Annotated in this window: 46 protein-coding genes and 1 riboswitch (2 of these 47 cut by a window edge); of the genes, 27 read left to right on the plus strand and 19 right to left on the minus strand. The window is 62.0% G+C overall.

Going from position 1 to position 57671, the window contains the following annotated elements:
- From LC298_RS09635 to LC298_RS09660, 7 genes are all read left to right on the plus strand, one after another.
- Positions 1–467: the 3' portion of an arsenate reductase (azurin) small subunit gene (locus LC298_RS09635; protein WP_131569227.1), read on the plus strand. 121 nt of this gene lie to the left of the window's left edge; the window shows 467 of its 588 coding nt (coding positions 122–588); its start codon lies beyond the left edge, outside the window; the stop codon is at positions 465–467.
- Positions 468–480: 13 nt separating this feature from the next.
- A complete protein-coding gene (locus LC298_RS09640) occupies positions 481–3156 on the plus strand; it encodes an arsenate reductase (azurin) large subunit (RefSeq protein WP_131569230.1) in 2676 nt (891 codons plus the stop codon).
- 64 nt (positions 3157–3220) lie between these two features.
- Positions 3221–5389, plus strand: a complete 2169-nt coding sequence (locus tag LC298_RS09645) for a HEAT repeat domain-containing protein (protein WP_158284776.1) — start codon at positions 3221–3223, stop codon at positions 5387–5389.
- On the plus strand, positions 5386–5916 hold the full coding sequence (locus LC298_RS09650) for a DUF2478 domain-containing protein (protein WP_131569234.1): 531 nt from the start codon (positions 5386–5388) through the stop codon (positions 5914–5916). Before LC298_RS09645 ends, LC298_RS09650 begins: the two co-directional genes overlap by 4 nt.
- Complete coding sequence (locus tag LC298_RS18025; protein ID WP_263289090.1) at positions 5916–6038, plus strand: hypothetical protein; 123 nt, start codon at positions 5916–5918, stop codon at positions 6036–6038. Before LC298_RS09650 ends, LC298_RS18025 begins: the two co-directional genes overlap by 1 nt.
- Before the next feature lie 61 nt (positions 6039–6099).
- Complete coding sequence (locus LC298_RS09655) at positions 6100–6987, plus strand: DUF2391 family protein (protein ID WP_158284777.1); 888 nt, start codon at positions 6100–6102, stop codon at positions 6985–6987.
- 16 nt (positions 6988–7003) lie between these two features.
- Complete coding sequence (locus tag LC298_RS09660) at positions 7004–7417, plus strand: hypothetical protein (RefSeq protein WP_131569238.1); 414 nt, start codon at positions 7004–7006, stop codon at positions 7415–7417.
- 49 nt (positions 7418–7466) lie between these two features.
- On the opposite strand, the gene LC298_RS09665 is transcribed toward LC298_RS09660, so the two are convergent.
- Complete coding sequence (locus tag LC298_RS09665; RefSeq protein ID WP_131569241.1) at positions 7467–9119, minus strand: Na/Pi cotransporter family protein; 1653 nt, start codon at positions 9117–9119, stop codon at positions 7467–7469.
- A gap of 155 nt (positions 9120–9274) precedes the next feature.
- Complete coding sequence (locus LC298_RS09670) at positions 9275–10489, minus strand: acyl-CoA dehydrogenase (RefSeq protein ID WP_131569243.1); 1215 nt, start codon at positions 10487–10489, stop codon at positions 9275–9277.
- Between the two features lie 139 nt (positions 10490–10628).
- Here LC298_RS09670 and pyc point away from each other — a divergent pair, with 139 nt between their 5' ends.
- Entirely contained in the window at positions 10629–14090 is a 3462-nt protein-coding gene (pyc, locus tag LC298_RS09675; protein ID WP_131569245.1) for a pyruvate carboxylase, read from the plus strand.
- A gap of 10 nt (positions 14091–14100) precedes the next feature.
- On the opposite strand, the gene LC298_RS09680 is transcribed toward pyc, so the two are convergent.
- Positions 14101–14250: a DUF3309 family protein gene (locus tag LC298_RS09680; RefSeq protein WP_131569247.1), complete on the minus strand. Its 150-nt coding sequence runs from the start codon at positions 14248–14250 to the stop codon at positions 14101–14103.
- 137 nt (positions 14251–14387) lie between these two features.
- Between LC298_RS09680 and LC298_RS09685 the strand changes: the two genes are divergently transcribed.
- Together LC298_RS09685 and LC298_RS09690 are read left to right on the plus strand one after the other, a co-directional pair.
- On the plus strand, positions 14388–15176 hold the full coding sequence (locus LC298_RS09685; protein WP_131569249.1) for a DeoR/GlpR family DNA-binding transcription regulator: 789 nt from the start codon (positions 14388–14390) through the stop codon (positions 15174–15176).
- A gap of 73 nt (positions 15177–15249) precedes the next feature.
- Positions 15250–16485: an MFS transporter gene (locus tag LC298_RS09690; protein WP_131569251.1), complete on the plus strand. Its 1236-nt coding sequence runs from the start codon at positions 15250–15252 to the stop codon at positions 16483–16485.
- On the opposite strand, the gene LC298_RS09695 is transcribed toward LC298_RS09690, so the two are convergent.
- A complete protein-coding gene (locus LC298_RS09695) occupies positions 16430–17380 on the minus strand; it encodes a LysR family transcriptional regulator (RefSeq protein WP_131569253.1) in 951 nt (316 codons plus the stop codon). The two genes, LC298_RS09690 and LC298_RS09695, sit on opposite strands and share 56 nt — an antisense overlap.
- A 94-nt stretch (positions 17381–17474) precedes the next feature.
- On the opposite strand from LC298_RS09695, the gene LC298_RS09700 reads away from it, so the two are divergent.
- Positions 17475–18458 carry an NAD-dependent epimerase/dehydratase family protein gene (locus LC298_RS09700; protein ID WP_131569255.1) on the plus strand — a complete coding sequence of 328 codons (984 nt, stop codon included), beginning with the start codon at positions 17475–17477 and terminating at the stop codon, positions 18456–18458.
- Between the two features lie 34 nt (positions 18459–18492).
- Here LC298_RS09700 and LC298_RS09705 read toward each other — a convergent pair whose 3' ends face one another.
- Complete coding sequence (locus tag LC298_RS09705) at positions 18493–19026, minus strand: YcbK family protein (RefSeq protein WP_131569257.1); 534 nt, start codon at positions 19024–19026, stop codon at positions 18493–18495.
- A gap of 319 nt (positions 19027–19345) precedes the next feature.
- Here LC298_RS09705 and acs point away from each other — a divergent pair, with 319 nt between their 5' ends.
- On the plus strand, positions 19346–21298 hold the full coding sequence (acs, locus tag LC298_RS09710) for an acetate--CoA ligase (protein ID WP_131569259.1): 1953 nt from the start codon (positions 19346–19348) through the stop codon (positions 21296–21298).
- A 52-nt stretch (positions 21299–21350) separates the two neighbouring features.
- Here the strand turns inward: acs and LC298_RS09715 are convergent, their stop codons facing one another.
- The 3 genes from LC298_RS09715 to LC298_RS09725 all read right to left on the minus strand — a co-directional run bounded on the left by LC298_RS09715 (position 21351) and on the right by LC298_RS09725 (position 24736).
- Positions 21351–22646, minus strand: coding sequence for an SAM-dependent methyltransferase (locus LC298_RS09715; protein ID WP_131569261.1), 1296 nt, complete (start codon positions 22644–22646; stop codon positions 21351–21353).
- A gap of 369 nt (positions 22647–23015) precedes the next feature.
- On the minus strand, positions 23016–24296 hold the full coding sequence (locus tag LC298_RS09720) for a TadE/TadG family type IV pilus assembly protein (RefSeq protein ID WP_131569263.1): 1281 nt from the start codon (positions 24294–24296) through the stop codon (positions 23016–23018).
- Between the two features lie 206 nt (positions 24297–24502).
- On the minus strand, positions 24503–24736 hold the full coding sequence (locus LC298_RS09725) for a DUF1674 domain-containing protein (RefSeq protein WP_131569265.1): 234 nt from the start codon (positions 24734–24736) through the stop codon (positions 24503–24505).
- 124 nt (positions 24737–24860) lie between these two features.
- Between LC298_RS09725 and htpX the strand changes: the two genes are divergently transcribed.
- The 4 genes from htpX to purH all read left to right on the plus strand — a co-directional run bounded on the left by htpX (position 24861) and on the right by purH (position 30773).
- Positions 24861–25835, plus strand: a complete 975-nt coding sequence (gene htpX / locus LC298_RS09730; RefSeq protein ID WP_131569267.1) for a zinc metalloprotease HtpX — start codon at positions 24861–24863, stop codon at positions 25833–25835.
- The gene (locus tag LC298_RS09735) at positions 25826–27271 is read left to right on the plus strand and encodes an RsmB/NOP family class I SAM-dependent RNA methyltransferase (protein WP_131569269.1); all 1446 of its coding nucleotides are present in this window, start codon (positions 25826–25828) and stop codon (positions 27269–27271) included. The genes htpX and LC298_RS09735 overlap by 10 nt, the downstream gene beginning before the upstream one ends.
- Before the next feature lie 210 nt (positions 27272–27481).
- Positions 27482–29035, plus strand: a complete 1554-nt coding sequence (locus LC298_RS09740; protein WP_131569271.1) for a heparinase II/III family protein — start codon at positions 27482–27484, stop codon at positions 29033–29035.
- A 121-nt stretch (positions 29036–29156) separates the two neighbouring features.
- Positions 29157–30773, plus strand: a complete 1617-nt coding sequence (purH, locus tag LC298_RS09745; protein WP_131569274.1) for a bifunctional phosphoribosylaminoimidazolecarboxamide formyltransferase/IMP cyclohydrolase — start codon at positions 29157–29159, stop codon at positions 30771–30773.
- Here the strand turns inward: purH and LC298_RS09750 are convergent, their stop codons facing one another.
- Positions 30774–32147, minus strand: coding sequence for an MFS transporter (locus tag LC298_RS09750; protein ID WP_131569276.1), 1374 nt, complete (start codon positions 32145–32147; stop codon positions 30774–30776).
- A gap of 17 nt (positions 32148–32164) precedes the next feature.
- The gene (locus tag LC298_RS09755; RefSeq protein ID WP_131569278.1) at positions 32165–36976 is read right to left on the minus strand and encodes an NAD-glutamate dehydrogenase; all 4812 of its coding nucleotides are present in this window, start codon (positions 36974–36976) and stop codon (positions 32165–32167) included.
- Between the two features lie 179 nt (positions 36977–37155).
- Between LC298_RS09755 and LC298_RS09760 the strand changes: the two genes are divergently transcribed.
- Genes LC298_RS09760 through LC298_RS09770 form a run of 3 tightly spaced genes read left to right on the plus strand, consistent with a single transcriptional unit; the run spans position 37156 to position 39042 of the window.
- A complete protein-coding gene (locus LC298_RS09760) occupies positions 37156–37413 on the plus strand; it encodes a hypothetical protein (protein ID WP_131569280.1) in 258 nt (85 codons plus the stop codon).
- Positions 37410–38297 (plus strand): pyridoxal kinase PdxY, encoded by an 888-nt coding sequence (gene pdxY, locus LC298_RS09765; protein ID WP_131569282.1) that lies wholly within the window; start codon positions 37410–37412, stop codon positions 38295–38297. The genes LC298_RS09760 and pdxY overlap by 4 nt, the downstream gene beginning before the upstream one ends.
- 52 nt (positions 38298–38349) lie before the next feature.
- On the plus strand, positions 38350–39042 hold the full coding sequence (locus LC298_RS09770) for a carbonic anhydrase (protein ID WP_131569284.1): 693 nt from the start codon (positions 38350–38352) through the stop codon (positions 39040–39042).
- A gap of 49 nt (positions 39043–39091) precedes the next feature.
- Here the strand turns inward: LC298_RS09770 and LC298_RS09775 are convergent, their stop codons facing one another.
- Entirely contained in the window at positions 39092–39523 is a 432-nt protein-coding gene (locus LC298_RS09775) for a GlcG/HbpS family heme-binding protein (protein WP_131569286.1), read from the minus strand.
- A 159-nt stretch (positions 39524–39682) separates the two neighbouring features.
- Between LC298_RS09775 and LC298_RS09780 the strand changes: the two genes are divergently transcribed.
- Complete coding sequence (locus LC298_RS09780) at positions 39683–41218, plus strand: gamma-glutamyltransferase family protein (RefSeq protein ID WP_131569288.1); 1536 nt, start codon at positions 39683–39685, stop codon at positions 41216–41218.
- Between the two features lie 37 nt (positions 41219–41255).
- Here LC298_RS09780 and phaR read toward each other — a convergent pair whose 3' ends face one another.
- Positions 41256–41852 carry a polyhydroxyalkanoate synthesis repressor PhaR gene (gene phaR / locus LC298_RS09785; protein ID WP_131569290.1) on the minus strand — a complete coding sequence of 199 codons (597 nt, stop codon included), beginning with the start codon at positions 41850–41852 and terminating at the stop codon, positions 41256–41258.
- Positions 41853–42176: 324 nt separating this feature from the next.
- Between phaR and LC298_RS09790 the strand changes: the two genes are divergently transcribed.
- From LC298_RS09790 to LC298_RS09800, 3 genes are all read left to right on the plus strand, one after another.
- A complete protein-coding gene (locus LC298_RS09790) occupies positions 42177–43349 on the plus strand; it encodes an acetyl-CoA C-acetyltransferase (RefSeq protein WP_131569293.1) in 1173 nt (390 codons plus the stop codon).
- Positions 43350–43434: 85 nt separating this feature from the next.
- The gene (phbB, locus tag LC298_RS09795) at positions 43435–44160 is read left to right on the plus strand and encodes a beta-ketoacyl-ACP reductase (RefSeq protein ID WP_131569295.1); all 726 of its coding nucleotides are present in this window, start codon (positions 43435–43437) and stop codon (positions 44158–44160) included.
- A 59-nt stretch (positions 44161–44219) separates the two neighbouring features.
- On the plus strand, positions 44220–44597 hold the full coding sequence (locus LC298_RS09800; RefSeq protein WP_131569297.1) for a YidH family protein: 378 nt from the start codon (positions 44220–44222) through the stop codon (positions 44595–44597).
- Here LC298_RS09800 and LC298_RS09805 read toward each other — a convergent pair whose 3' ends face one another.
- The 3 genes from LC298_RS09805 to LC298_RS09815 form a co-directional block, all read right to left on the minus strand.
- On the minus strand, positions 44598–46421 hold the full coding sequence (locus LC298_RS09805; protein ID WP_131569392.1) for an ABC-F family ATP-binding cassette domain-containing protein: 1824 nt from the start codon (positions 46419–46421) through the stop codon (positions 44598–44600).
- Positions 46422–46552: 131 nt separating this feature from the next.
- Positions 46553–46810 carry a YMGG-like glycine zipper-containing protein gene (locus LC298_RS09810; protein ID WP_131569299.1) on the minus strand — a complete coding sequence of 86 codons (258 nt, stop codon included), beginning with the start codon at positions 46808–46810 and terminating at the stop codon, positions 46553–46555.
- 81 nt (positions 46811–46891) lie between these two features.
- A complete protein-coding gene (locus tag LC298_RS09815; protein ID WP_131569301.1) occupies positions 46892–47539 on the minus strand; it encodes a thiamine diphosphokinase in 648 nt (215 codons plus the stop codon).
- A gap of 93 nt (positions 47540–47632) precedes the next feature.
- A riboswitch (TPP riboswitch) is annotated at positions 47633–47734 on the plus strand.
- 51 nt (positions 47735–47785) lie between these two features.
- Between LC298_RS09815 and thiB the strand changes: the two genes are divergently transcribed.
- From thiB to LC298_RS09835, 4 genes are all read left to right on the plus strand, one after another.
- Positions 47786–48790 carry a thiamine ABC transporter substrate binding subunit gene (gene thiB / locus LC298_RS09820; RefSeq protein ID WP_131569394.1) on the plus strand — a complete coding sequence of 335 codons (1005 nt, stop codon included), beginning with the start codon at positions 47786–47788 and terminating at the stop codon, positions 48788–48790.
- Positions 48766–50463: a thiamine/thiamine pyrophosphate ABC transporter permease ThiP gene (locus tag LC298_RS09825; protein ID WP_223385621.1), complete on the plus strand. Its 1698-nt coding sequence runs from the start codon at positions 48766–48768 to the stop codon at positions 50461–50463. The genes thiB and LC298_RS09825 overlap by 25 nt, the downstream gene beginning before the upstream one ends.
- Complete coding sequence (locus tag LC298_RS09830; RefSeq protein WP_131569303.1) at positions 50460–51197, plus strand: thiamine ABC transporter ATP-binding protein; 738 nt, start codon at positions 50460–50462, stop codon at positions 51195–51197. Before LC298_RS09825 ends, LC298_RS09830 begins: the two co-directional genes overlap by 4 nt.
- Before the next feature lie 270 nt (positions 51198–51467).
- The gene (locus LC298_RS09835; RefSeq protein ID WP_199223288.1) at positions 51468–52913 is read left to right on the plus strand and encodes a M48 family metalloprotease; all 1446 of its coding nucleotides are present in this window, start codon (positions 51468–51470) and stop codon (positions 52911–52913) included.
- Here the strand turns inward: LC298_RS09835 and LC298_RS09840 are convergent.
- From LC298_RS09840 to LC298_RS09855, 4 genes are all read right to left on the minus strand, one after another.
- Positions 52910–53494, minus strand: coding sequence for a GNAT family N-acetyltransferase (locus LC298_RS09840; RefSeq protein ID WP_131569307.1), 585 nt, complete (start codon positions 53492–53494; stop codon positions 52910–52912). The genes LC298_RS09835 and LC298_RS09840 overlap by 4 nt on opposite strands.
- Positions 53495–53600: 106 nt before the next feature.
- Positions 53601–54377: a Bax inhibitor-1/YccA family protein gene (locus LC298_RS09845; RefSeq protein WP_131569309.1), complete on the minus strand. Its 777-nt coding sequence runs from the start codon at positions 54375–54377 to the stop codon at positions 53601–53603.
- A gap of 266 nt (positions 54378–54643) precedes the next feature.
- On the minus strand, positions 54644–57196 hold the full coding sequence (locus LC298_RS09850; protein WP_131569398.1) for an ABC transporter permease: 2553 nt from the start codon (positions 57194–57196) through the stop codon (positions 54644–54646).
- Positions 57197–57201: 5 nt separating this feature from the next.
- Positions 57202–57671: the 3' portion of an ABC transporter ATP-binding protein gene (locus LC298_RS09855; RefSeq protein ID WP_131569311.1), read on the minus strand. Its footprint extends 232 nt past the window's final position; only the last 470 of its 702 coding nucleotides appear in the window; its start codon lies off the right edge, out of view; its stop codon occupies positions 57202–57204.

Raw genomic sequence — 57671 nt, forward strand, 5'->3', positions numbered from 1 at the left:
CCACGACGGTCGTGATGGTCGGCATCCCTGGCCTCGCCCAGGCCCAGACACCGGCTGCTGTCTCGACATATCCGCGCAAGCTCATCGCGAAGCTGAGCGAACTCGAAACGGACGTGCCTTTCGATTTCGAATACCCGGACGAGGGCGAATACGCGGAATCGATCCTCGTCAAGCTCGGCCGCGAGGCCGGTGGCGGCATTGGCCCCGAGAAGGACGTCGTTGCCTTCAACTACACCTGCACCCATCAGGGCGGCCCCCTGCAAGGAACCTATCAGGCCGCCGATAAGGCGCTTGGCCCTTGCCCGCTGCATCTAACGACTTTCGACCTGACCCGGCATGGCATCTTCATCGCCGGACAAGCCTATCAGTCGCTGCCGCAGGTGCTGCTGGAACTCGATGGCGACGATATCTACGCCGTCGGCATGTTCGGCCTGATCTACGGCCGCTTCGACAATCTGCAGGGCTGAGGAGGAACACGAGATGTCCACACCCTATTACGTCCCGGAAACCTCCGTTCCGCTGCCGCCCCCCGATGCGGATGTGGTTTCAACGGCATGCGACTATTGCATCGTCGCCTGCGGCTACAAGGTTTATCGCTGGCCTGTTGCCGGCGGCCGCAACGGCGGTCCAAAGGCCGAGGAAAACGCCTTCGGCGAAGATTTTCCGGTCGCTCCGCTCGGTGCGTGGGTTGCGCCGAACCAGCACAACATCGTGCTGCACAATGGCGAGCCGCACCACGTGGTGATCATTCCCGACAAGGAGACCGAATTCGTCAACTACTCGGGCAATTCGTCGATTCGTGGCGGCGCCATCGCCCAGAAGGTTTACAATCCACAAACGCCGACCCGCGACCGGCTGAAATCGCCAATGGTTCGGATGTTCGGTGTGCTGATGCCCGTGACCTGGGATTTCGCATTGGATATCGCAGCCGAGGTGGGCAATCACGTGCTGGAGAAGCACGGCACGAACGCCTACGGCGTCAAGACATTCTCCTATGGCTATATGGAGAACACCTATGCGATCACGAAATATGCGCTTCGTCATGTGCGCACGGCGAACTTCACCTTTCACGACACGCCTTCGGACGTGACGTCGACCCCCGGTTTCCGGGATGCCGGCTTCGACAATTTCGGACCGAGCTATGACGACTGGGCCGATGCGGACACGCTTTTGATGTGTGGCACGGACCCCTACGAATCGAAAACCATTCTCTTCACCGATTTCATCATGCCGGCGATCCAGAATGGACAGAAGACAATCTTCCTGCTGCCGCGCCGGACTTCCGGGACGGCCTTTGCTGAGAAGAATGGCGGCATGGTCATCGACATCCAGCCCGGCACCGATTTGCCGGTGGTGCTCGCTATCGCGCGGGTGATCGTCGAGAACGGCTGGGAAGACCGGGAGTGGATCCAGAAATGGGTCAACAATAAATGGGAAAGCTCGTCCGGTTTCGGCCAGGGCACGCGCAACACGCCGTGGCAATGGCGCACGACTTGGGGCAAGTTCCAGACCGCCGGCTTCGATGACTGGAAGGAGTGGCTTCTCGCCCAGGATTATTCGGTGCCGGAGAAGGCTGCTGAAATTGCGCAGATCGACGTTCAGAAGATCTACACCGCAGCGGAGTGGATGGCAAAGCCCCGCGAGGATGGCTCGCGTCCCAAGACCTCCATCATGATCGAAAAAGGCTTTTACTGGTCGAATAACACCGGCAACACGCAAGCCATTTCGGCGCTCGGGATCACCGTCGGGGCGGGAGGCCGGCCCGGTCAGGTGATTGGCCGCGCCGGCGGCCACCAGCGCGGCGGTCTGCGCGGAGGCAGCTATCCGCGCAACAAGTCGCCCGAAAAGCTGCCCGGCCGGCGCCGCCGCGCGATGGACACCGACCGCTACCTGATGTCGGGCCACACGCGGCTGGCCCATGTCATCGGCACCACCTGGGTGCAGGCGATGTGCGGATCGCAATCGCTTCAGGCCAAGTTCGACGAGCTGACGACACGCAATCCGCATCAGGTAATGAGCTTCGACAGGCAGGACATCGTCGACACCCTCAAGCGGCGCGCGGATTCTGGCGGCATGGTAGTCTGGAACCAGGACATCTATCTGGTCGACCCGATCGGCGCGCGATATGCCGATATCATCTTCCCCGCATCGGGATGGGGCGAGGAAACCTTTACCCGGGCCAATGGCGAACGCCGCATTCGGCTCTATCCAAAGTTCTACGATGCGCCCGGCGAGGCGAAACCCGATTGGTGGATCATCGCCCAGCTCGCAAGAAAAATGGGTTTCGAGGGTTTTGACTGGCAGAACTCGAACGATGTGCTGGAGGAAGGTGCTCGCCATTCTCGTGGCAGCCGTAAGGACTTCAACATGGTCAAGGTGGCGGCCCAGCGCGAGGGCAGAACTCTGCACGAGAAACTTGGCGAGTTCGGCACCAATGGCATCCAGGGGCCGGTGCTCATGGACATCGACGGCAATCTTGTCGAGACGAAGCGCCTCCACGACGTTGATCGCGTGTTGCCAGACATCGGTCCGGTCGGGGCGACCGTGTTCAACAAGAAGCTGACGCATTTCAACAGCCAGACGGGGAAGTGCAATATCCAGAAGGCGCCTTGGGACCTGTTCTCGAGCTACTGGGAATGGCTGCGTCCCCGCGAGGACGAGATCTGGATCAGTTCGGGGCGTATCAACGAGCGGTGGCAATCCGGCTACGATGACCGTCGACGGCCCTATATCGTTCAGCGCTGGCCGGAAAACTGGATCGAGTTGCATCCCTCGGTCGCCGAGGCGCGCGGCATCGAAAGCGGCGATTATGTGCAGGTCTACTCGGATCGGATTCCGGTTCAGAAGGACACGATTATCGGAGTGGAGGACAGCGACTTTGATTTCGCCTCGCTCATGAAGAACGGGCATATCGAGCTGACGCGCGCATCGATCACTGCGGTGGCGATCGTCACACCGGCGGTCAAGGAGAACCTCGGCTATATGGACTTCCTGCATACCTCCCAGCCGGCCAACGCGCTTGCGGGCCGCGTCGTCGACTGGATCAGCGGCAACTACAACTACAAAATGGGCGTCGGAAAAGTGCGGAAGATGGGCGAAAGCCCGTACAAGACGCAGTTCCGCTCCATGTCGTTCGCCCGCCGCGACATAGCCTGAAGCAAACCCGGTCGTCTGGCACTTTCTGGCGGTCGGCCGCATGCGGAAACCTTGGGGAACGCCAATGCAAGCGCAAACTGACCACGTGAGGGAGGACATCTCTCTTGTCACTGCGCTGTCGCGATATCTGGACAGCGATAATGAAGTCTTGCGCTCCGCTGCAATCCGTGCGGTCGCGACGCTCGATGGCGATCCGGACGCCCGTAGACTCCTGTTGCTGGAGGCGTTGCTCGACCCGGATCCCGATATCCGCGGCGATGCAATGGAAGGACTTCGGGGCATTGCCTTGCGCGACGACGCCGAAACGATCCGGCGGTCGCTAGAGGGAGACCCGGACCGCGAGGTGAAGTTGGACGCGATTGATCTCCTTACGCAAATCGGAGACCTCGGCTCGACGGACCTGCTCCGCGCGCTCGTTCGATCGAGCAGTGATGATCGCGTCGCATGGGAGGCGGAAGGCAGCGATTGGGAGGATTGGCTGGACATCCAGATTGCGTCGATCGCCGCGCTCGGTGCGCTCGGTGTGACGGAGGCGATCGAGGATCTCCTGGCCGCGAGGGACGATGAGTGCGGGCAGACGCTCGACGTGCAGGTGTTTCGCGCCTTGGCCACCATGGGTGCGGAGGGAACCGAAAGATTATTGATGCTGATGGATCAGGAGAGCGGATTGGGCAGGAGACGGGTTCTCGATTCCCTCGCCAGCGCCGATCCGGACGCGCTGCTCCGGCATCTCGAGACATTGCTGTCCTCAGCTGATGCACAACTGCGCGGCATGGCTGTGCCGCTGCTCGATCCCGACGATTCTCGCGCAAGGGCGCTCGTGGTCGACGACCCCGATCCGGATGTACGCCGCCTGTCGATCTGCCATTTCGCACCGGTGCAACCGGACCTCGCCATCATAGGCCTTTCTGACGCTTCTGAAACGGTTCAGGCGGAGGCGCTCGATCATCTTTCCCGGCCAATCACGTCGGAACTCCACGAAGCGCTTGTCGACAACATGCTGGCCTGGCTGCAAAACGGCGGGTCTGCGCTCGCAACTACGACGGCGCGTAATCTGCCGCTCTATGCACCGAACCGGGCAGAGGGGCCGCTGCTGGGCTTGATCGAGGACACGGGTCGGCCGCTGGAAGCACGCCTTGCCGCCGTGGCCTCGCTGGCGGCCGTCCATCCGGCCGTCGCGACGTCTCGATACGGCGCGCTGCTTGCGAACCCCGCACAACAAGTTCGGGTCGCCTCCCTCGTCGCACTGCGGGACCGTGCGGAGGCGGGGGACATGGAGGCGCTGACGGTTCTCCACGAGGCGATCGCTGGTACGCTGCCGCTGCCCGACCGGCCCACGCGGGAAAGGCCGGAACAAGGTGGCCCCGATCTCGCGTTGCCCAAGGGTGAAGGCCCTGGCGTACGGCGTATCCGCATCACGCCGGATGGTGACATTGTCGAGGATGCGGGCAGGGATCCGGAAGCAGCGTCCACACTTGACGCAATCCTTGACGAGCAGGAGGGTGGTTCCGAGCCTGAGCTCGCTGAGAACACTCCGGAAGAAGCCGGCGGGAAGCGACGCAAACGCCGGCCGGTCGAGGGACCCGATGAAATCGCCGAGAGCGTCGCGCTCGACGCGATGCGGCTGTGCGCCGGATTGGGCGTCGACCCGATTGGCGCGGCCATCCTTTCTCGCTGCCTCGACCCGGTCACCGAAATTCGGTTGACGGCCTGGGTAGCACTCTCGTCCTTTTGCCAGGTCGCAGGAAAATATCCGGAGGCGATGGCCGCTGCTCAGGCTGCCTTCTCCGACCCCGAACCCGGGATCCGGCTGGCCGCTTTCTCTATCCTGACTTTAGGGGATTTAGCTCCCGACGTATTGGCGGCGGCAATCAAGGACAGCGACGCGCTTGTTCGCGCAGCGGCCATACGCCACCTTCCTGGGGAAATGGCAGTGGAACTGATCGCCGACGATGCGCTTGCCGTTCGCATGGCCGCCTGCGAGGCCATTCTTTCGTTCGGTTCGGATGCCATGATCGGTGCGGCGGTCAACCGGTTGCTGACAGCCGAACGAGCCGACGCGCTTTCAATTGTATTGGCCGATGCCCCGCATGCCCTGCGAATGGCGGCGATCACCCTCTCAGACGCGCATCTTTCGCCGCGCAAGGCGCTCGTGATCCTGCAAGCTCTTGCGAACCGCGCATCGGTGCGCAACGCTGACGGTCGGCCCCGCGCTGAACCGGCTCTGTCGTGAACATCGTCTTTGTCAGTGCGCCCCCCAAGGGCGACAACGATCTGCTGCTGTCGCGCTTTGCCGATTGCGTTGCGGCCAGGGGGATCAGGGCTTGTGGCATTGTGCAAAACAATGTTGAGCGCTGTGACCGTCTGCCGTGCGACATGGAGGCGAAGGTCCTGCCGGACGGTCCGCGTCTTCGCATTTCGCAGTCACTCGGCAGGGGCGCGCGCGGCTGCCGGCTCGACTCGGGCGCGCTGGAAGAGGCGGTTGGCCTTGTTAGCACGCATATTCAAGGAGGTGCTGACCTTCTTATTGTGAACAAGTTCGGCAAGCACGAGGCCGCCGGACGTGGCATGCGCGAAGTCATTGGCGAAGCGTTGTCGCGCGATATTCCGGTCATTGTCGGCCTCAATCCGCTCAATGCGGCCCCCTTCATCGAATTCACCGGTGGCGAGGCTGTCGGACTGCCTGCCGATCTCGGTGCATTGATGGCTTGGGTGGAAAGCGTGGTCTCGCAAGAGGAGCGACACGGAGAGCTGGCATAATGGTCGAATGCACCGCAATCGAAATGCTGTATCCAAGCGACCGTATCGGGGTTCGAATCCCCCTCTCCGCCACGCTCTGCAACGCGACGTTGAAGGCGAGCACGGTGGACATCCTGTTCTAGCTCCGCATTTCGCCGATTCACAGCCCTTGCAAACTCCCGGGAAATGGAAAAGAGATGCGCAATGCTCGTCTCGCGGGTTCACCGATTCATTTCTCCGCTCAACACCCGTATCCCGGTCGACGGGGATATGCTTCCACTGTGGAAGCTCGAGCTGTACAGCCTGAACCGTGCGTTCTGCGGCGCGCTGCTCGTAGCGCTTCCTTTGCTGTACACGATGGAAATGTGGGACCGCCCACGGCTTCTCCCGGGATGGCTGGTGGTCTTATGGATGATCTTTGGCGTGTTTCTTTGCGCCGCATTTTTCCTCTTTTCCGGTTTTAGGAAGGAAAACCTCAAGCGGTCTGTCGTACTTGATGGCGTGACTTCGATGGGTGTCGGGATCTTTGCCAGCGCGATGACGCTGCTTCTTATCGGACGTTATCAGTGGGGGGAATCACTCGACATCATCGCGCGCCTTGTGGCTCTGGAGTCCGTGCCTACGGGGATGGGCGCGAGCGTAGCGATCTCGCAACTCGGCGGGCGTGGCGCCGTGGCCCGGTCGAACCCGGCATCTCGCATTAATCCCGATCTCAGGGCGCTGCTTGCCACTTTTTTAGGGGCGTTGCTGTTCTCGTTCAATATTGCGCCGACGGTGGAACATCAGGTCATCGCGCAATCGGTGGGTGGGTGGCACGTTGCCGGTATCGCCCTCTTTTCACTCATAACATCATGGCTTCTGGTCTTTCACACCCGGACCGAAGGTGTGAGCGGCGACGAACGCGTCGCGCTAACCGACACATTTTCCAGCACCATCTTCAGTTACCTCAGCGCCCTCATTGCCTCCTACGCGATGCTATGGCTCTTCGGCTATCTGACTCCCGGCATGCCCCTGCACCTCCAGGTCGTTCACACAATCATTCTCGGCTACGCCGCTACCCTTGGGGGCGCCGCGGGCCGGATACTTCTATGACGCGGGAACATCTCAGATGAGCAAGACGGACAGCGACCATGACGATGGCGACGAAAAGGTGCATGACGACCCCCCCACCATAGTTGAATGGGTCACCCGATTGGCCGCTGCCGTGCTGGTGATCGGGTTATTCGGGTATCTTCTCTGGCATGCGACCGATTTGAACAAGCCGGCGGCGTTCGACTTCACGGTGGAGGGGGACAAGGCTGAGCGTATGGGGACCGTTTGGCGCACGCCAGTCACAGTAACGAACACGGGTGATGAGGGGGTGAAAGAGCTCAAGATTTCTGCCGACGTTCCTGGGGTGAAGCAAACCTACACCTTGCTCGTGTCCCAGATCGGTCCCGGCGAACGTTACGATTTCACACTCTTCCTGCAAGACGATCCGCGCGAACTTCCACCGGTGTTCCGGGTGGAGTCGCACCAGTAGAGGGCACCGATGCTCGGAGCCGGAAGAGGCCGGCCGGACCTTGCTCCTTTCAGGCGAGACGGCTCTCCAGCAGACCGCCGCTGCCGCTGAGGATCGGATAGGCCACGGTCGCCAGCAGCGAATTGATTTCCTTGAGCGCCCTCACGATCTCGAGATGCATGTTGCTCGTCTCGATGCTCGACACCTCGCCCGACTGAAGCCGCCGAAGATGCCTCTCGTGGCTGCTCCTTTCGAGCCGGCGCATCTGTTCCTTTTCCTTGACGAGCTGCCGGGCCGAATCGAGGTCGCCCGAAATCAGGACATTGAGCGCCAATTGCAGGTTCGATGTGACACGGGCGTGAAGCGCGTTCATCTCGCTCCACCCGGCCGGAGAAAACCGCAGACGCCTCGCCATTTTTTCCTCGGCCAAGGGCATCAGCGTCTTGGCGATGATGTCGCCGACATGCTCCAGATTGATCGCGAAATCCGTCAGTTCGACGCCGCGCCGCGCCTCCTCCTCCGACAGTTCACCCCGGTTGACCTCGGCAAGGAACAGCTTGATCTCCGTGTGGGCGCGGTTGACCTCCCGATCGAGTTTGCGGACCATCGCGATCCTGTCGGACGCGCCATGATCGAAAAGGTCCATCACCGGCCGGAACATCCTCTCGACCGTCTCGCCCATGCGCAGCAACTCGCGGGTTGCACTGGCGAGCGCGAGGCTGGGTACATCGATGACGGAACGGTCGAGCGCGCTCGCCGGGCCGGCAAGCCCGGTCATTTCATCCCCGCCTGCCCCGCCCAAAACGGCCGTGGTCAGCCGCGCCATCAAGCCGGCGAGCGGCAGGCTGACGGCGACGAGCACGACATTGAACGCCAGATGCGCGTTGACGAGTTGCCGCGCTTCGGTTCCTCCCAGATACTCCATCGGCAACGGAAACAGCTGGATCGCCGCCAGCGCCAGGAGCGCGAACGTCCCGCGGAAGAGGAGGTTGCCAAGGGTAATCCGGCGCGCCTCCAGTCCCAGCCCGCGGGTCAGCCAAACGGCGATTATTCCGCCACCGGCATTCGCACCCAGCACCATCGGAAGCGCGACCTCCAGCGGCAGCAGGCCTTGTTGGGCGAAGGAGACCAGCAGCAACACCGCCGCCACCGACGAATGAAACAGCCAGGTGGCGAGCGCGGCGACGGCAAATGACGTGATCGGGTCGTTGCTGAGATAGCCCGTGATCTGAGGCAGGATCTCGCTATGGCGCAGCGGCTCCGTGGAGCTGGCAATCATCTGGAGCGCTATCAGTATGAAGGCGATGCCAAGCAGAATGCGCCCGATCTGGCGAATCTGGCGGCCCTCGAACTTCAGGAACATCGTCGCGCCGACCAGCAGCAGCACCGGCACCAGCGCCGACAGATCGATCGAGAGGATCTGCACGACGAGGGCCGAGCCGAGATCGGCGCCGATCAGCGTCGCGATTCCCGCGGGCAGCGGCAGGATCCCGCTCGCCGCGAAACCGGCGGCCAAGACCCCCACGGCCGTCGAGCTCTGCAGGAAGACCGCGAGGATACATCCGGCCCCGGCAGCCGTGACGTGGGAGCCTGTCGTCTCGCGCAAGGCTTTCTTCAGCGAGGTCCCGTAAGCGCGCTCGACGCCCGTGCGCACCATTCGCACGGCCCAAAGCAGCAGCATCACCGCAGCGGCAAGATTGAGCAGAAGAACTGTCGGGTGCATTTATTTCTCCGGCCGACGGCAGACCAATGAAAACCGGCGGGCGCCAGGGAGAAGCAATGAAATCCCCTTTCCGCACGGTTTGCAACTTGGATCGGTACACCCCGGGGATTCGTCATCCCAAGGGCAGCCGGGTTTCCGGAACCGACGGACGAATTCTAGAAGAACGCCTGCAGACCGGTTTGCGCGCGGCCAAGGATCAGAGCGTGCACGTCGTGCGTTCCCTCGTAGGTGTTGACCGTTTCGAGGTTCTGCGCGTGCCGCATGACGTGGTATTCGGCCATGATGCCGTTGCCCCCGTGCATGTCGCGTGCCGCGCGGGCGATGTCTAGCGCCTTGCCGCAATTGTTGCGCTTGACGAGGCTGATCGCTTCCGGAGCGGCGGTGCCTTCATCCATCATCCGTCCGACCCGCAGCGAAGCCTGCAGCCCCAGCGTGATCTCGGTCTGCATGTCGGCGAGTTTTTTCTGGTAGAGCTGCGTCTGCGCGAGAGGCCGGCCGAACTGCATGCGTTCGAGCCCGTATTGCCGGGCTCTCCGCCAGCAGTCCTCGGCCGCGCCCATTGCGCCCCACGAGATACCGTAGCGGGCCCGGTTGAGGCACCCGAACGGGCCCTTCAGTCCTTCCACGTTCGGCAACAGCGCGTCATCCCCGACCTCGACGCCATCCATGACGATTTCGCCGGTGACCGAGGCGCGAAGAGACAGTTTTCCGCCGATCTTCGGAGCGCTCAGACCCTTCATGCCCTTTTCGAGGACGAAACCGCGGATCTTGCCGTCATGCGCATCGGATTTCGCCCAGACGACGAACACGTCCGCGACCGGACTGTTGGAGATCCACATTTTCGCGCCGCTGAGGCGGTAGCCTCCGTCGATTTTCTGGGCGCGGGTCTTCATCCCGCCCGGATCCGATCCGGCGTCGGGTTCGGTCAGGCCGAAGCAGCCGATCCACTCGCCCGCCGCGAGCTTGGGCAGATATCTCTTGCGCTGCGCATCGGAGCCGTAGGCGTGGATCGGGTACATGACGAGCGATGACTGGACGCTCATCATCGAGCGGTAGCCGGAATCGACGCGTTCGACCTCTCGGGCGACAAGGCCGTAGGCAACATAGGATGCGCCGATACCGCCATACTCCTCGGGTATGGTGACGCCGAGCAGACCCATACCGCCCATCTCGGCAAATATTTCCGGTTCGACAGTTTCCTTCAGATAGGCGTCGGTGACGCGCGGAAGAAGCTTCTCCGCCGCATAGGCGGCCGCACTGTCCGCGATCATCCGTTCGTCTTCGCTGAGCTGCTCGGCCAGCCGGAACGGATCCTCCCAGTCGAAATCGGAGAGCGTGGGGCCATGACCGGCCTTGTGGTCTTGCAACATCTTTCAGCTCCATCGAGAAAGCCACCGGTACAATAGGCAACTTTCAGTTCCTGCGTGCAAGCGGCAAAGGCTCTGTTTGCGCCGCACAATGCATTTGGATATGTAACGGCTTCAACACGCGTTGACCGGGGGCCGTCTCTTGCCAATCTCGAAAATTCTCGTCGCCAATCGATCGGAAATCGCCATTCGGGTGTTCCGGGCAGCCAACGAACTCGGCATCCAGACGGTGGCGGTCTGGGCCGAGGAGGACAAGCTTGCTCTGCACCGCTTCAAGGCCGACGAGAGCTATCAGGTCGGACGCGGACCGCATCTCGACCGCGATCTCGGCCCGATCGAAAGCTATCTGTCGATCGAGGAGATCCTTCGGGTCGCGCGCCAGTCGGGGGCGGACGCCATTCACCCAGGTTATGGTCTTCTCTCCGAAAGTCCTGAATTCGTGGAGGCGTGCGCGGAAGCGGGCGTGACCTTCATCGGCCCGAAGCCGGGAACCATGCGGTCGCTGGGCAACAAGGTCGCGGCCCGCAATTTGGCCATTTCCGCCGGGGTGCCGGTCGTGCCCGCCACCGAACCGTTGCCCGACGACATCGCGGCGGTAAAGAAACTGGCCGCCGAAATCGGCTACCCCGTGATGCTCAAGGCCTCGTGGGGCGGCGGTGGCCGTGGCATGCGCGCGATCCGGTCCGAAAAGGAGATCGAGCGGGAAGTCGTCGAGGCGAAACGCGAGGCGATGGCCGCCTTCGGCAAGGATGAGGTTTATCTCGAGAAGCTGGTCGAACGGGCGCGCCACGTGGAAGTGCAGATTCTCGGCGACACCCATGGCAACCAGGTCCACCTGTTCGAGCGCGACTGTTCGATCCAGCGCCGCAACCAGAAGGTCGTCGAGCGGGCGCCGGCCCCCTATTTCGATGACGCGCAGCGCGCCGAGCTTGCCGGTTATGCGCTGAAGATCGCGAAGAAAACCGACTATATCGGCGCCGGTACCGTCGAGTTCCTGATGGATGCCGACACCGGCAAATTCTACTTCATCGAGGTCAATCCGCGGATCCAGGTCGAGCACACGGTGACCGAGGAGGTCACCGGGATCGATATCGTCAAGGCGCAGATCCACATTCTGGATGGCGCGGCGATCGGCAAACCGGAATCGGGCGTTCCGGCACAAGGCGATATCAAGCTCAATGGCCACTCCTTGCAGTGCCGGATCACGACCGAGGATCCGGAGCAGAATTTTATCCCGGATTACGGACGCATTACCGCCTATCGCGGGGCGACGGGCTTCGGCATCCGGCTCGATGGCGGCACGGCCTATTCAGGCGCGGTCATCACCCGGTTCTACGATCCGCTTCTGGAGAAAGTAACTGCCTGGGCGCCGACGCCGGAGGAGGCGATTAAACGGATGGACCGTGCGCTGCGGGAGTTCCGTATCCGCGGCGTGGCGACCAATCTGACGTTTCTGGAAGCGATCATCAGTCATCCGAAGTTTCACGACAATTCATACACGACGAAGTTCATCGACACGACGCCCGAACTGTTTGCCCAGGTGAAGCGGCAGGATCGCGCAACGAAGCTGCTGACCTATCTGGCCGACGTCACGGTCAACGGACATCCGGAAACCAAGGACCGACCGCGGCCGCCGGCGGATGCGGCGAGGCCACACGTGCCGTGGGTCGGCATTCCCATTCCCGAGGGAGGGACGAAGCGTCGGCTCGACGAACTCGGCCCGGCCGGCTTCGCCAAATGGCTGCGCGAGCAAAAACAGGTGCTGGTCACCGACACGACCATGCGAGACGGTCACCAGAGCCTGTTGGCGACGCGCATGCGGACCGCCGATATCGTCGCGATCGCGGGAACCTACGCGCGGGCGCTTCCCGAACTCCTGTCGCTGGAATGCTGGGGCGGCGCCACCTTCGATGTGGCCATGCGGTTTCTTACCGAAGATCCGTGGGAGCGTCTCGCCGGCATTCGCGAGCAGGCTCCCAACATCCTGCTGCAAATGCTGCTGCGCGGCGCCAATGGCGTCGGCTACACCAACTATCCGGACAATGTGGTCAAGCACTTCGTCCGCCAGGCCGCTGAGGGCGGCATCGACCTGTTCCGCGTCTTCGACTGCCTCAACTGGGTCGACAACATGCGCGTTGCGATGGACGCGGTGTGCGAAGAGAACCATATCTGCGAGGCGACCATCTGCTACACGGGCGATATCCTAAACTCCGCGCGCCCCAAATACGACCTCAAATATTATATCGATCTGGCCCGCGAACTGGAAGCGGCCGGTGCCCATATGCTTGCGGTCAAGGACATGGCGGGCCTGCTCAAGCCGGAGGCCGCGCGCCAACTCTTCAAGGCATTGCGGGATTCGACCGATCTTCCGATTCACTTCCACACCCACGACACCTCCGGCATTTCCGCGGCGACGGTGCTCGCTGCGGTGGAATCCGGCGTCGACGCGATCGACGCGGCCATGGATGCGCTCTCCGGCAACACCTCGCAGCCGTGCCTTGGCTCGATTGTCGAGGCGCTGGCGGGCACAGAGCGCGATCCTGGCCTTGATACCGAATGGATCCGCAAGATCTCCTTCTATTGGGAGGCTGTGCGCGGCCAGTATGCCGCCTTCGAGAACATCTCGCAGTCCCCGGCCTCGGAAGTCTATCTCCACGAGATGCCCGGCGGTCAGTTCACCAACCTGAAGGAGCAGGCCCGAGCGCTCGGACTGCAGACGCGCTGGCACGAGGTCGCGCGCGCCTATCACGACGTCAACATGATGTTCGGCGACATCGTCAAGGTGACGCCCTCCTCGAAGGTGGTTGGCGACATGGCATTGATGATGGTCAGCCAGGACCTTAGCGTCGAAGACGTGAAGGACCCGGACAGGGATATCTCCTTCCCGGATTCGGTCGTGTCGATGATGCGCGGGGATCTCGGCCAGCCGCCTTCGGGGTGGCCGAAGGCAATCCAGAAAAAGGTCCTGAAGGGGGAGAAGGCTTACACCGATGTTCCAGGCTCTCTTTTACCCCCGGCCGATCTAGCCGAAAAGCGAAAGGAGATCGAACAGGTCGTCGAGCGCAAGGTGAGCGAGTTCGAACTCGCCTCTTACCTGATGTACCCGAAGGTCTTCACGGATTTCGCACGCGCACAGGCCATGTACGGACCGGTCAGCGCTCTTTCCACGCCGGTGTACTTTTACGGGCTGGAGCCGGGGGAAGAGGTGTTTGTCGAGATCGAAAAAGGCAAGACGCTCGTCATGCGCTGCCTTGCCGTCGGCGAGACCGACGAAAAGGGGATGGTCACGGTATTCTTCGAGCTGAATGGCCAGCCGCGCCGCATCAAGGTACCGGATCGGGCGCATGGCGCTTCGGGAGGCTTGGTCCGTCGGAAGGCGGAGGCGGGCAACGAAGCGCAGGTTGGCGCGCCGATGCCCGGCGTCATCTCGACGGTCGCCGTTTCGTCAGGCCAGCAGGTCAAATCAGGCGACGTGCTGGTGTCCATCGAAGCGATGAAGATGGAAACTGCAATCCATGCGGAGCGCGACGGAACGATCGCCGACGTTCTGGTGAAGGCCGGCGATCAGATTGATGCAAAGGACCTGCTGATTCTTTACGGATAGATCACTCGCGTCAGATAGCGCCGATCAGCATCAGAATGATCACGATGACGAGGATTGTGCCGACAATGCCGAGCGGGGCGTTGCCGAAGCGGCCGCGCGCCGGAATTGCGCCGAGAAGAAGCAGGATAAGAATAATTACGAGAATTGTGCCGAGCGTCATGGCCGTCCCTTTCCGTTAAATCTTTTCGCTAAACGCGGCGATCACATTTCCGTTCCCTGATCAACAACCGGCGCCGCGACGTCATCAGCGGCGAAGGTTCCGCTTGCTTCTACGTTCATGCACGTTTATGCATGTTCATGCATGATGTGAGATTCGGGAATCGCGAATTGCTGCTTGCGGAAAGACAGGACCTGATCATGGGCCGGCTCGCGGCCGAGGGACGGGTGATTGCTTCCGATCTGGCCGCGGAGTTGCGGGTGTCGGAAGATACTATCCGGCGCGATCTCCGGGAAATGGCCGCAAGGGGTTTATGCGACCGGGTCTATGGCGGCGCATTGCCCGTCACCGGAAGGGCTGGTTCGCTGTCCGAGCGTACGGGCATTGACACAGCCGGAAAGGCGGCGCTGGCTTGTGCAGCGGTGCAGTGGGTGGGCGAGAATGCCGTTCTGTTCCTCGACGCCGCCTCCAGCAACCTTGCGATCGCCCAGGCGTTGCCGGAGGGCCGTTCGCTGACTTGCGTCACCAACGCGCCGCGGATCGCTGCCGTGATCGCAGACCGGAAGGACTGCGAGGTGATCGTGATCGGAGGAACGGTGGATCATGAGATCGGTGCGAGCGTGGGGGCACATGCCGTCCGTGAAGCGGCCTTTTTTAGGCCGGATGTCTGTTTTCTGGGGGCATGCGGCGTCGATGCTGCAGCCGGCGTCACCGCGTTTCATGCAGAAGACGCCGAGTTTAAACGCATCATCGCGGCGCGAAGCGGCGCTGTCGTTGTCCCGGTGACGAATGCGAAACTCGGCAGGGCCGCACCCTATTGCGTCATGCCGGTGAGCGAATGTTCCGCCGTCATCGTCGAGCAGGACGCAGCCGAAGCGGCCGTCGCCGCATGCCGGGAGGCCGGCGCGATGATCGAGTTCGCAGGATGAGAGTAGATCGTTCAGGGCCGAGCCCCTCCCAAGGCGCCCGGGACGGCGGGTTCGCGACATCAGGATATTGCAGATGAAGACTACAGAAACGATCGGCGCGGCGGCTGACGCTGCGGGCCCGTTGCGAAATGCCCATCCGCGTCGGATTCGGCAGGCCCGCTGGGCCGTGTCGGCGGCATTTTTCGCGAACGGCTTCGTCGTCGGTCATTGGGCCCCGAAAATCCCGGTCCTGGCCGCAAGGCTCGGCATCACCGAGTCGGTCCTTGGCGCACTGGTGATCATGTTCGGCCTTGGCGCGCTGATATCTTTGCTGGCCGGCGCCGTTCTGACCACGCGTTACGGGTCCGACCGGATTGTCCGCTGGACCTCGCTGATGCTCGCCCCGGCGCTGTTGTTGATCTCGCTCTCGCCCTCGCTTGCGATGACGGCGCTTACCATGCTCTGGCTCGGGATCTTCCTCGGCGCCATGGATGGGGCGATGAACGCCAACGCCGTCAGCGTCGAGAAGGCACGCGGACACGCGATCATGTCTTCCTGCCACGGTTTCTGGAGCCTTGGCGGCCTGACCGGCGCGCCTCTCGGCGGATGGATGCTCGTTCGCTTCGGAGACATCGGCCATTCGGTCGGGGTACTCGTTCTGACCGGAATCATCGTCCTGGCCGCGCAATACTACTATTTGCGGGACGCCAAGGTCATGGCCATCGGCGACGAGGCCGATAGCGACGGCTGGTCGCTCGGCAAGGTTCTGGCGTTGCTACCGACCGGGGCCGGCATTTACATTCTCGGCCTCTGCGCATTCCTGTCATTCGTTCCCGAAGGCTCCATTCTCGACTGGAGCGCGCTTTATCTGGCGCAGGAACACAAGGCTGACATAGCCTATGCCGGTTATGCGTTTGCCGCTTTCTCCGGCACCATGGCGTTGATGCGGTTTCTCGGCGACGGCCTGCGCGAAAGGCTGGGCGATGCAAGAACATTCCTGATTTCGTCGCTGATCGCGAGCGTCGGGTTCGCCATTGCCGGGTTGGGCGCCGCGCTTCCCGTGGTGATCGGTGGCTTCCTCGTCTGCGGCGTCGGATTGGCGAACATGGTGCCGATCGTCTTTTCCGCCGCGGGGCGCTTCAAGGGCGTCGAGCCGGCGATCGGGATCGGCATCGTGACGGCCTTCGGCTATTCCGGCGCGCTGACCGCCCCCGCTGTCCTCGGCTTCGTCGCCGAAAGGACCGGTCTTGCCATTATCTTCGCGGCATTCGCCGTCATCTTGCTGGCGACGGGCCTTCTTTCCCTGTCCCTGCGTTCGCTTCGGGAGTGATCTCTCCCAGGCGGAGCGCAGACAGCCGTTCGGCCAAAAAGTCGTAGACGCGGCGCACCTTGGCGCTGTGCTTCAATTCGCGATGCGAGGTGAGCCAGACAGGCAGCGGTTCAATATCAAAGTCTGCGAAGACGCGGACCAGACCGGGCGATTGAGCGGCGACGAAACGCGGTCCAAAACCGATGCCGGCACCGGCCTTGACCAGCTCCCAGTAGACGACCTGGTGATCGGTGCGGAACCGGAACAGCGACCGGTCGAAGCGTATGCCAAGCCGCATCATGCCGCGCTCGATCAGATCCGAGCGATCATAGCCGATGAGACGGTGGGCGGCCAGGTCCTCCACGGTCTGCGGCGTGCCGTACCGGGCCAGATAGTCGCCGCGGGCATAGGCCCCCATGGCGAAGTCGTTGACCTTGCGGGCAATCAGGTCGTTCTGGGTCGGGCGTACCATGCGCACAGCGATGTCGGCATCGCGGGCGAGCAGGTTTTCGACCGAGTTGGTTGCAACCAGTTCGATCTCCAGCGCCGGCTCCGCCTCCTGCAACTCGATCAGAATGGCGGGCAGTACGTAGTTCGACATGATCTCGCTGGCGGTGATACGGATCACGCCCTCGACGGCGGTCTCGCGCCCGGCCGCAGCCATCGCGAAGGCGGCAGCGCCAGCCTGCATGACGCGGGCCTCCTCGGCAAGCGCCAGGGCATTTGGAGTCGGCGTCATGCCGGCCCGTCCGCGCTCGAACAGAACCAGCCCGGTTCGTGTTTCCATTTCGTCGATGTGACGGCCGAGCGTCGGCTGCGAAATTCCGGTTGTCTCCGCAGCGCCCGAAAGCGTTCCGGCGTCGAGGACGGCGAGAAAGCTCTTGATCAGGTTCCAGTCGAAACGTTTGGCATCCATTCATTTATGAATATCATTGCTCCATGATCATGTATATTCATTCATTTTTGTAATTCCTACACCGTCTGCGGCAAATGACCGATGGAGAGAAAAAATGCAGACGGTGACAATTCTGGGTGCTGCAGGACGCAGTGGCGACGCGGTGGCAAGGGCGTTTCTGAAGGCCGGCTGGCGGGTCCGGGGCGTGGCGCGCGGCGCGAAGGTCTCGACGCTGGCGCCGGGCGTCGAACCGGTGACGGCGGATGCCTTCGACCGCGAGGCGCTGATTCGGGCCTGCGAGGGTGCCGACGTGATCGTGCATGCGCTCAATCCGGCCTACGACAAATGGACCGAAACGGTGATGCCGCTTGCCGAAAACGTCCTCGCGGCGGCGCAGGCGACCGGCGCGACGGTGATGTTTCCCGGCAATATATACAATTTCGGCACCAAAGTCGGATTTGACACTTTCGAAACCATGCCGCCGTCCGGCGACACCGAAAAGGCGCGGCTGCGCATCGCGATGGAAGCGCTCTTCGAGCGCGCGGCGGCGGAGTGCGGCGTGCAGACCATCGTCATTCGGGCTGGCGATTTCTTCGGCGGATCGCGCGCCGAGAGCTGGCTCGACCTGATGATCCTCAGGGACCTGAAGAAGGACCGGTTCGTCTGGCCCGGCCCGTGGGAACTCCCCCACGCGTTCGCCTATTTGCCCGATCTCGCCGAAACCTTTGCGCGAGTGGCCGAGAAGCTGGATCAATGTGCAGCTTTCGAGACCTTTCATTTCCGAGGCTATGCTGTCTCGGGGGCCCGAATGCATGCCGCCGCCGAACGGGCTGTCGGGCGGCCGCTGAAAAGGGCGGGCGTGCCCTGGCCGTTTCTTCGGCTAGTCGGCATCTTCAGCCCCCTTCTGAGAGAAGTGGCAAAGATGTCCTATCTCTGGCGCGTGCCGCACTCGCTTGCCAATGATAAGCTGGAGGCATTTCTCGGAGCGGAGCCGCATCGGCCGTTGCCGGTGGCGCTGCGCGAGGCGATCACCGATCTGGCGCTGGATGGGCGCAGGGGAAAGGAAACCGCCGGTAGCGGTGCGGTTCCAATCCCCTGAGCGGAGGCAACGGAATGTGTGAGCCTTCAGGCACTCACCAAGTTCGTTTGGGGCCCGTATCGATGTGGTAGAAGCCCGATTTGTAGCGCTTGTATCCGCCCACGGCCTTCTGGCTGCGAAGGAATGCCGTCAGACCCTTGGTGCTGGCATGAACGCGAAAATCGACGGCGGCACATGTCAGATGGTAGGACCGCTTCTTGCCTCCCGCCCGTCTGTTCTTTTTCGGACTCCGATAGGTCGAGTTTACGGTAATCGGCCCGAACTTGTTCGCAACCGCTTCCAAGACCCCCTTCAATCGCGAAGGCACGCATTTGGAGGGCGCGTTATAGTGAATTCGGTTGCCGCGGGGAACGGCGGCAAGCTGCAGTTCGCTCATGCCGTCGAAGGGTGAGGGTTCAAGAATATGGTGCGCATGATCCTCGTCGGTGTCGAAAACCGCGACGCTGCGCCAAGGGTTGTCGGGCTTGGCCACGGACGCCCCCGTTGCGAGCGTTACGAATACAGCGCACAACAGGAGAAAAGCGAGCGTCGGCACCGCGCGCCGCACGGCGGAGTGGAAGGAGTTCATGTTCGGTTGTCCCGTTTCATGAACCGGCGAATTCCGCCGGTGATTTCATGATCGGCCGAACCCCTCCCATCCCGGCCATTGCTGGCCCGCCATTAAGAAATCACCTGAAGCCTTTCAAATCACGGATCGAATCCCCTTGTAACATTGGCAGCTGACGTCCGGGCTTGTTCTGGTCGGGGGAAGTCCATGGTCTAATTTACGTTCCGGGGGCAATTTGTATAAACCGCTCCCGTCGGGCCTCGCAGAAAAGACTTTTACGACGACTTTTTTTGTGGATGCTGACCGTTCGACTGTGTTTGTTTTTCGGGGAGGAGCCAGAATGTCCAGTCCAGTTCACCGCGTATTGCCGGAGGCGAAGAAGCGCGCCCTGATCGATGACGACAAGTACCTCAAATGGTACAAGCAAAGCGTCAAGTCACCGGAAAAATTCTGGGCCAAGCACGGCAAGCGTATCGACTGGTTCACGCCGTTTACGAAGGTCAAGAATACATCGTTCAAGGGCAAGGTTTCGATCAAGTGGTTCGAGGACGGAGTGACAAACGTCTCCTACAATTGCATCGACCGCCACTTGAAGAAGCGGGGCGACCAGGTCGCGATCATCTGGGAAGGCGACAATCCCTACGACGACAAGAAAATCACCTACAAGGAACTCCATGAGCACGTTTGCCGCCTCGCCAATGTGTTGAAGTCGAACGGCGTCAAGAAGGGCGACCGAGTCACGATCTATATGCCGATGATCCCCGAAGCGGCCTATGCGATGCTAGCCTGCACGCGGATCGGGGCGGTTCATTCGATCGTTTTCGGCGGTTTTTCGCCGGACGCTCTGGCGGGACGAATCGAGGATTGCGACTCGCGCTTTGTCATCACCGCCGACGAGGGATTGCGCGGCGGCAAGACGATTCCGCTGAAGGCCAATACCGACAAGGCGATCGAGATCGCGGCGCGCGACGGAGCCAAGGTCGACAAGGTCCTGGTCGTCCAGCGTACATCGGCGAAGGTCAACTGGGTCGAGGGCCGGGACCTCTGGTACCATCAGGAAATGGCCAAGGCGAAACCGGAGTGCCCGCCGGCCAAGATGAAGGCGGAGGATCCACTTTTCATTCTCTACACGTCGGGATCGACCGGAAAACCAAAGGGCGTATTGCATACAACGGCCGGCTATCTCGTGTATGCCTCAATGACGCATGAATATGTCTTCGACTATCATCCCGGAGACATTTACTGGTGCACAGCCGATGTCGGATGGGTGACAGGCCATTCCTATATCGTCTACGGGCCGCTGGCCAATGGCGCGACAACCCTGATGTTCGAGGGCGTGCCGAATTATCCGTCCCCGTCGCGCTTCTGGGACGTCGTCGACAAGCACCAGGTCAACATCTTCTACACCGCGCCCACCGCGATCCGAGCATTGATGGGGGCCGGTGACGAACATGTGACGAAATCCTCGCGCAAGTCACTGCGCACGCTTGGTTCCGTCGGCGAACCGATCAATCCCGAAGCCTGGGAATGGTATTACAATGTCGTCGGGGACGGGCGATGCCCGATCGTCGATACGTGGTGGCAGACCGAAACCGGCGGCATACTGATCACGCCGCTTCCGGGCGCTACCAATCTCAAGCCGGGATCCGCCACCCGCCCGTTCTTCGGCGTGCAGCCGCAACTCGTCGACAATGAGGGGAACGTTCTGGAGGGCGCGGCCGACGGCAATCTGTGCATCATCGACTCGTGGCCGGGCCAGATGCGCACGGTTTACGGCGACCACGAGCGATTCATCCAGACCTACTTCTCCACCTACAAGGGCAAGTATTTTACCGGTGACGGCTGCCGGCGCGACGAGGACGGTTATTACTGGATCACGGGCCGCGTCGACGATGTGATCAACGTGTCTGGCCACCGCATGGGCACCGCAGAAGTCGAGTCGGCTCTGGTCAGTCACGATGCGGTGTCCGAGGCGGCGGTCGTCGGTTATCCGCATGACGTCAAGGGACAGGGCATCTACTGCTACGTAACGCTGATGCACGGCAAGGAGCCGAGCGACGACCTTCGCAAGGAACTCGTTGGCCATGTGCGCAGCGAGATAGGCCCGATCGCCTCGCCCGACAAGATCCAGTTCGCGCCCGGCCTGCCAAAGACCCGTTCCGGCAAGATCATGCGGCGCATCCTGCGCAAGATCGCCGAGGACGATTTCGGCTCGCTCGGCGATACCTCGACGCTCGCCGATCCGGCCGTGGTCGACGATCTGGTCGAAAACCGGCAGAACCGGAAGGGGTGAGGACCCCTGAGTTGGAGCAGCGGGGACGGGAGCTTCGGCTCCCGTATGCGTATCAGCGATAAAGATCCCCCCGCGTCGGCGGCAGGCCGCTCGGGCCGCGCCGCTTGTGCGAGACGAGCGTCTGGTAGAGACGGACGCCATTGCGCTCGAACGCGATCGAGCACCCGCCGAGATAGAGCAGCCACAGCCTGGTCTTGACCTCGCCGACCTCGGCCACCGCTGCTTCGTAATTTGCAACGAGCCGGTCGTGCCAATGCTTGCAGGTGCGCTGGTAGTGCTCCCGCAAATCCTCGACGTCATGAACTTCGAAGCCATGCTGTTCTAGGTTCATCACTGTGTTGCCGATATTGTCGAGTTCCCCGCCCGGAAAGATGTATTTCGTCAGCAACGCAAACTCCTCGTTCTTGCGTCGGTTGGCTTTCGCATCCGCCTTGGCGGGCCTGGTGATCGCGTGGTGCAGGAACAGACCATCAGGTTTCAGCACACGTTTCACAGTGCGGTAATAGGTCGGGTAGTTATCGATGCCTATATGCTCCTGGATGCCAATCGCGGCGACCTTGTCGAACGTTCCCTGAACGGTGGCATAATCCGCCAGTTCGAATTTCACGCGGTCATCTATGCCGAGACGTTTCGCCTTTGCGTTGGCATATTCGACCTGCTGGGTGGACAGTGTGACGCCGAGCGTGCTGACGCCGTAATTCTGCGCTGCGTAGCAGGACAAGGCTCCCCAACCGCAGCCGATGTCCAGCATGCGTTCGCCGGGCTTGAGACGGAGTTTCCGGCAGATCAATTCGAGTTTGTCGGCCTGCATCCGGTCGATGTCGTTATCCCAGTCGGTGCAGTAGGCGCACGTGTAGACCATCTCCTTGTCGAGAAACAGCGCATAGAAGGCATTGGAGACATCGTAGTGGTACTGGATGTTCTTTTCGTTCTCGGCGCGGCTTCCGTCGCTCGGAGCCTCGTCGGGTTGTGTTTCCAGCGGCCACGGCTCTCCGCGATCAACGAACCAGAATTTGCGGGCGGTGTTGAACGCGAGCAGCTTGTTGGCCGACCTGCGGATATCGCGCGTGCGCACCTTCGGCTTCTGCTTAACGAGATCGAAGATGCCGCCGTTCCTCAGGTCAACGCGTCGTGCGACCCAGAGGTTGAGAAGTGTTTCCATCTTCGGTCTGCGGGTCATGGCGGCGACCGCGCCTTCATCGGCGATCACCACGGCGAACGCATCAGATGCGAGGTCGTGCGGAACGGTTACGCCGTCCCACAATATGAAACCGAGATCGATCTGCAGGACTTCGCGCATGTGCGCGAGGAGTTTCACGAAGGACTTCAGGCGTCCGGCTCTACCCATCCAGGTCTCCCGTCTGTCAATGAAGCCATTGCAATATACGGCGCGCATCCATGCAAACGCCTTCAGGCCGTCGCAAGCAACAAACAACTGTCTTTGATCGCCCGGGGCTTGGCGTTTGGGATGAACCTTCCCATATTCACCATGTGTTCAACAAGCGAGAGGAGGTGATCCGATGTCGAGTGGTTCTATGGTGCCGGGGCGGTCTTTGCGGATCTTCAACCGTCGGAGCAGCCTCTGACGCGTCGAGAGATCTGTGCAACCGGATAGTGCGTCAACCGCGATCCAGATTGACGACCAGCCGGACGCCGGAATTGCGAAGGCCGCCCAAAAGGCGGCCTTCTTCGCTCCTGCGGGCGAAACGCCCAGAACTCAATTGACCAGCCGCAATCCCTTTATATCCTCTGCGATCGACACGAACGCCTCTTCCAGTCCGGCCTCGTCGGTGGCCGAGTAGTAATAGGTGTTGGACGCAGTGTTGGTCGAAGCGCATTCCTTCATCATCATCTCAGCTTCGACTTCCGCGCTGAAGGCAATCGAGTAGACATTGATGCCATTTGCCTTCATCTGATCGCATATGCGTTTCGCGTATCGCTCGGACTTGACGGTCTGATCGCAGAATCTCGACGTGGTGCCATGGAAGTTGAACGCGCCGTCAGTCATGATGATGGCGTATTTGCTCGTGCCGGCGCCCGAATACGGAGCGGCTTGCGATTTCGCCGGCCATGCTGCGTTCCATTTGGGCGAAAGCAGATATTGGGCCCACGCTACACCCACCTGGCCTGCAGTACATCCGCCGGTTCCCAGTGCGTCGATGTTGCTGTTAAGAACGGCTTGCGATTGTTCGAGCGGAACAATGGGCGCGCTCGGGCAATCCCAAGGAAACCGGCCGCCCACCCTGGCAAATGCTTCCGAACCGATCTTCGCTTTCGCCGTTGCGAACGTATCGGTGTATTTTTCCGGGCCCGTACGTTCGTAAGCACACCCTTTCGACCACGTTGTAGTGACGATCTTGTCGATTACCGGGGTGGCATTGACGCCTGCCGAATAGGGAGCAAGTGCGACACGAACACGATCTTTCAACGCTGGATCCAGAAGCAGTGTGGCGATACCGCTCTTTGCAGCTTTCTTGAGGGCGTCGATCTTCCTTGTCGATGTCCCGGAAATCGGGTTCTTCATTGATCCCGTGACATCGAGCGCCATCGCCACTTCAATCGCGTTCTGCGAATACTTTGCCTTCGACGAAACTGCGACGCGCTGTCGGTCGTAACCGAAAATGCCCGTCATGGTCATCGGCATCTGGGTGTGCGCATCGACGGTTAGGGTCCTGGTGGCCTTGTCGATCACGATTGCGTCGATGGTTACGGCGGAAGGATCAAAGTTGCGGCCGTCTAGGTTGGCGTCGAGATAGGCTCTGATCTTTTCGTCCGCGTCCTTCTCCTTGATATCGCCCAGCGTTAACCCCTGGGTGGTCGCCAGCACTGCCGCGTCAACGGCCTGCGAGAGTTTCAACTCCGTCGAAAACATACGAGATACGTCGATTGCCATGCCGCCCGCCATCAGCAACGCTGTGGCGCTGACAGCAAACATCACGCCGAAATTTCCCTGCCGGTCCTGGCGAAACCCTCGTATGCGATCCGGTAATTTGCCCATACTCTGACTCCCAAGCGCGCGCCGCGCCCGGATTGAGTGCGCGCCACACCGATTTGCCGGGAGGCTAAGTCAAACTTCTTTTCCTGTGGTTAAAAGCCCAAAATGACTCCGGCGGTGACGAAACCAGGGTTTATGCCAAGTGATGGCCAACAGGGAAATTTTCCGAAAAATTTGGTGGCTTCCCGCTTAGACGCGGGAACAATAGCTTAGAAATCGACAGCAATCCCCTTTACCTCCCAATCGCCGTAGCGCGCAGGATCCTTGCCTCCACGACCGCCGATTTCGCGCTTGGAGTTTTCGTCCGCAAGACGCTGCTCGCGACGCTGTGCCGCTTCGTCCAGTGCCCGGCGTGCCGCGGGCGTGAGACTGGCGACCGGCGCACCTTCATCATCCGCAGCAGTTTGCGCGGCTTTCGTCTGCGCCTTCTGATCTGAAACCATATCGTTACCTGGGCACCTCGGATTTCCTCCTGGTTGGGAAGGTTGAAAACAGCCACTCTCCGACACACTATATTATGCAATCAAAGCAGGAATCCACTGCTGCGCGTGTTTCGGAGAAATGCACATGAACCTTGTCAAAACGGCAATGCTGATCGCCTTCATGACGGCGCTCTTCATGGGCATCGGCTATTTGATCGGTGGCACGGGCGGAATGATGGTCGCGCTGGCGATCGCCGTCGTCATGAACGCCTTCAGCTACTGGAATTCCGATAAGATGGTTCTGAGGATGCATAATGCGGTGGAGGTGGATCGCCGGTCGGCGCCCGAATATCACGGCATTGTTGAGGCATTGGCCGAACGAGCCGGGCTGCCTATGCCGAAGGTCTATCTGATACAGAGCGATCAGCCCAATGCCTTCGCCACCGGCCGCAACCCGGAAAACGCTGCCGTTGCAGCCACGACCGGCCTCCTTGAACGCCTGAGCCGCGAGGAAGTCGCCGGTGTCATGGCGCATGAACTCGCGCATGTTCAAAACCGCGATACGCTGACGATGACAGTCACGGCAACGCTGGCGGGTGCGATCTCGATGCTCGGCAACTTCGCCTTCTTTTTCGGGGGTTCGCGAGACAACAACAATCCCCTCGGGATAGTCGGCATTCTGCTGGCGATGATCGTCGCTCCCTTCGCGGCGATGATCGTTCAGATGGCGATCAGCCGGACACGCGAATATTCGGCAGACCGCCGCGGTGCGGAAATCTGCGGAAATCCGGAATGGCTTGCCTCGGCGCTCAAAAAAATCGCCGCGGCGGCCGGCCGGCACGTCAATGTCGCCGCCGAACGGAATCCGGCGACCGCCCACATGTTCATCATCAACCCCCTGAACGGACAGCGCGCCGACAACCTCTTTTCCACGCACCCGGACACCGGCAACCGTATCCGGGCTCTGATGGCGCTGGCCGAAGACCTCGACCACGGAGACGGGAACCGGCTCGATACGCCAGCTGCGAAACCCACCGGGCCGGGGTCGTCCGGGATTCCAAGAACCGGCCAGCATAGATGGGGCCGGGGCAAGCCAGATGATCAAGGGCCATGGGGTTGAGTGCGCCCCGAGGCGGCCAAAGCCGGAACTCCCCCAGTAGAGTGAAGAAAGCTGAAACCAAGACCGGAGTATCTTTCGCACGATCGGCTGCCAAGCCGGGCCTAATAGCTCGGAAAACGGCTCACAGGCTTCTGGGAGCTATCCTGGATGCCGGCACGTCGATGGACGGCCTGACCGATGAGAATCACGGTCATCCCCACTACCTCGCGCTTGATGTTCGAGACCGCGCCCTCGTCCGAGCCATTCTTCTGTCCGCGCTGCGCCATCACGGCGATTTGTCGGCCATCGTCGACGGATTCATGGGCAAGCCACTTCCCGCCGGGGCATCGCCCGTACGCCATATACTGGTGGCCGGGCTTGCGCAGATCCTCTTTCTTGACGTTCCCGATCACAGCGCCGCCGATCTGGCCGTGACCGCGGCAAACGATGATCCGCGCACAAGGCGTTTCGGAAAACTTGTAAATGCCCTCCTTCGCCGCGCTTCGCGGGAAAAGGACGAATTGATTGCAGGCATCCGCGAGCGTCCGCGCCGGTCGCCTCCTTGGTTCGCGCAACGGTTGGAAACAATCTACGGACAGGAGACCGCAGCCGCTATCGACGCCCGTCACCGTATCGAGGCACCGATCGACATTACCTTGAAGCGAAGCGAACAGCGCCAAGCGGGACGCTGGGCGGAACGGCTCGGCGCAGTCGTCCTCTCGACCGGAACACTGCGCCTCGAAGGCCGTTCGCACGATGTCGCGTCGCTCAGCGGCTACACTGAGGGTGCATGGTGGGTACAAGATGCGGCAGCGGCGATCCCCGCCCGATTGTTCGGCGACATTTCAGGCAAGCGAGCGCTTGATCTGTGCGCCGCGCCCGGGGGCAAGACGGCGCAGCTTGCCGATGGCGGAGCGCAGGTCACAGCCCTCGATGCCTCCAACAGCCGGCTAAAGCGCCTGCGCGAAAACATGTCGCGGCTGAAGTTGGCTGACGCCCTGGAGACGGTCGCCTCGGACCTGTTTGCGTTCCGGCCGGACGCGCCCTTCGAGAATGTTCTGCTCGATGCGCCCTGCTCCTCGACAGGAACGGTGCGCCGCCATCCGGACGTTCCCTTCACCAAGTCGATGGCGAATGTTGAAAAGCTGGCCAGTCTCCAGGCGCGCATGCTCGACCGTGCCGCCGAATTTGTCGCACCCGGTGGCATGATTATCTTCTCCAACTGCTCTCTCGATTCTCTGGAAGGTGAGGACGTTGCGAGCGCATTTGCCGAGTCTCACCCCGAATTTGAAAGCGTCCCGGTCCTGCCCGAAGAAACACCCGGCTTGTCCGGGTCCACCACACGGCACGGTTTCCTCCGCCTCACCCCGGCGCATCTCGATCTGGGCGCTCACGAACGGAGCGGCGTCGATGGCTTTTTTGCCGCCCGTTTCCGCCGGATATCCGTGCCTTCCTGAGCGGTCGCGATTGTAAAGCGCTGGCAAATCAATATCCTTTGATTCGGCAATGAATGAAGGGGAGGTCCCTTGGGGCGGCCGACACTTTTGGGGGATCCCGGGTACTGGCTGTCCGGCGCGGGTACCTACTGGTCTCTAGTACGGCAACGTATTCAGAAGGGGCCGGTTTTTTCGTGGCGCTTCATCGGCCCTGTCCCGGAGCGCCTCGAGATGGTTCCGCCCGATCTGCGGCCAAGCGATCCGTTGGTCGCGCGCGACATTTACGAGGGAAGATTCTCGCTTGGCGGCCGGGTCATCGAGACCCACGGCGCCTCGCCTTTTGCGGTCGAGCCGCCATCCCCCATATGGGAAGAACGAATTCACGGATTCCGGTGGCTGAGGCACCTGCAGGGCGCCGACAGCGATCTGGCGTCCGCGAACGCGCGTGCGCTCGTCAATGACTGGATGCAGGGTCCTGGACGCAGCCTCTCCGGCCCCGCCTGGAAGCTGGGGGTCACAGCCGCGAGAGTGATTGCCTGGATGCAGTACTCGCGGCTTCTTCTGACAAACAGCGACCACGATTTCTATCGGCGTTTCATGGCTTCGCTTTCCCGGCAGGTCCGTTTTCTGCGGGGCCTATCCCCTTCGATGAATGACGATGTCGAAGCCTTGGCGGTGCGTATTGCCTTGTGCTTCGCATCGCAGGTGCTCCCGACTGCGGGCCGGGTCGAGCGTATGGCGGCACGAAATCTCGAACAGCAACTGCGATTGCAGATTCTCGCCGATGGAGGACACGTCAATCGCTGTCCGGAAACCTTGGCTGAACTCCTGGCCGACCTACTCCCGCTGGCACAGTGCTATGTCAGCGCCTCCAAGCCGGTTCCCCAAGAGATCATTCGCGCAATCGACCGGATGTATCCAGCGCTCCGCTTTTATCGCCACGGTGACGGCCACCTGGCAATGTTTCACGGCGCGGGACACAACAACACGGAGCTGACCGCCGCCGTGCTCCGCCACGACCAGAACGGAGCGCGGCCGATGAGCCACGCCCCCCACTCCGGCTATCAGCGTCTTGCGCTCGGCGACACCGTCATTATCGCCGACACCGGGCTGCCTCCGTCAGGCGTCCATGCCAGTTTCGGTCACGCAAGCTGCCTCGCGTTCGAGATGTCCAGCGGCCGCCAGCGCATCGTCGTCAACAGCGGGGTCGACAGGCTCAATCGGGAGAAATATCGGGCATTGGCGCGCATGACTGCCGCCCACTCGACCGTTGTCGTCGAGGACACGTCTTCTGCCCGGTTCGTCAGGTTCGGCGCTGGACGGCCGGATGAGGCGATGCGATCGGTCGCGGGACCCTCGACCGTTCAGATCGAACGCGACAGTGAAGCCGATGCGCCTGCGTTCGTCGCACAGCATGACGGGTATGTGCGGCCGTTCGGGGTTTGGCATGAGCGATCGATGACGCTCCTCGATGGCGGCAAACGGGTTGACGGCCGCGACCGCCTGAAACCTGCAAGGGCGAGCGGCTCGGCCGTGGAGCGCCATTACGACATCCGCTTTCACCTGCATCCAGCCATTCGTCCGGAGATGGTTGGTGTGTCGACCGTGAGGCTGGTGTCCAATCACGGTGAAGTCTGGCATTTCAAGGCAAGTCCCGGTGATGTCGCTATTGAGGACTCTATCCAGTTTTCCGGCGTGGCTGGACCGGTTCGAACCCGGCAAATTGTGGTCTCCGCTACATTCCCGGCTATTCCCACCATCGGCTGGCGGTTTCAGCGCAACTGACGCGCCGCCGGTATACCGTCCTGCGCCAGGTCTCCTGTGGCAAAGACCAGCACGGCGATAGGCACCCCCTCCGGTTCATGTTAGCAGCGGGCGAATATTCCATCCTGCTGTGAGAAATCGCATGACCGTTGCCTCGAAGAAAATTCCCGCGCCGGACCGGGTCGAAATCCGCCGGGCGCTGTTGTCGGTATCGGACAAATCTGGGCTGGTGGATCTCGCCCGGTCGCTGCATGAGGCCGGAGTCGAGCTGGTGTCGACGGGCGGCACCCGCAAGGCGATCGCTGATGCCGGAGTGCCTGTCGTCGACGTGACCACGGTTACGGGCTTTCCGGAAATCATGGATGGCCGCGTCAAGACGCTGCATCCCTCAATCCATGGCGGCCTGCTCGCGGTGCGCGATGACCCGGAGCATCGGCAGGCGATGGCCGACAATGGAATCGACCCCTTCGATCTCGTGGTGATCAATCTATATCCATTCGAGGAGGTGGTGGCCGCCCGTTCCGACTATCCGACGACGATTGAGAATATCGATATCGGGGGTCCGGCGATGGTTAGGGCGGCGGCGAAAAACCACGCCTACGTGACGGTTGTGACCGATCCCGCCGATTATGATGAAGTGCTTGCGATGCTTGCTGCGAACGACGGCGCATCTACCCTCGATATGCGCAAGGCATTCGCCGCCCGCGCCTTTCAAAGAACCGCGAGTTACGACGCGATGATCTCCGCCTTCATGGTGAGAGCCCTCGACCTTCCCGCCACTGGCCGTCACCACGCAGTCGGGGGAACGTTGTCTCTTTCGATGCGCTATGGAGAAAATCCTCATCAAGCGGCAGGTCTCTACCTCACCGGCGAGGTCCGCCCCGGCGCAGCGACCGCGCAGCTGCTGCAGGGCAAGGCCCTTTCCTACAACAATGTCAACGACACGGACGCCGCCTTCGAACTGGTGAGCGAGTTCGATCCGGCGACGCCGTCGGTCGCGATCATCAAACACGCCAACCCCTGCGGCGTCGCGACAGGATCTTCGCTCGCCAAGGCCTACCGCAAGGCGCTCGAATGCGACCAGACATCGGCGTTTGGCGGCATCGTCGCACTCAATGGAACGCTCGATGCCGAGGCCGCACGGCATATCGTCCGTATCTTCACAGAAGTCATCATCGCACCCGACGTGACTGAGGAGGCTGCGGCCATGGTCGCGGCGAAGAAGAACCTTCGTCTTCTGGTAACCGGTGGGTTGGCCGATCCGCGCGAGAAGGGCATGTTAGTGAAATCGGTGGCAGGCGGCTTCTTGGCCCAGGAACGCGATAATTCTGTTATTGACGATCTCGACCTTCGTTGCGTGACCAAGCGCAAGCCAACTGAAGCGGAACTAGATGACCTCAAATTTGCGTTCAGGGTCGCCAAGCATGTGAAGTCCAACGCCATCGTCTATGCGCGCGATGGCGCGACCGTCGGCATTGGCGCCGGTCAGATGAGTCGGATCGATTCAGCCCGCATCGCCGGCCGCAAGGCCGAGGATGCGGCCCAGGCGCTCGGCCTTGGCGAACCGCGAACGCAGGGTTGCGTGGTTGCGTCCGACGCATTCTTTCCGTTCGCTGACGGCCTTCTGAGCGCTGTCGAGGCCGGCGCAACGGCCGTCATCCAGCCCGGTGGTTCAATGCGCGATGAGGAGGTCATCGCCGCCGCCGACGAGCATGGCCTCGCGATGATCTTTACCGGCGTCCGGCATTTCCGTCACTGACTATGCTTTCGAGCGAACAGGGATCAAGAACAGCAATCCGATCACGAACAGGATCAGGATCGGCGTGATACCGATTCGCTGACTACCGGAAATCGTTGTCATCACCCCAACACCCCACGGCGCGAGAAATGCGGTCGCCCGTCCGGAGAGAGCGTAAAGGCCGAACGCTTCGCCCATCCGGTCCGGCTCCGCCTGATCGACCAGCAAGGGCCGTGACGACGCCTGCAAGGCGCCGCCGGCCGCGCCGATCAGGGCTCCCGCACAATAGAAGACAACGTCCGGTGCGACGGAGCCGGCGGCCACCGGGAAGTAAAATATCTCGGCGCTCCCCGTCGACACGACCATGAAGCCTGCCACAATCAGACAGACAATCGAGGTGGTTACAACACGCTTGGTGCCGATCCTGTTGTCCAGCCATCCGCCGAGCAGGCACCCGAAGATGCCGGTGATGCTGGTCAGAATACCGAAGACACCGAGCTGGATGATGCTCCAGCCGAGCACACCCACAGCGTAAATTCCCCCGAATGCGTAGAGCCCGTTCAGGGCGTCGCGGTAGAACATGCTGGAGAGAAGAAACGAGAACAGGCTGCGCTCGCGCGGCAGGTGACGAACCGTCTGCCGGAGTTCGCGCAGTCCGCGCACCACCGCGCCGGCGACCCGCGTGTTCCGCGCCGCATCCGGAGTGAACAGGAATAGCGGAATGATGAAGATTGCGTACCAGAGCGCAGTGAACGGACCGGATGCGCGATCTCCTTCCAGCAACTGCGGGTTCAACCCGAGAACGGGATCGAGCCCAGCGAGGGTCTTTCCGGTTTCCGGACTGGCGACCATTAGCGTCAGCATCAATATCAGGCAGATTAGTCCGCCGGCATAGCCAAGCGCCCACGCATTGCCGGAAAGACCGCCGAGACGTTCGCGCGACACAAGCCCCGGCATCATCGCATTGTTGAACACGGCGGCAAATTCAAATCCGATCAGCGCGATTGTGAACGACGCCAACGCAAAGAGGATCATTGCGCCCCCCGCAGCGGGGGTTACGTACCAGAGACTGAAAACACCCAAGGCGCCCAGCAAGGAAAATCCGAATATCCATGGTTTACGCGGACCCGTCGCGTCGGAGATTGCGCCGAGAACGGGCGATAAAAAGGCGATCGCAAGTCCCCCCGCTCCAGCAGCAAATCCCCAAAGCGCCTGTCCCTCGGTTTCATTAGGGGCGACATGCGCGGCAAAGTAGGGCGCGAAAATGAACGTGATGATGAGCGTATGGAACGGTTGCGCCGCCCAGTCGAACAGCATCCAGCTCCAGATGCCGCGGCGTCGGATGCCGGTATGCACGGCCCCGCTCTGGCGATTATCGGAGTCGGCGGTGGTCATCGGAGTTTCGCCATGGCTCAGGACACGATATCCGCAAGAAGCCCCGCAGCGACAGTCAGACGCGAGACCGTGAGATCCCCCGATGTGGTCAGATCCTTGATCCGCCCCTGCACGCGTCTGATGCGAAGTTCGTTGGCCGCGTGCCAAGCGGCCACCGCTTCATCTGCCGAGACATTTGGGGTGACCGCCGACAAGGCGGCATTGGTTATCGCCAGCCGCGCCGCATGAAGGATATCTAGCGCGCGGTTCTGTGCCAGGCCGTCGAAATAGTCGTCGGTCGACAAGCTATGAGCGAGATGTTCCAGTCGTCCGATCTGGAACAGTTCGGTCACCGCGTAAAACGCTTCCGCGCCTTCGATCACCGGCCTTGCAGATGCCTTGCCGACTGACGTGATATCCGGTGTCATCGCCAGGATTGGCAGAACTGCGATTTTCCTCGCTACCGCCTCGGCAAGTCCGTCCGCTTTCAGCGTGTCCCGCCGGCCCCTGACCCAGTTGGATTGATACTCCGGAATGATGGAAAGAAGCTTCGGCTCCAATAGGCGCGCCGCAGCCCCCAGCTCGGCCACGACATTGTCAAGCCGCGCATTGCTGTCACCATTTTTAATGAACTGTCCGATTGCGATGCGTTGCGAATTCGCGATGTCGTCGTAAATCTCCAACTGGCGATTGCCGTCGATTTTTGTGTCCAGTGCGTCGACCGCAGCGTAAAGCGGCTCGATTCCATACGAATCGCGCACGGCAACGTGAGCCCTCACAATACCGCTGGGAAGCATTCCGGTTGCATCCTCAAACCGGCTGATCAGCGTCGGACCGCCCCGGTTGATTGCCTCGTTGGCCAGCACCGTCGAGATGATCTCCCTGCGAAGCCGGTGGCCTTCGATCCGCTCGGCGAAAATCCCGGTCATTCTTGGGGGGAAGTAGTTGATCAGGTCCGATTTCAGATGCGGGTCGTCGGGAAGCGGGCTGCGCACGATATCGTCAAAAAGCACGATTTTCGCATAGGCCAGCAGAACGCCGATCTCCGCGCGTGTAAGCCCCAATCCAGCCTTGCGCCGTTCGGTGAGCATTTCCTCGTCCGGCAGGAACTCGACCTTCCGGTCGAGCAGGCCGCGATCCTCAAGCGATTCCATCAGACGCTCCTGCAGCGCCAGGTTCGCGTAAGCACGCCGTTCGGCGAGCGAGATCGCAAGCGTCTGCAGGTAGTTGTTCTCGAGCACCAGATCGGCAACCTTTTCGGTCATCTCGGCCAGTAGCTTGTCACGTTCCTTGCGCGGCAGCGTGCCGTCATCCATGGCGGGCTTGAGCGCGATCTTGATATTGACCTCGAGGTCGGAGGAATTGACCCCGGCCGAGTTGTCAATCGCATCGGAATTGCAGCGCCCACCGTGCAGGCCGTACTCGATTCGCGCCCTTTGCGTCAGGCCGAGATTGGCGCCTTCACCCACCACCTTCGCGCCGACCTCCCTGGCGGTGATACGGATCGCGTCGTTCGCCTTGTCGCCCGCATCGGCATTGGTCTCCGAGGACGCACGGACATAGGTGCCGATCCCACCGAACCAGAGCAGTTCGACATCGGCTTTCAGAATCGACGTCAGGATCTCGTTCGGTGCGGCTCGCGTCTTCTCGAGACCGATAGCGGCTGCGGCGGCCTTGGAGAGTGTGATCGTCTTCTGCGAGCGCGGAAAAATCCCTCCCCCCTTCGACAGCTTCGAGGTGTCGTAGTCCTGCCAGCTCGAACGGCCCAACGCGAACATTCGCTTGCGCTCGGCAAAACTCGCTTCCGGATCGGGATCCGGATCAATGAAAATGTCGCGGTGATCGAACGCTGCGATCAGCTTGATCTTTTCAGACAACAGCATTCCGTTGCCGAAGACGTCGCCCGACATGTCCCCGACCCCGATCACGGTGAACGGTTCGCTCTGGATGTCCTTGTTCATTTCCCGGAAATGACGCTTGACCGCCTCCCATGCGCCCCGGGCGGTGATGCCCATCTTCTTGTGGTCGTAACCGGCAGAGCCGCCAGACGCGAAGGCGTCGTCGAGCCAGAAACCCATCTCCTGCGAAATTGCGTTGGCGGTGTCGGAGAACGTGGCCGTCCCCTTGTCTGCCGCGACCACGAAGTAAGGGTCGTCGCCATCCAGCCGCACGGTCGCACGCGGAGGCACCACCGCATCACCCTCGAGCGTGTCGGTGATCGACAGCAGGCTCGATATGAACGTGATGTAGGCCGCCCGGCCCGCCTCGAAAACCTCGTCGCGGGTACCTCCCTGCGGAAGACGCTTGGGGTAAAAGCCGCCCTTGGCGCCGACGGGAACGATAACCGCGTTCTTGACCTGCTGCGCCTTCACCAGACCGAGCACCTCGGTCCGGTAGTCTTGCGGCCGGTCCGACCAGCGCAATCCTCCGCGGGCAATGGGTCCGAACCGCAGGTGAACGCCTTCGACCTCCGGTCCGAACACAAAAATCTCGCGATAAGGTTTTGGATCGGGAAGTTCGGGAATGGCGCGCGGGTCGAATTTGAAGGCCAGGGATGAGCGGGGCGCGCCGCCGACTGCCGAATTGAAGTAGTTGGTGCGAAGCGTCGCGTCGATCACCGTAAAGATGCTGCGCAAGATGCGGTCGTCGTCGATCGACGGCACGTCTGCGAGCTGGTCGGCGATTGCTGCCCGAATATGTTTCGCCGTAACCGCCGTGTCCTCCTCGGGATCGGCATGGCGCACGGGGTCGAAGACGGCCTCGAAAAGGTCGTACAACTGCCGAGCAAGCAAGGGATGGCGGATGAGGGCGTCGGCCATGTAAACTTGACCGTAGGGCATGCCGGTCTGACGCAGATATCGGCCGAAAGCGCGCAGTACGGTCACCTGCATTGAGGTCAGTCCCGCTGCTAGAACAAGACCGTTATAGGTGTCGTTGTCGCTTCCGCCGGTCCAGACGGAAAGGAAGGCGTCTTCGAAGATTGCGCCACCGTCATCGAGCGGCACGAGCTTGCCGGACCCGCTCTGCAGTTTCATGTCGTGTAGCCAGACAACATTGCCAAGACGGGCGGTAACGTCGATTGCGTAGGTCAGTTCGCTAATCACGCGAAAACCCATATTCTCCAGAATGGGCACGCGCTCCGAAAGCGCGACCGGCGCGCCGTAGTGGTAGATTCGCAGGCCCGCTTCTTTTCCGGATGTGCCTTCAGGGTGGTAGAAATCGACTTCGATCGGATTTCGCGGGCTGAGCTTCGCGATACGCTTCAGATCGGCCACAGCCTGCTCGGGCGAGACCGTGTCGCGGTAGGTCTCCGGGAATCCGGCATCGCGCATCTGACGCGTTTCGGCATCGACGATGCTGGCGGTGACAGCCTCCTGGAAATGGTCTTCCCACGTGCGCGTGATCGCCAGTATGTCCGCTTCGAGCGATGCCTGGGTCGGCGTCGGCGTCTTGCCTTCGCGGCGGCCGACGATAAAGTGCACGCGCGCAAGGGCCCCTTCCGGAAAGGCGGGATAATAGGCCGAAATATGCCCCTTGTAGGCCTTCGCCAGGTAATTTCCCACTCCCTCGCGGACAGATGAGGAATACCGCTCGCGAGGCAGAAATACGATCACGGAAACGAACCTGTCGAAAGCATCGATCCGGCTCAGCACGCGAACCCGCGGGCGGTCGGCGAGCGCGACGATCGCCAGGGCGTTCCGGGTTAGTGTCGGGACGTCGATCTGGAAAAGCTCATCACGCGGATAGGATTCCAGAACGTTTTGCAGCGCCTTGCCGGAGTGGCTGTCCGGCTCGAATTCCGAGCGTCTGATCACCGCCTCCGTCTTCGAGCGAATATAGGGTATTCGGGTAACAGAGCGCGTATAGGCGGTTGATGTGAACAGCCCGACGACGCGCAGTTCGCCTGCCAGCTTTCCTTTGGCGTCGTATCGCTTGATGCCGATATAATCCATGTAGGACCGGCGATGGACCTTTGACTTGATGTTCGCCTTGGTGACGATAAGCAGGTCCCGGCTGTTGAGAAACGCCCTGATCTCAGCGGTTGTCGTTACCGGCTCGTCACCGCGCCGCATTACCCGCACGTCCGGGTCGCTCAGAATTCCCAGACCCGGCTTGTCGGCGCGGACGAGCTGGCCGCGCGCCTCACCGCCGCGATATTTGTACTCGCGAATGCCAAGCAGGGTGAAGTTGTTGTCCCGGAGCCATTCAAGGAAAGCCAGAGCCTCGTTCGCGTCGGATTTCCTGACCGGAAGGATACCGGTGCGCAATTCCTCCATCACTTCGTCGAGCCTGCCCAGCATCGGCTTCCAGTCGCGCACGGCGCTTTTGACCTGGGAGATGATATCCTTGAGATTTTCCTCGAGGGTGTTCGCTTCGGCCGGCGACATGTCGCGCAGCAACACATGGATCACGCTCGTGCGGATCGTGTCCTCGCGCGCCAGACCCGGACGGGATTTGTCGACGATCTCGAAATTGCCGTTCTGGTGCTTGACGTCGAGAATGGGGTGAACGACCAGCGCAACGTTGTGGGACAGGTCGTTGATCTCGCCGAGCACGGAGTCAAAAAGGAACGGCATGTTTTCGTTGACGATTGAGACCACGCACCAGTCGTCCTCGCCCACCGGCTCGACGTGAACTTCGGACGCACCGTGACGATGATGGGCGAGCGCGTCCGCAGTCTTTGCTATGGCAGCCCTTGCCGTCGCCGGGTCGAGGACGGCCAGGTCTTCTGGGTGCGCCTCGCCGAGCAAGGCGGATGCCAATTCCTTGATGCGTTCATCGGAGCCTTCGAACCGGTCGACCACAGCCGAAACATAACGTTTGACCGATGCGCTTGCCGATTTGGCCATGACCCCTCCCCGTGCCGATCAATTGCTTCGTTGTGTTGAAGCTGAGCCGCACCATAACAAAGCGACCGGGCTATGCAGCAGAAATATTACGCCGGGGGGAGTCCCATCGATCTGCAGTTGCTGCCTCATGCCGGCGGCGGTAGGCTGCGGAAATTCAATGTGAAATTGCGGTAACCGGGATGGCAGGGAAATTAGAAGACGATCGCTCGCGCGAGAACGAGGCGCGGCGCACCCTCGAGCGGGCAGAACGCGATTCCGAAGTCTTCGGGCAATCGACCTTCGCGCGCACCGTCGATCGTGCCCGGTCTCACATGGCCGCCGATGACGCCGACCCCAATGACCCGGTAGAAGTCTGGGGACGTCGTACCGGGCGCGCCCTTGGGGTCGTCGCATTCGCGGTTCTGGCGATCTGGTTGTTCGGCTATCTGACGCGATGACGCAACAGGGAGGGTCTGGCCGGCCGGCCGTTGCCGTGATCTCGAGCCATGTCGCGCGCGGGTCTGTCGGCAACCGCGCCGCCGTCTTTGCCCTCGAATCGCTGGGATTTCCCGTCTGGGCGGTGACGACCGTTTCACTGCCTTGGCATCCAGGACACGGCCCGGCACCACGAATCGTACCGGACGACCGGGAATTCGCAGCTTACATGCAAGCGCTTGCCTCCTCGCCGCATCTGTTGGAAGTAGGCGCTGTGCTGACCGGCTATCTCGGTTCCCCTGAACAGGCAGAAGCGATTGCCGGCTTCATCGCGGCTGCCCGGCGGGTCAATCCGAATCTGCTGCATGTTTGCGACCCTGTCATCGGCGACAGGAGCGGGCTTTACGTGTCCGAGGCTGTGGCAGAGGAAATCCGTGACAGGCTGTTTACGCGTGCCGATCTCGTCACACCGAACCGCTTCGAGCTTGAATGGCTGACCGGCCGAAATCTCGATACGAACGACGCGATTGCCGCGGCCGCCTCTTCCCTCGACGCGCCAACCGCGCTCGTTACCAGCGCTCACCCGTTGCTCGCTGGAGGGACGGGAAACCTGCTGATAGATCACGGAAAGGCCGTTTTCGCCGAACACCGCTTTATCGAGGACGCCCCGAACGGACCCGGCGACCTGACGGCCGCGCTGTTTCTTGGGCGAATTCTGATGGGAGCATCACCGGAGAAAGCCCTGCAACTGGCGACGGCCTCGGTATTCGAAATGGTGTCGCGCACGTGCAAGCGCGGCGCCGACGAACTTATGCTCGAAACCGATTCAACAAGCATGCTCAAACCGATGGCGATGGTTCAAATGCGGCACATGGCGCTATCGCCATCACCGCCGCAGCGGGCGTGATTCGCTCGTCAACAGGCTTGAACGTCATCCCTTTCGAGGTTACGGCTGCCCTATGAGCACTTTTCCAAAAAACCTTCTTGAGGGCTATCAGAACTTTCTCGACGGCACTTATTCGCAACGGTCCGACCGCTACAAGGAGCTCGCCCTAAAGGGTCAGAATCCGGAGACGTTGGTGATTGCCTGCTGCGACTCGCGCGCCGCGCCTGAAATTGTATTCGATTCCGGTCCGGGAGAGATCTTCGTGCTGCGCAACGTCGCCAATCTCGTCCCGCCCTACAATGCAGAGGGACGGTACCGTTCCTCCGTGGCAGCCATCGAGTTCGCCGTCGTTAGCTTGGGCGTCCGCCATATTGTCGTCATGGGACACGGGCGCTGCGGCGGTGTGGCAGCCGCTCTCGACGAGCGCCGCAAGGCGCTCGATGAGGGTGACGCCATCGGACATTGGATCAGTCTGCTCGACCCGGCAATCGAGGCTGCCGCAAAGGGCGGCGAATCCAGTTCATGCGACCATGCGCACGATCCTGGGGCCGGCAAGGAAGCTTCGGAGGCCGACCTCCGGCGAACCGCGGTCGAACGCATGTCGGTGAGCAAGTCGATTGGAAATCTTCGAACATTTCCCTATGTCCGCGACCGCGAAGAGAGCGGCGCTCTGACACTGCACGGAGCCTGGTTCGACATCTCGGAAGGCGTGCTCTGGGTGTATGACCCCGACAATGAAACGTTTGCGCCTGCGCTGGAGCGCTAGGAGGAACCCGGGAGCGGAATTGCCGTCGTGCCATGGGCGCTGCCCGTCGTCAGCCGCCGTCGGCGGTCATTCCGGCGGCCTCGATGCCGTGGATCCCGCAAATTTCGTCATTGTCGGAGGTGTCGCCGGAAATGCCCACGGCGCCGACAATCGCTCCGATTTTGTCTTTGACGAGGACGCCGCCCGGGACAGCGACGATCTTGCCCCCCGACACGCTTGACAGACCTTCAAGAAAATGGGGACGCGTTTCCGCCTGGGCGTTCAGCCAGCGCGAGCCCGCGCCAACCGCCAGCGCCCCGTAAGCCTTTCCCGATGCGATCTCATGGCGCAGGAACGAGGAGTTGTCAGAGCGCTGGAAGGCAATCAGATGCCCGCCGGAATCCAACACGGCGACCGAAAGCGGTTTGAGACCCATTTCGGCTCCCTTGGCGAACGCCGCCTCGATGATGGTGTTGGCCTGTGCAAGCGTGATGTTTGACATCGTCTCTTTTCTCCTGTGATTTCGAGCGGCGGCGGGCGGCGTCGTAGCATGCATTGACAGGAGCGCCAGCAGAAAATGGCGCGCTGCGAAAAAGGGGGGACAGCCGTGCCGCGTGATTTTCAACGTCCTGGCCGCTCGCCGGTCATCGCCGAAAACGGAATGGCGGCGACCTCGCATCCGCTAGCCACAATGACGGCAGTCCAGGTGTTGCGGGATGGCGGAAATGCCATCGACGCCGCCATCGCCGCGGCCGCCACACTCGCAGTCGTCGAGCCGCACATGACCGGAATTGGCGGCGATTGCTTCGCCCTTGTCGCAAAGCCAGACGGGTCGACGTTCGGACTTGACGGTGCCGGCAGGGCCGCGAGCGCTGCCCGCACAGAATGGTATGTGGAGCGCGGCTTTACCGAAATCCCATCCCATTCGCCGCATGCGGTCACTGTGCCCGGCGCGGTGAAGGCGTGGCATACGCTTCTCGCGGTCGGCGGAACGATGGAGCTTCCGCGCCTCTTCGCCGACGCCCTAAGGTACGCTGAGGAAGGCTACGCCGTGGCGCCGCGTGTGGCTCACGACTGGGCGAAGCAAACCGCGACCCTGCGTGCCGACGAGGGGGCAAGTCTGCATTTTCTCTATCAGGGCGAAGCCCCGCTGGCCGGCCAGCGTCACCGGCAGCCGGCGCTTGCCCGGACGCTGAGGGCGATCAGTCAGGACGGGGCCGACGCATTTTACACCGGACCGGTCGCCGAGGAGATCGCGCGGACGGTGCAGGCGAAGGGTGGATTTCTGTCGCAGGACGACCTCGCGGCCGTAACCACCGGCTTTGTCGACCCCCTGTCGATCGACTATGCGGGCCACGCGCTGATGGAATTGCCTCCGAGCGGTCAAGGCATTGTCGCGATGATCATGCTCAACATTCTCGAACAGATCGGCGTGCGCGAGCACGCTCCCGATAGCCCGGCCCGATACCACTGCGAAATGGAAGCCGCGCGTCTTGCCTACAGCGTGCGGGATATCCTGCTCGCCGAGCCCGAACATATGCCGGTTCCTGCCTCGACCCTGATTTCCAGCAAATACGCCGAAGGTCTCGCCGCGCAGTTCAGTGCCGGGCGGCGGAATGACCGGATCGCGATTCCTGCCATCCCGGACTCCGATACCGTCTATCTGACGGTCGTCGACCGCGACCGCATGGCGGTGTCGTTCATCAATTCGCTCTATGGGGCATTCGGTTCACAGATCGTCACGCCAGAAAGTGGCATCGCGCTGCAGAACCGCGGTGCGTGTTTCGTTACCGATCCCGCACACCCGAACGTCATCGCACCCTCAAAGCGTCCGCTTCACACCATCATCCCGGCAATGGTGGCAAGGAACGGGGAGGCCGCCATTTCCTTCGGAGTGATGGGTGGATCCTACCAGCCGGTCGGTCATGCCCATCTGCTCTCCAACATGCTGGATTACGGCATGGACCCGCAGGAGGCGATCGACCATCCGCGCATGTTCTGGGACGACGAAGGCGTCATACGAGGGGAGGCGGGTATTGAGCCGGCCGTGCTGGAAGGCATGTCCGCACTCGGCCATGAGACGGCGCCGGCGGAAGCGCCCTTCGGGGGCGGGCAGGCAATCGCGATCGACCGGGAGTCGGGATTTCTCGTTGGCGGGTCCGATCCCCGCAAGGACGGATGCGCGATGGGTTGGTGAGGGTTCGGCTACGCGGACATGGGCGTGTGAGCCGAGATCATTCCTCCATCGAATCGAGCTTGCGCTGCATCTCCGCGATCTGGTCGCGCATCGACTTCAGGTCTTCAGGCGAGGTGGCGCCCTTCTTGGGTTCGGCGGGGGCGTCGCCGGTCCCGTTTCCCCCGGCGAAGGGCGAGAACATCTGCATGGCGTTGCGGAACATCTCCATGTTGCGGCGCGTCTGTTCCTCGATCATTTGCTGGCTCGACGAAATCAGGTCGATCGGCGATTTGCCCACCATTGAGGTCATCTGTTCGCGCAGTCGCTCCTGTTCCTTCGAAAACAGCGCCATGGAGTGTTCGAGGTAACTCGGCAGCACCATCTGCATCTGGTCGCCGTAGAACGAGATAAGCTGCCTGAGAACGGAGATCGGGAGCATCGACTGGCCGGACTTGCCTTCCTGCTCAAAGATGATCTGGGTCAGCACCGCGTGGGTCAGATCCTGGCCGGACTTGGCGTCCTGGACAACGAAATCTTCTCCATCCTTCACCATCTTGGCGAGGTCCTCAAGGGTCACGTAAGTGCTTGTGCCCGTGTTGTAGAGCCGCCGGTTGGCATATTTCTTGATGACCGTGGGCTCATCGTTCTTCGCCATTTCGTGCTCCCTCCCGATGGGGGCTTTGAGGTGCGGCGTCTCAGCCGGTTGCGAAAATACTAGTAACAAAGCCGCTGCATATCAAAGCGTTTGTTGCAGTGCGGCGTCAACCACTGGCTGAATCGATGCCCATCCAGGTAACCGGGCAGTTTCCAAGCGGCGTAGGTATACGTCCCTGGGCGAACTGCACATGACGTACCGGTCGGATTTAAGGAGGGCGATCCCACCACCGGCCATTGTGTGTTGGCCTTCAACCTATAAGATGAAGGCAACCACCGGCATCCGCCGGGTTGCCAGATCGGATAAGCCAAGGAGGCCCCTCTCATGACTTCAGTCGTTATCGCCAGCGCCGCGCGTACCCCCGTCGGCTCTTTCAACGGGGCGTTTGCAAACGTGCCTGCCCACGAACTGGGCGCCGTGGCGATCAAGGGTGCGCTCGAACGCGCCGGCGTCGATGCGGCCGATGTCGACGAGGTGATCATGGGCCAGATCCTGACCGCCGGTCAGGGTCAGAACCCGGCACGGCAAGCGGCCATGGCGGCGGGATGCCCGCAGGAAACGACGGCTTGGAACCTCAACCAGCTTTGCGGCTCGGGACTCCGCGCGGTCGCCATCGGCATGCAGCAGATCGCAACGGGCGACGCCAGCATCATCGTCGCCGGCGGACAGGAGTCCATGTCGATGGCGCCCCACTGTGCGCATCTGCGCGGCGGCGTGAAGATGGGCGACCTGAAGATGATCGACACCATGCTCAAGGACGGCCTGATGGACGCTTTCAACGGCTATCATATGGGCAACACCGCTGAGAACGTCGCCCGGCAGTGGCAGTTGACCCGCGATCATCAGGACGATTTCGCCGTTGCATCGCAGAACAAGGCCGAGGCTGCGCAGAAGGCCGGCAAGTTCAAGGACGAGATCGTTCCCTTCACAGTCAAGGGCCGCAAGGGCGATACGGTCGTCGAGGAAGACGAATACATCAAGCACGGCGTGACCAAGGACAGCATCGCGAAACTTCGTCCCGCCTTCGACAAGGAAGGCTCGGTCACTGCGGCCAATGCCTCGGGCATCAATGATGGCGGCGCGGCGACCGTGTTGATGAGCGAGGAGGAGGCAAAAAAGCGCGGCATCAAGCCGATGGCCCGGATCGTTTCCTGGGCGACGGCTGGCGTTGATCCGGCAATCATGGGCACGGGTCCGATCCCAGCCTCGCGCAAGGCGCTCGAAAGGGCCGGCTGGAGCGTTGACGATCTCGATCTCGTGGAGGCCAACGAGGCCTTCGCGGCGCAGGCCTGCGCGGTCAACAAGGATCTCGGCTGGAACACGGACATCGTCAATGTGAATGGCGGCGCGATCGCCATCGGCCATCCGGTCGGCGCGTCGGGTGCACGCATTCTCAACACCCTGCTGTTCGAGATGCAGCGCAGGGACGCAAAGAAGGGACTCGCGACACTGTGCATCGGCGGCGGCATGGGGGTTGCCCTGTGCGTCGAGCGCTGACGGAAAATTCGCAATAAGAGGCGGGCCGGTTTTCCGGCCCGTTTCTCGAAGACTGCCCAGGGAAGAGAAACGAGGAGGAGCAATCATGGGACGAGTAGCACTCGTGACCGGGGGATCGCGCGGCATCGGCGCGGCGATCTCCAAGGCGCTGAAGGACGAAGGGTATTCGGTCGCCGCCACCTATGCCGGTAATGACGAGGCCGCCAAGGCATTCACCGAAGAGACGGGCATCAAGACCTACAAGTGGGACGTCTCTTCCTACGACGCCTGTAAAGAGGGGATCGGGAAGATCGAGGGTGATCTCGGCCCGATCGAGGTCCTCGTCAACAATGCCGGCATTACACGCGATGCGATGTTTCACAAGATGACGCCGCAGCAGTGGAATGAGGTCATCAACACCAATCTTACCGGCCTCTTCAATATGACGCATCCGGTCTGGAGCGGCATGCGCGACCGCAAATTCGGCCGCATTATCAACATTTCCTCGATCAACGGCCAGAAGGGACAGGCCGGCCAGTCGAACTATTCGGCGGCGAAGGCCGGCGACCTGGGCTTTACCCGGGCGCTGGCGCAGGAAGGCGCGCGCGCCGGCATCACCGTCAATGCGGTGTGCCCCGGTTACATCGGCACCGAAATGGTGCGGGCGATCGATGAGAAAGTGCTCAACGAGCGCATCATACCGCAGATTCCGGTCGGACGGCTGGGCGAACCCGAGGAAATCGCACGCTGTGTCGTGTTCCTTGCGTCCGACGATGCGGGGTTCGTCACCGGGTCGACGATCTCGGCCAATGGCGGCCAGTATTTCACCTGACCCGAGGATGGCCGGAGCAACGGCTCCGGTCGTCGGCAAGGGCTGAGTCAGGAGGCCACATGAGTTCCGAACAGCCAACCTCGCAGGAGCTTGCCGAAGACCGCACGGAATGGGCGGAAGATAGGACGATTTTGGCAAACGAGCGCACGTTTGCCGGATGGATGCGGACCGGCCTCGCGGCGGTTGGCGTCGGGCTGGGGTTCCAGGCCGTCTTCCGGGCCACAGAGCCGACATGGGTTGCCAAGCTCGGGGCGACCGTCTTCATCCTGATCGGCATCGCGATCTTTCTGACGGCCCGACGGCGGGCCTGCGCCGTGCTGGACCGGCTGAATTCCCATGCGGCCGAGCCCGCAAAGGACCGCACGTTCGGACTGATGGCCCTGGCTTTCTCGACTGGCTCGGTGCTTCTCGGTGCAGTGGTGTGGCTGTTCTTGTAGTCAGCCTTCCAGTTCCTCTCGCAGCATCTCTAGCTCCAGCCATTGCTCTTCCATGGCTGCGTGGGCGGCGCGCTTTTCCTCGAGCTTTGCGGCGGCCGCACTGAAGCCCTTGGGGTCTTCGGAAAAGAACCGCGAATCGGCGAGCTTCGTCTCGAGCGCGGCAATTTCGGCGGTGGCGACTTCGATTTCAGCAGGCAGCGTTTCCAACGCGTATTTCTGCTTGTAGGAGAGCTTGCCCTTCGCCACCCCGGAGGGTTTGCGCGCTAAGGTGTTCGCGTCCGGCTTCAAGGCCTTCACGCTCTTCGTCTTTGCCGGTGGAGCCGTCTCCGGGCGCTGCGCGGCCATGTCGGAATAACCGCCCGCATAGGCGATCCAGCGCCCTTCGCCGGGACGCCCGGCGTCCGGGGCGATCACTGCGTTGACGGTCCGGTCGAGAAAGTCGCGGTCGTGGCTGACAAGCAGCACGGTGCCGGGAAAGCCCGCGACCAGTTCCTGCAGCAGGTCGAGCGTCTCCATGTCGAGATCGTTTGTCGGCTCGTCCAGGATCAGCAGGTTGGCGGGGCGGGCGAGCGTCTTGGCCAGAAGCAGCCGCGCCTTCTCGCCGCCCGATAGTTCGCGCACGGGCGTACGGGCCTGCTCTGGCTTGAACAGAAAGTCCTTCATGTAGGAAGCGACATGCTTCTGCGCGCCGTTCACGACGAGCGAGCCACCACGGCCGTCGGTCAGGAAATGTTCCAGTGTCTCGTTCGGATCGAGCGCTTCCCGTTTCTGGTCGAGATGGGCGATGTCGAGATTGACACCAAGCCTGACCGATCCTTCGTCCGGGGCAATTTGTCCGGTCAGCAGGCCGATCAGTGTCGTCTTGCCGGCGCCGTTCGGACCGACGAACCCTACCCGGTCGCCGCGATGCACCCGCAGCGAGAAGCCACGCACCAGCGGTCTCTCGCCGAAGCTCTTGGCAATGCCGGTCGCCTCAATGACGAGCTTGCCGCTCTCGCGCGTGTCGGCGGCCATCAGCCTGGCCGCGCCGTTGGGTCTCTGGTGCTCGCGGAACTGAGTGCGCAGTTGTTGTAGTTCGCCGAGCCGGCGCATGTTGCGCTTTCGCCGTCCGCTGACCCCGTGGGTGATCCAGTGCTCCTCGCGCACGATCTTGCGGCCGAGCTTGTGGTGGTCGCGCTCTTCCTCCTCCAGGACGCGGTCGCGCCAATCCTCGAAGGCGGCAAAGCCGGAACCGCTCTCGCGCAGCGCCCCGCGGTCGAGCCACAAGGTGCGGCGCGAGAGGTTCTCCAGAAACCGCCTGTCGTGCGAGATCAGCACCAATGCGCTGCGGATGCGGGCAAGTTCATCTTCCAGCCACTCTATCGCCGGCAGGTCGAGGTGGTTGGTAGGCTCGTCGAGCAGCAGGATATCGGGCCGCGGAGCCAGAACTCGCGCAAGCGCCGCGCGGCGCATTTCTCCGCCGGAGAGTTTGTCGGGCGCGGCTTGCGGGTCGAGACCGAGTTCCCCGAGCAGAGCGTCGGCGCGAAAAGGCTCGTCCAGCGGGCCGAGATCGGCGCGCGCATAGTCGCCGACTGTTTCGAAGCCGGTCAGTTCGGGCGCTTGCGCCAGATAGCGAATGGTCGCGCCTTTCTCGGTGATGATCTCGCCGCCCGAAGGCTCGGTGATACCTGCGGCGATCTTTAGCAGGGTGGATTTGCCGGAGCCGTTGCGGCCGACAAGCGCGATCCGGTCTCCCGCATGAACGGAAAAAGAGACGTCGCGCAACAACGGATCGCCGCCGAAGGTCAGCGAGATGTTTTCGGCGCGCAGGAGTGGTGGGGCGATTGCCATGATGCCGTCGTTCGCGTGGTTATGCCGCGATGTGCGTCCCCAACCGCGAAAAAGCAAGACCGCAAAAAGCAGGACCGCGGGCTGCCGATGGCAACCCGCGGTCCTTCATGCAATGTTCCCGTATCTTACGGGCAAGCAGCCGTGTAGGTGCGGCCATCCGGGTAGCGGTACCGGCACTGGCCATCGGAGAGGCGTCCGACTAGATATCCGGCAGCGCCGCCAACCAGCGCTCCAGCCGCAATCTCGCCAGTGTTTCCGCCTGCAATTGCGGTTGCGCCGCCGCCAATCAAGGCACCAGCCGTGGTTGTTTTCTCCGTCGTCGTGCAACCGGCAGCGATCGTACCTGCCATTGCGAGGGCAGCAAATGTATGTGCTATTTTCATTGGGGTTCTCTCCTTTTCCCAACCTCACATTAAGCAGCGTCGAAACCGATAATGTGACAAGTATCACATCCCTTCGGGATGCTATTCAACCTGAGCGATGGCGATCCCACAACCACTTGCTAGCAAAATTTCCAGATCACTGCCAGCGATGTTGGACAGCGTGAGAGTGGAGCCGAAAGGAACATCGACCCGATCCAATGGCCATTTTGCGTTTTCGATGGTGAGACCTCCAACTTGTGTGAAACACAGAACCGAGAAAATGGTTCCCTCCTGCCAGTCGGGGCTTGTTTTTTTGCCGGGTAGCAGCGGAACCGCTTCCTCCGCGCCGCTGGTCATCACCACCCGGACCGCCTCGTTGCGGGCGATCGTCGCAGCAACGCTTAGATTGAAGAAAGCGTGATCGCTCCTGTCTCCACCGAGCGCGCCGACCAGCAGCAGATCCGTCGCGCCCTGATCGAGCGCGTGGCGGATGGCGATTTCGCCATCGGATCGCGGCTTGTCGGCCGGATAGGGTGCACGCGGCGCGTCAGGATACTTTTGCGCGAGGAGACCGTCGGTGGAGTCGAAATCTCCAAGCCACAACTCAGGGGATATTCCGAGAGCGGCGGCATGGCGGATGCCGCCGTCGGCGGCGAGCACCCTGCGGCCGCGAAGTTGGGCCATGACGCGCTCGGTGACGCGAAGCGCGCCATCGAGCAGGATGGCAAAATGTTTTTGGTCGACGGACATCGCGTACCGTTAGCCCGGCTTCCTCTTCCGGCCAAGCACCATCCACAGCCATCCTCCCCTCTTGAAGCGCTGTCGCGGTCGTTCTACAACGGCGCTGCTCTAACGGGGTGCTGCAGCCGCAGCTGAGAGGCCGAAAGCCAACCCGTCGAACCTGATCCGGTTTGCACCGGCGTAGGGATTAGACGCTTCCGCCGCGTTGCCGGCTTCATGCGCCTCGATCCCAACTCGAAAACAAGGAGGTGCATGATGCACAAGAAACTGTTCGCCCTGTCCGCATCGGTCCTGCTGTCGCTTTCTTTCCTGCCGGCGCAGGCGCAGGAAACACTCACGGTCTATACGTACGAGAGTTTCACTTCGGAATGGGGCCCCGGCCCGCAGGTGGAGGAGACCTTCGAGAAGGACTGCGGCTGCGACTTGGTCTTCGTGCCGGTCGCGGACGGCGTCGTGCTGTTGAACCGGCTGCGGCTGGAAGGCGGAAACACCGATGCGGACATCGTTCTCGGTCTCGACACCAATCTGACGGCCGAGGCGAAAGAGACCGGCTTCTTCGCCCCGCACGGCATCACAACCGAGGCGGTCGCCGTGCCGGGAGGATGGACCGACGAGACCTTCCTTCCCTACGACTACGGGTACTTCGCGTTCATCTACGATACCGAGGTGGTCGACACGCCGCCGTCGAGCATGGAGGCGCTTCTTGCCGGCGACGTCGGCTTGAAGATCGCGATCCAGGATCCCCGGACATCGACTCCGGGTCTCGGCCTTTTGCTGTGGATCAGGAAGATCTACGGCGACGACGCTCCCGAGGCCTACGCGAAACTCGCCGACCGGGTGCTCACCGTGACGCCCGGCTGGTCTGAAGCCTATGGCCTTTTCACCAGCGGCGAGGCGCCGATGGTTCTTTCCTATACGACGTCTCCGGCCTATCACATGATCGCGGAACAGACCGATCGCTATCAGGCGGCGGCATTCGAGGAGGGGCACTACATGCAGATCGAGGTGGCGGCCAAGACCACCAGGGGTGCGCAGAACCCGCTTGCCGACCGGTTCCTGCAATTCATGCTCAGCCCGTCCTTCCAGGACATCATCCCCCAGACCAACTGGATGTTCCCTGCGGCACCTACATCCGCACCGCTCGATCCGGTGTTCGACAGTCTCGTCGAGCCGGCGAGGGCTCTACTGTTCTCGCCGGATGAGGTCGCCGACAACCGCAAGACGTGGATCGACGAGTGGCTCTCCGCGATGACCCGCTGAATGCCCTGACGACCCGAGACGGGAGAGCGTCGGTTCTTCCGGGCGGCATCGCCGCCTGGATACCGGCGCTGTTTCTGGGCACCCTGGCCGCGGGCGCGTTTCTACCGCTCGCACTTTTTGCCGGCGGATCGGGCCCGGGCGAGCTGCTGCCCGATCCGGTGGTCTGGAGAAGCTTGCGGTTCACGCTGTATCAGGCTGTCCTTTCGACAGCGCTGTCTCTCGTTGCGGCGGTGCCGGTCGCAACCGCGCTCTATGAGTTTCAACGGTTTCCAGGACGATCCTTGGTTCTGCGTCTGTTTGCCCTGCCGCTCGCCCTGCCGCAGATCGTTGCCGTTCTCGCCATCACCGGCCTCTATGGCGAGAGGGGTGTGATCAGCCTCGCCGTGGAAAACGCCGGACTCGACTTCCCGCCGGTCTACGGCCTCACCGGCATTCTTATCGCACATGTCTTCTTCAACATGCCGCTCGCCGTACGGATCGTTCTTGGCGGTATGTCGTCGATGCCCGACGAGTATGACCGGCTGTCCCATCAGCTTGCGATGGGGCCGGCCTCGCGGTTCAGGCTGGTGTTGTGGCCCTTCATCCGGCCGGCGCTCTTCTCGGCGGGCTCGCTCATCTTCATGCTTTGCGTGACCTCCTTCACGGTGGTTCTGACGCTTGGCGGGGGCCCGCGCGCGACCACGCTGGAGGTTGCGATCTATCAGGCGCTCGCCTTCGATTTCGATCCCGGTCGCGCCGTACTGCTTGCCCTCCTGCAGGTTCTCGTTACAGCCGCTGCCTTCGCCGCGCTCACACGAGCCGGCGGCGAGATTTCATCCGGCATGACTCTCGGCACGCTGCGCAGTTATCCGGTCCGCAGCTCCGCCGCGCTGCGCACCGGCGCGGTCTTGCTGATCGCGACCGGTACGCTCTTCGTACTGCTGCCCTTCGTGATCATAATCTGGCGGGGACTGGCGGCGGAGATTGCCGATCTGCTCGGTCAGCAAAGCGTCCGCGACGCCATCGCCACCAGCCTGCTACTCGGCGCCGGCGCGGCGATGCTCGCGGTCGTGCTGGCCTATCTGCTCGCATCGAGCCTCGCCAGCGCAGCTGCGCGAAGACGTTTCTCCGGGACGCAGTCGGCGTCCGAGCGCCTTCTCGGTCAGACCGGAAGCCTCATTCTGGTGGTGCCTCCCGTTGTCATTGCGGCAGGGTGGTTCATCCTGATCCGTCAGGTCGCGAGCCCGTACGCCGCGGCGCACGCAATGGTCGTGACGGTCAACGCGGCGATGGCCGTCCCCTTCGCGCTTCGGTTGCTGCTGCCGGCGGCGATGACCGAGACGGAGCGCTATGGCCGGCTTTCGCGCCAACTCGGCCTTCGAGGCCTGGCGCGGCTCCGGATCGTGACATGGCCGCTCGCCCGGCGCGCGCTCCTGCTCGCATTCGCATTTTCAATGGCGCTTTCGCTGGGGGATCTCGGCGTCATCGCGATATTCGGGTCGCAGGATGTCCAGACGCTGCCCTACCTCATTCTGCAGCGGATGGGCAGCTACCGGACACAGGACGCGGCCGGGCTGGCGCTGATATTGTCGATAATCATTGCGGCGTTGATGATCGTCGCCGATCGCGGAAGCGCAAGCCAGACGGCGCGAAAAACATCGAGACGGACGGTGGGGGACAGGAAACCGACATGACCGGTTCTTCGCCACAAATTGTCTGCGACGGGCTGCGTTTCGGTTACGATCCGCGCAATCCGGACATGCATTTCGATTGCGTGTTTCCCGCGGGCAGGATCACGACGCTCATTGGCCCGAGCGGTTCCGGCAAGTCGACACTTCTCAATCTCGTCGCCGGCTTCGAGTCGCCCCTAGAGGGCCGGGTTCTGTTCGGGGAGACTGACATGACCGCAACCCCCGTATCCGACCGGCCCGTGTCGATGATCTTTCAGGAAAACAACCTGTTTGCTCATCTGAGCGTCTTCGACAATGTCGCGCTGGGGATTTCGTCGGGTCTGCGCCTGGCACCGTCGCAGAGAGCGACGGTCGAAGAGGCGCTGCAATCCGTGGAACTTGCGGGTTTTGGAGTGCGTCGCCCCGCCGAGCTCTCCGGGGGCGAACGCCAGCGGGTGGCGCTTGCGCGCGTGATCGTGCGCAGCAGGCCTGTTCTTCTCCTCGACGAGGCTTTTGCCTCGCTCGGCCCGGCGCTTCGCCGCGACATGCTCGAACTTCTCATCCGCATTCAGCGGCAACGCGCCATGACGACGGTCATGGTCACGCATTTCCCGTCGGACGCGCGTTTCGCCGCATCGCAGGCCGTGTTCGTGTCCGGTGGGCAGGTTCTGGCGACGGGTTCAGCCGAAACCCTGCTCGATCCGGAACGCACCGTTCCAGAAATCCGGGCATATCTCGGCGGGTCTGGCGGCGCGTGAGCCAAAGCCTGACGCGCTTTCGCCAAATTTGACTGTCAAGCGCGGCGGATACAAATTGCTGGAATCGATACTGGGTATTGCCCTCTCGGAATTTTTTTGTCCTGTAGCCCGTGCGATAATTATCTCAAGGGCTCGACGATGACTGGAAACCGGCGCATCCGATCGCCATTGCAAGCGGACTTGCACGACACTTGCATGACAGATGACATGACGCATTCTCTCCCGGTGGCGCGCACGGCCCGCCGGACCGGCGCGCGCCCGGTCTCGCGCATGTTGGCGATTGTCATTCTCCCGCTGCTTGCCGCGGCGTGCCAAAATTTCGGCGATCTCGAGGTCGACCCAACAGTCAGACCTTCCGACAGCCCCATCATCGCGCAGAATGTTCGATCTGGCAGGCTGGCGCGCGTCGGCGAGGCGCAACATCCGAAGATTCTCGCAACCTATGGCGGCGAATATTCGAACCCGAAGCTGGAACGCATGGTGGCCGGTATCGTCGGCAAGCTGGTCACCGTGTCGGACAATCCCAGCCAGGTTTACCAGATCACGATCCTCAATTCGCCGAACGTCAATGCGTTCGCGCTTCCCGGAGGATATCTCTACATCACACGCGGACTGCTGGCGCTCGCCAACGATTCCGCCGAGCTGGCCGCGGTGATCGCACACGAAATGGCGCATGTCACCGCCAATCACGGCGTTCTGCGCCAGCAGAAGGAAGCGGAAGTCGAACTTGCGAGCCGCGTTGTCTCCGACGTCCTGGCGGACAAGGACGCCGGACGGCGCGCGCTGGTGCGCGGGAAATTGCGGCTTGCGCAGTTTTCCCGCAATCAGGAGCTGCAGGCCGACGCGATTGGGATCGCGGCGATCGGCGAGGCGGGGTTCGATCCCTATGCCGCCGCCGGCTTTCAGAAGGCGATGGCGAACTACACCGCCTATCGGAACGCCTCGGGCGAAGGTAACGCGAGCCTCGACTTCCTTGCGACTCACCCCTCAACGCCGCAGCGCATCGAGTTGGCCGTGGGTCATGCGCGCAAGTTCGGCTCGCAGGGGCAGGGCGAACGCGGCCGCGAGACCTATCTGGATGGCGTCGAGGGAATGCTTTTCGGTGACTCGGCGCAGGAAGGTTACGTGCGCGGACAGGTCTATTCGCACGCCGGGCTCGGCATCACTTTTACCTTTCCCGATGGCTTCGACATCGACAACCGGACCGAGGCGGTTCTTGGAGCTCGTGGTGACGACAACGCCGCCATCCGCTTCGATGGTGTCGACGTTCCGCGCAATCAGCCGCTGACAGACTACATCGCCAGCGGCTGGGTGGAGGGGCTGCATCCGGAGACCATTCGGCCCGTTCAGGTGAACGGGCTGACGGGCGCCACCGCGCGGGCAACCGCCGATACCTGGGATTTCGACATCACCGTGTTGCGCGCCGGAGAGGCCGTCTACCGAATTCTCACAGCTATGCCGAACGGCTCCCGGGAACTCGATGCGGTGGCGCAAGGCGTGCGCTCCAGCTTCAGGATCCTGACGGCGGCCGAACGGGCTGCTTTGAAACCGCTGACCCTGCGCACCGTCAAGGCGGGCGAGGCTGACACCGCCGACAGTCTCGGGGCGAGGATGAGGGGAGTCACGCAACCGCTTCAGTCGTTTCGGGTGTTGAACGGCCTGGAGCCGGGAGAGCCGGTGATCGCGGGCCGCCGCTACAAGATCGTCGACGACTAGGACTGTTCTGCTTTCACCGCAGCCTTGTAGAGCGTTCCGGGATAGGCGTCCGGGTCGGGCGGCGTCGTTTCGCCCTCGCCCAGCGGTCTCTGCATGTAGACGCTGTCGAGCCAGCGTTCGAATTTGTAGCCTGACCCCTTGAGAACGCCGACCATCTCGAATCCGAGGCTCTCGTGGAGACGGATCGATGCCTTGTGGCCGGATCCGCCGATGACGGCGATCATCTGACGGAAGCCCAGAGCTTCACTCCGCGCGATCAGCGCCTCCAGCAGCACCCTTCCCACGCCCTGTCCCTGGAACCGATCGTCTATATAGACGGAATTCTCGACGGCCCACCGGTATGCCGGCCGCGGCCGGTATGCATTGGCGTAGGCATATCCCGCAACAGCCCCATCTTCCGTCTCGGCTACGAGGTAGGGGTATTCACGCGTCCTCATTGCGTCGAAACGCGAGCGCATCTCATCCTGATCCGGAGGCGCGAGTTCGAAGCTCGCGGTGCCGTGAAGGACGGCGTGCCGGTAAATCGCCGTAATTGCCGGCAGATCGGTATGCCGGGCGTCCCGCACCATTACCTTCGTCATCGACCGCTTCCCCTGAAAGTCCACTTTCGCAAGCCGTCATACAGCGCGCGTGCAAAAAGAAAAGGCGGCTCGAAGGCCGCCTTTTCGGATCGTCTCGCCGTGCCTGTTACTCGCGGTTGCCGAGGAAGTACAACAGGAACTGGAACATATTGATGAAGTCCAGATAAAGGGCCAGGGCGCCCATGATCGCCTTGCGGCTGGCAACGGCTCCGTCGTCGTTGACGTAGTACATTTCCTTGATCTTCTGCGTATCGTAGGCGGTCAGGCCGGCGAAGATCAGAACACCGATCGCCGAGACTGCGAACTGCAACGCGGACGACTGCAGGAACAGGTTGACCACCATCGCAAGAATCAGGCCGATCAGTCCCATGAACAGGAAGGATCCGATCGCCGTCAGGTCGCGCTTGGTCGTATAGCCGTAGAGCGAAAGGGCGCCGAACGCGGTGGCGGTGATGAAGAACGTCTGGACGATACTTGCCGACGTGTAGACCAGGAAAATCGACGACATCGACACGCCGATCAGCGCGGCAAAAGCGTAGAAGATTGCCTGTGCGGTCTGCGGCTTGATCCGCTCGATGCGGAAGCCCATAAAGAACACTAGTGCGAGCGGTGCCAGCATCACAACCCAGCGCAGCGGCGAGCCGTAAAGCGTCGCTCCGATATTGGTCAGCATCTTGCCATTTCCGAGCTGCGCGACGGCAGCGGACGGATCGCTGGTTGTGGCAAGCGCTACGGTTCCCAAGGCGGCCAGTGCGGTGATCACAAGACCGGCAGCCATCAGGTTGTAAACCTTGATCATGTAGGCGCGCAGGCCCTGATCGATGCTCGCATCGTAGGTGCGGGCACCGGCCGTGCGCACATGGGGGTTTCGAAGTTCGGTCATCGTTACCTCTATTTGCTCTCAAATCCCGTCGGGGTCCGGCGTCAGCTTTTTGCGTGACACCGCGGCGCCGCTGGCGGGACCCCAGCATGCCTGTGATCAATATGATGCGGCTCGGGCGCACAAACAAGAGCGGATTGCCCTGAATCGATGGACAAATCGGCGCGGAAGCGGCGATCGGCGGGCGCTGTCTTGGACTGGTTAACAAAGTCCTGCCGCTCGCAATGCAAAGTCCGGGTCCGCCCGCCCGTCCATTTCAGGGGGCGTCGCTACAGGTTCCGCAGCACCGGCGCAGCCTTCTGGCCGAGGATGCGCCAGGTGCCGGCCAGACCGAACCCGACCGTCAGAACCAGCGCCGTGACGAGCGTCCCGGCCGCGACGCCCGGCAGAACCTGCCATGGCAAGTTCATGACCTGTGTCACCACGAACCATGCCGCCGCGCCTCCGGCGAGCAGCGCAAACAGGGCCGTCGCCGCGCCGAGCATCAGATATTCGAGCGAAAACGCGCCCATTAGCATGTTGCGGGTGGCACCAAGCATCTTCAGCACGACGGCGTCATGGACGCGGGCACGATTGCCGGCCGCCAGTGCGCCGCCAAGCACCAGCACCGATGCGACAAGGGCGACTGCTGCCGCAGCGCGGATTGCTGTCGCCAATTGTCCGATCAGCCGGTTCACGAGCTCGATCGCATCCTTCACCCGAACGGTCGTGACGGCGGGAAACGCTTGCGTGACCTCGCGAAGAATTCCTGCTTCCTCGGTTGCGTCCGCTCCCGGCAGCGTCAGGGTCGCGAGCCAGGCATGCGGCGCGCCGGCGAAAGTGTTCGGCGAGAAAACCATGACGAAATTGATCGCCAGCGATTCCCACTGCACCTGCCGCAGACTGGCAATGCGCGCCGTGATGTTGCGCCCCAGCACGTTGATCGTGATCGTGTCGCCGATTGCCAGCCCCAGTTCCCGCGCTTCCTCGGCGGAAAACGATACCAGCGGATCACCGGCATAATCTTCCGGCCACCACGCACCCTCCACAAGGGTGGAATTCTCCGGAACCTCGGTTGCGTATGTAATACCCCGGTCGCCGCGCAGAACCCATGCCGCCTCTGGCGGCAGCTCGATCTGCGAGACATCTTGCCCGTTGACCTCCACAATACGTCCGCGGAGCATCGGAACGCGGTTCAGCGCGCCGTTCTCTCCCGCATTGCTGGTGATCAGTCTGGTAAATCCGTCGATTACTCCGTTCTGAATATCAACGAAAAAGAAGTTGGGCGCGCGCTCGGGCAGATTGCCCTCGATCTGACGCCGCAGGTTGCCGTCGATCAGCGCGATGCTGACGAGCAGGGTCAGCCCGAGGCCGAGCGACAGCACCACCGACGGAGTCAGCGCGCCCGGCCGGTGAATGTTGCCGATGGCCAGCCGCAGCGAGGTTGAGCGTACCCGAGGTGCCCTGCGCGCGATCATCTGTACACCGAATGAAACGGCCCGCAGAACGGCGAAAGAAAAAGCGACTCCTGCGAGAAATATGATGGCGATCTTCCGGTCGAAGGACGTCGCGACGGCAAGCCAGGCGAGCAGCCCGATCAGCACGATCGAAACCAGAAGATAGGTGATTCTCGGCCGGGTGTCGGTCTGCAGGCCGTCTTCCCGAAAAAGGGCCGTGGCCGGGATGTCGCGTGCGCGTCCGAGCGGCAGCATGGCAAAGGCCAGCGTCGTCACCAGCGCGAAGATGGTGGCGAGCCCGAGCGCTGCCGGGTAGAACCCTCGGTCGGCGGGCAGCGGAATGATGTCCGACAACGCCCAGACCGCGATCCACGGCGTGATGGAGGCCAGAACCAGCCCGATGGCGATGCCGACCAGCGCAATCGCCAGAATCTGCATGAGATAGACGGCCGTCACGAACCAGCCGGGCGCGCCGAGACACTTGAAGGTAGCGATGACGTTGCGTTTTGAATCGAGGAATGCGCGCACGGCGTTCGCCACGCCCACGCCGCCCGTCACGAGCGCTGTCAGACCGACCAGCGTCAGGAACTGGGCGAACCGTTCGATATTGGCGGAAAGAGCCGGCGCCGCGTTGCCGCGGTTGCGGATCGACCATCCCGCCGTCGGGAACTCCGCATTTGCCCGCTCCGCCATGGCACGCAGACCCTCCGGCGTCGTGTTGGCGGGGGCCCGGACCTTGTAGACATATTCGACCAGCGATCCCGGCTGAACCAGTCCCGATGCCCTCAGCCCCTCCATCGACAAGAGCGTCTTCGGCGCGAACGCGAATCCGTCCGATACAGCGTCGGGTTCGCGTTCGATGGTCGCGCGGATCTCGTAGGTTGCGTTGCCGAGGCGAACCCGGTCGCCCACCTTTAGATTCAGACGGTCGAGCAGGATCTGCTGCGTGGCAAGCCCGTACACACCCTCCCGCTCCCCGAACAATGCCGAACGATCAAGCGCGGGCTTCGTCACAAGCTCGCCATAGAGCGGATACGATCCGTCGACGGCCTTCAGTTCCACCAGCGACTGGTCCGACTGGTCTTCGAGCCGCGCCATCGAGCGCATGTCGGCGCTCACCGCCACATCGCCCAGACTGTCGAGAAACGCGCGTTCGCCGGCCGAGGCCGTCCGGTGCACCAGTTCGAACCGCAGATCGCCTCCCAGAATGACCTGACCTTCCTGGTTTATGCCTTCCGTGATCGACTGCGACACCGCGTTGACGGCACCGATCGCTGCCGTGCCGAGCGCGATGCAGGCAAGAAAGACGTAGAAACCGGTCAGCCCGCCCCGCAATTCCCGCGCCGCGAAACGGGTGGCGAGGAGGAACCCCTCCGCCCGGCCCATCGCCGTCATTCCGCCGCCTCGTCAGCTTGCAGCGCCTGTTCGGCAACCCGGCCGGAATCGACCGCAATGCGCCGGTCGCAACGCGCCGCAAGTGTGACATCATGGGTCACGAGGACGAAGGTCATGCCGCGCTCGCGCTGCTTGCCGAAGAGAAGCTCGGATATCTGAGCCCCGGTCTTGCCGTCCAGATTGCCCGTCGGTTCGTCGGCGATGAGTATTTTGGGATCGGGCGCCAGCGCCCGGGCGATCGCGACGCGCTGCTGTTCGCCACCGGAGAGCTGGCCCGGATAGTGTGTCAGGCGGTCCTCGAGCCCGACCGCCGCAAGTTCAGCCTCCGCCTTTTCGAAGGCGTTATCGGCACCCGCGAGTTCGAGCGGAACCGCGACGTTTTCCAGCGCCGTCATGTTCGGGATGAGATGAAAGGACTGGAACACGATACCTATATTGCGGCCGCGAAACGCCGCGACGTCGTCCT

This window comes from Oricola cellulosilytica (assembly GCF_019966575.1).
GTDB lineage: Bacteria > Pseudomonadota > Alphaproteobacteria > Rhizobiales > Rhizobiaceae > Oricola > Oricola cellulosilytica.

Bases quoted from the DNA above. Each gene is read 5' to 3' on its own strand.
- LC298_RS09715 (WP_131569261.1), bottom strand. From the start codon at position 22,646: ATGGGTAGAGCCGGACGCCTGAAGTCCTTCGTGAAACTCCTCGCGCAC.
- LC298_RS09800 (WP_131569297.1), top strand. From the start codon at position 44,220: ATGAGTTCCGAACAGCCAACCTCGCAGGAGCTTGCCGAAGACCGCACG.
- LC298_RS09700 (WP_131569255.1), top strand. From the start codon at position 17,475: ATGCAGACGGTGACAATTCTGGGTGCTGCAGGACGCAGTGGCGACGCG.
- LC298_RS09810 (WP_131569299.1), bottom strand. From the start codon at position 46,810: ATGAAAATAGCACATACATTTGCTGCCCTCGCAATGGCAGGTACGATC.
- purH (WP_131569274.1), top strand. From the start codon at position 29,157: ATGACCGTTGCCTCGAAGAAAATTCCCGCGCCGGACCGGGTCGAAATC.
- LC298_RS09665 (WP_131569241.1), bottom strand. From the start codon at position 9,119: ATGCACCCGACAGTTCTTCTGCTCAATCTTGCCGCTGCGGTGATGCTG.
- LC298_RS09680 (WP_131569247.1), bottom strand. From the start codon at position 14,250: ATGACGCTCGGCACAATTCTCGTAATTATTCTTATCCTGCTTCTTCTC.
- LC298_RS09735 (WP_131569269.1), top strand. From the start codon at position 25,826: ATGGGGTTGAGTGCGCCCCGAGGCGGCCAAAGCCGGAACTCCCCCAGT.
- LC298_RS09790 (WP_131569293.1), top strand. From the start codon at position 42,177: ATGACTTCAGTCGTTATCGCCAGCGCCGCGCGTACCCCCGTCGGCTCT.
- LC298_RS09755 (WP_131569278.1), bottom strand. From the start codon at position 36,976: ATGGCCAAATCGGCAAGCGCATCGGTCAAACGTTATGTTTCGGCTGTG.
- LC298_RS09725 (WP_131569265.1), bottom strand. From the start codon at position 24,736: ATGGTTTCAGATCAGAAGGCGCAGACGAAAGCCGCGCAAACTGCTGCG.
- LC298_RS09750 (WP_131569276.1), bottom strand. From the start codon at position 32,147: ATGACCACCGCCGACTCCGATAATCGCCAGAGCGGGGCCGTGCATACC.
- pdxY (WP_131569282.1), top strand. From the start codon at position 37,410: ATGACGCAACAGGGAGGGTCTGGCCGGCCGGCCGTTGCCGTGATCTCG.
- LC298_RS09720 (WP_131569263.1), bottom strand. From the start codon at position 24,296: ATGGGCAAATTACCGGATCGCATACGAGGGTTTCGCCAGGACCGGCAG.
- phbB (WP_131569295.1), top strand. From the start codon at position 43,435: ATGGGACGAGTAGCACTCGTGACCGGGGGATCGCGCGGCATCGGCGCG.
- LC298_RS09690 (WP_131569251.1), top strand. From the start codon at position 15,250: ATGAAGACTACAGAAACGATCGGCGCGGCGGCTGACGCTGCGGGCCCG.
- LC298_RS09830 (WP_131569303.1), top strand. From the start codon at position 50,460: ATGACCGGTTCTTCGCCACAAATTGTCTGCGACGGGCTGCGTTTCGGT.
- LC298_RS09815 (WP_131569301.1), bottom strand. From the start codon at position 47,539: ATGTCCGTCGACCAAAAACATTTTGCCATCCTGCTCGATGGCGCGCTT.
- LC298_RS09740 (WP_131569271.1), top strand. From the start codon at position 27,482: ATGGTTCCGCCCGATCTGCGGCCAAGCGATCCGTTGGTCGCGCGCGAC.
- LC298_RS09660 (WP_131569238.1), top strand. From the start codon at position 7,004: ATGAGCAAGACGGACAGCGACCATGACGATGGCGACGAAAAGGTGCAT.
- LC298_RS09835 (WP_199223288.1), top strand. From the start codon at position 51,468: ATGTTGGCGATTGTCATTCTCCCGCTGCTTGCCGCGGCGTGCCAAAAT.
- LC298_RS09655 (WP_158284777.1), top strand. From the start codon at position 6,100: ATGCTCGTCTCGCGGGTTCACCGATTCATTTCTCCGCTCAACACCCGT.
- LC298_RS09705 (WP_131569257.1), bottom strand. From the start codon at position 19,026: ATGAACTCCTTCCACTCCGCCGTGCGGCGCGCGGTGCCGACGCTCGCT.
- LC298_RS18025 (WP_263289090.1), top strand. From the start codon at position 5,916: ATGGTCGAATGCACCGCAATCGAAATGCTGTATCCAAGCGACCGTATC.
- LC298_RS09695 (WP_131569253.1), bottom strand. From the start codon at position 17,380: ATGGATGCCAAACGTTTCGACTGGAACCTGATCAAGAGCTTTCTCGCC.
- LC298_RS09670 (WP_131569243.1), bottom strand. From the start codon at position 10,489: ATGTTGCAAGACCACAAGGCCGGTCATGGCCCCACGCTCTCCGATTTC.
- acs (WP_131569259.1), top strand. From the start codon at position 19,346: ATGTCCAGTCCAGTTCACCGCGTATTGCCGGAGGCGAAGAAGCGCGCC.
- LC298_RS09640 (WP_131569230.1), top strand. From the start codon at position 481: ATGTCCACACCCTATTACGTCCCGGAAACCTCCGTTCCGCTGCCGCCC.
- LC298_RS09645 (WP_158284776.1), top strand. From the start codon at position 3,221: ATGCAAGCGCAAACTGACCACGTGAGGGAGGACATCTCTCTTGTCACT.
- LC298_RS09685 (WP_131569249.1), top strand. From the start codon at position 14,388: ATGCATGATGTGAGATTCGGGAATCGCGAATTGCTGCTTGCGGAAAGA.
- LC298_RS09760 (WP_131569280.1), top strand. From the start codon at position 37,156: ATGGCAGGGAAATTAGAAGACGATCGCTCGCGCGAGAACGAGGCGCGG.
- LC298_RS09780 (WP_131569288.1), top strand. From the start codon at position 39,683: ATGGCGGCGACCTCGCATCCGCTAGCCACAATGACGGCAGTCCAGGTG.
- phaR (WP_131569290.1), bottom strand. From the start codon at position 41,852: ATGGCGAAGAACGATGAGCCCACGGTCATCAAGAAATATGCCAACCGG.
- LC298_RS09840 (WP_131569307.1), bottom strand. From the start codon at position 53,494: ATGACGAAGGTAATGGTGCGGGACGCCCGGCATACCGATCTGCCGGCA.
- LC298_RS09770 (WP_131569284.1), top strand. From the start codon at position 38,350: ATGAGCACTTTTCCAAAAAACCTTCTTGAGGGCTATCAGAACTTTCTC.
- htpX (WP_131569267.1), top strand. From the start codon at position 24,861: ATGAACCTTGTCAAAACGGCAATGCTGATCGCCTTCATGACGGCGCTC.
- LC298_RS09845 (WP_131569309.1), bottom strand. From the start codon at position 54,377: ATGACCGAACTTCGAAACCCCCATGTGCGCACGGCCGGTGCCCGCACC.
- LC298_RS09850 (WP_131569398.1), bottom strand. From the start codon at position 57,196: ATGGGCCGGGCGGAGGGGTTCCTCCTCGCCACCCGTTTCGCGGCGCGG.
- thiB (WP_131569394.1), top strand. From the start codon at position 47,786: ATGCACAAGAAACTGTTCGCCCTGTCCGCATCGGTCCTGCTGTCGCTT.
- LC298_RS09775 (WP_131569286.1), bottom strand. From the start codon at position 39,523: ATGTCAAACATCACGCTTGCACAGGCCAACACCATCATCGAGGCGGCG.